The sequence below is a fragment of the Desulfobotulus alkaliphilus genome (assembly GCF_007830435.1).
In the GTDB taxonomy this organism is placed as follows: domain Bacteria; phylum Desulfobacterota; class Desulfobacteria; order Desulfobacterales; family ASO4-4; genus Desulfobotulus; species Desulfobotulus alkaliphilus.
In genome coordinates this window covers 1-56,393 of record NZ_VLLC01000006.1, presented here as the reverse complement: position 1 = coordinate 56,393, position 56,393 = coordinate 1, and the positions used below count along the sequence as shown (strand labels likewise).

The window sequence follows — 56,393 nt, the reverse complement described above, 5'->3', positions numbered from 1 at the left end:
TCCGCACAGGGCAAGAAGCTCCCGAATAAGATTGCGTCACGGGCAAATAGCCGGGGCCTGTGCATCTGTCTTGCAGGTATGGTACTTGGAAAACGGTGCTGAATAATTACCAGATCTTAAACCTTTACATTAAAAATAAAGAAAAGAGGATGAGGCATGACGGAGAGCAGCTATTATCTTGTGGAAAAAAAAGGTGAAGTAGCATGGGTGTACCTGAACAGGCCGGAAAAGAAAAATGCCATGCATCTGCCCGCATGGCAGGATGCTCCGGCAGTGTATGCGGATCTGGATGCAGACCCTGATATCCGCGTCATTGTTGTGGCCGCCAAGGGACCTTCCTTCTGTGCGGGTATTGACCTCATGGGAATGGTGGGAGCCATGCCCGAGCTGATGGAAGAGCAGAAGGGCGGCGTGAAGTGGCGCTTTATTCCCAAGATCAAGATGCTGCAGGAAACCATGAGCTGCATAGAAAAATGCCGTAAGCCCGTGATTGCTGCGGTACATGGGCACTGCATCGGTGCCGGGCTTGACATGATCAGCGCCTGCGATATCCGTCTGTGTTCCGCAGATGCTGTTTTCTGTCTCAAGGAGGCTGCCGTGGGATTTGTGGCCGATGTGGGATCTTTGCAGCGGGTTCCCCGCATTGTGGGCGAAGGCATTGCCCGTGAGCTGGCCTTTACGGCAAAGACCATTGATGCCCGCCGTGCAAGGGAAATTCTGCTGGTCAATGAGGTGTATGCGGATCAGGAGAGTCTGATGGCTGCCGCAGAAGCCATGGCCCTTGAAATTGCAGCCAATTCGCCTCTGGCCGTACAGGCATCCAAGGACGTTCTCAATTTTGGTGCAGGCCGCACCGTTGGAGAGGGCCTTGACTATGTGGCTTCCGTGAGTGCCAATATTGTACCCTCCGATGATCTCATGGAGGCCTTTACGGCCTTTGCCGAGCGCAGGGCGCCGAAGTTTACCGGGAAATAATTTTTTTGTAACTTCTGAGTAACTTCAAAAGTTACTTTATGACAAAACGCCGTAACACGGCGTGGGTTGCTGTTCAGCACAGTTTTCCAGGCACCATAACTGCAAGGCAAATGCACAGGCCCCAGGCTATTTGCCCGTGACGCAATCTTATTCGGGAGCTTCTTGCCCTGTGGGGAGGCGGCAAAACCTCCCCGCCACAGGCAGGATAAGCTTTTTGATTACCATGGCAGGCTTAAGTACGCTGCCTTTGTGGCGGCTCAGACAGTTTGCCGCTTCTTTCGCACAGGCCCGCAAAGCTCTGTCCGAAACGATTGCAATGTCACTTGCAAATAGCCACGGAGCCTTGCAGTAGTACGAAGCTGCAGCAACTACAGTATTGGCAGTTCGGAATAAGATATGCTGAATAATTACATTTTTTTTCAGGTAATTATTCAGTAAAAGGGCCTTGGGGCATCCTTTACGGGTGCCCGCGGATAATCGTAAAATCTGGTCATGCTATTTTTTTGACTAAAGGATTGTGGTAATCAGATTTTTTTAAATGATGGATGGTTCATGTTTTTTACTGGGGGCCCGCGCCTGTGTCATGGCGTGGGCATTGAAATTTGCAGGGGGCGGCTGAGTTTTTTATGAAATGTTATATTGAGACCCTGGGCTGTGCCCGGAATCAGGTGGACAGTGAAGTCCTTGCAGGGCATCTGTCTCTGGCCGGTTTCCCCGGTGCAAACCATCCTGAAGATGCGGAAATCATCGTTATCAATACCTGTGGTTTTATACAGGATGCCATTGATGATTCCATTGATACCATTCTGGAGCTGGCCGCATATCGCAGGGAAGGTCCGTGCAGATATCTCATTGTGGCGGGTTGTCTGCCGGAGCGTTTTCAGGAAGACATTCTGGAATCCCTTCCTGAGGTGGATTTTTTTGCAGGCACTGCCGCCTATTTTTCCATTCTCTCCTTTTTGGAAAAGGGAGAAGCCTTTACCCGTGAAAGGGGAAATATCTTCTGTCCGGATCCCGTGAGTGCCCCTTTACAGACCGCAGAGATGGAAAGGCACCGGGCGCAGGTCCATACGGCCTATCTCAAGGTGGCAGAAGGCTGTTCCCGGCACTGCACCTATTGTATCATTCCCATGCTTCGGGGCGTGCAGCGCAGCCGTTCCTTAGAGGATATTGTGGCTGAAGCCCGCAATCTTACGGAAAGCGGGGTTCGGGAGCTGGTGCTGGTGGCCCAGGAAACCACGGACTGGGGCAGGGATCTGGCAGGGGGCCGGACGATCTGTGATCTTGTGCGGGCTGTATGTGATGCGGTGGGGGATGGGGTATGGGTTCGTCTTCTCTACGGACACCCGGAAAGTTTAAGCGATGATCTTCTGGATCTCATGGCGGAAAAAAAGAATTTCTGCTCTTATCTGGATCTGCCGGTGCAGCATGCCTCGGATACGGTGCTGAGGCGCATGGGAAGGCATTATACCCGCAGGGATCTCCATTCTCTTTTTTCCCGTATACGGGAAAAGGTGGAGGATGTGGTTCTGCGCACCACGCTGATTACGGGTTTTCCCGGTGAAAGCGAAGAAGATTTTCAGGAGCTGCTTGCGTTTGTAAGAACCATGCGTTTTGATCATCTGGGGGTTTTTACCTATTCGGATATGGAAGACCTGCCTTCCCATCATTTGAAAAATCATGTCCCGCCGGAGCTTGCCGCCGCACGCAGGGATGCCGTGATGGAGGTACAGGCGCGTATTTCATGGGAAAAAAACAGGCAGAGGCTTGGGAAAAGATACCCTGTACTGATAGAAAAGCTTTCCGAAGGGGAGCTGGCTGAGGGAAGGACGCCTTTTCAGGCACCGGAGGTGGATGGTATCACCTATGTGGACGGCAGCGGGTTTCAGGTGGGGGATGTGGTGCTCCTTGAGATCACCGATGCCTTTGATTATGATCTTGCGGGAAATGTGGTGGACGGATGGGAAGTCTGAAGGAAAAAATAGTCGGAGCCGTGGCCGCAGACCTTGCAGCCATAGAAAAAAGGCTGGAAGCCAATCTTAGGCCGGAGCTGGATCTGGTCCGGGATATTGCGGGGCATATTCTTTTTTCCGGGGGCAAGCGGCTGCGCCCTCTGCTTTGTCTGCTCATGCACAGGGCTTTTGGGGGAAGCCATGATCTTGTACTGGACGTGGCAGGTATTTTTGAGTTTCTCCATGCGGCCACCCTGATCCATGACGATGTGGTGGACGGGGCTGTGCTGAGGCGGGGGAAATCTGCGGCCCATACCCTTTTCGGGCCTGCGGAGTCGGTATTGACGGGGGATTTTCTTCTGGCCCGCTCCCTGAATCTTGCGGCGGCTACGGCAAATCCTGAAATCATATCCGTCATTGCCCGGATCACGGAGCAGATGGCTCAGGGGGAAATTGAGCAGCTACGGAACAGGGGCAATCTGGATCTCACGGAAGCGGCCTATGACCGGGTGATTGAGCGTAAAACCGCCGTGCTTATTGAAGGTGCCTGTAAGACGGGTGCGCTTCTGGCGGGTGTTGGCAGAGAAGATGCGGATGCGGCGGCCCTTTATGGCCGGGAGCTGGGCATGGCCTTTCAGATGGCAGACGATCTTCTGGATTATACGGAGGATGAAAAGGGTTTAGGCAAGCTTCCGGGGGCGGATCTTCGGGAAGGTAAGGCCACTTTGCCCCTGATATGTGCCCTGCGCTCTGCCGATGCAGAGACCGTCGCTTTTATAAGAAACATGGCAGGCACAGAATTTGTGGCGCAGGATTTTGACTTTGTGAAAAGGGCCGTGGAAAAAGCCGGAGGCATGGAGCAGACCCGGCAGAGGGCCATGGATCATGTGGCTGCTGCCAAAAAAGCCATAGGACCACTGCCTGACGGTGCGAATAAGGATCTGCTGGAAATGCTGGCGGAATATGCCCTTGTACGCAAACAGTAATTTTCGGGGTTGGATCCTGTGCGGGTGCGTTTTTGAGCGGACGCATTCAATCGTGGAAACATCCTTGCTGACTGACAGGAAATAAAAATGACCAGAATGATGCTGCTTGGTATTCTGATTCTTCTCTGCCTTCAGACCGCATGGGCAAATGGAAGGGAGGGCTTTCTTGTTATGGATACCGTGGCTGTGCAGGGTGTGGATGCCCGGGAGGCAAGGAGCCGTGCGGAAAGGGCGGTGCTTGGCCGGGCTGTGGAACGTTTTATTCTGGAGAGTCTCCCTGAGGCCCGCATGGCATCAGCCTTAAGGATGCTCAGCCCTTTACTGGAAGAAAATCCTAAGAATTATATCAGGGATTTCAGAATCCTTGCCACCATGGAGGAAAAGGGAAATTATCGTATGGTGGCCAGGGTTTCGCCGGATGCGGAAGCCATCAAGGGCCGTATGAAGGAGCTGGGAATGGATTTTTCAAGGCTTCCGGCCCTTTTATTCATGGTATCAGAACAGGGACTTGGGGATGCGGCTCCCCTGAGATGGTGGGTGCCGGGTGCGGATATGACCTTTTTTGGCGGTCGCAGTACCGAAGCCATGGTATCGGTGATGGGGGAGGCCGGCTTTGATCTGGTTGTTCCCGATGGCAGGAATCTTTCTGCTGCAGGCGAGGAGATGGGGACCGTGCTGGATATGCGGGAGGCAGGGCGGATTGGGAATCTTTTCAATGCTCCCGTGGTCATGGCCGGAAGGGTCCGGGTGATGCCGGGGGGGAATGTGCTGGGAGACCGGAAGCAGTCTTTCCGTGCGGATGTGCTCCTTCTTGCTCTGGATACGGACACCGGTGATGTGCTGGCTCAGGTGGAGGAGTCCCTTGTGGTGGTCAGTGAGACGGCTGCAGCGGGAGAAAGGGAAGCCCTGTTTGAGGCCGGAAGAAGGGCTGCGTCCCGGATTGTGCCGGATCTGCAGGCGGCATGGATGCGTAAGACTGAAAAAGATGCCCGGGTGCGGGAAATCCGTATGGATATCACCGGAGAGAATTACCTGACCCGTTTTACCCATTTCCGAAGGGTTCTGGGTGAGATTGAAGGCTTTGTTTCCCTTGAAAGACGGGAAATAACCGGGCAGGGTATGGATGTCCGTGTCCGGTACCGGGGAACGGCAGGAGAGCTTGCTGCTCTTCTGATGACAAAACATTATGATCGTTTCGGTGTGCAAATCTCCGATGTGGAGGAGGACAGGATGCGTGTGACGCTGGTTTCTTCGCCTTGAAAGTTTTTTTATTTTTAAAGGAAGGAGGCATGTTTTGGCACAGACGGCAAAAAAACAGCGGAGTTCCGGATGGATGCTGGCAGGTTTTGCAGCAGTTCTTTTCTGGGTGCTGATGAGTTCTGCCGCTGCTGCGGCAGAACGTCTTACGGTGGAAAGACCGACTCTGAATGTACGATCGGGGCCGGGAACACAGTACAGTGTGCTCTGGCAGGCGGAAGCCAACTATCCCATTGAAGTCCTTGAAAGAAAGGACGGGTGGGTCCGTTTCAGGGATTTTGAAGGGTATGAGGGATGGGTATCCGGGCGGCTGGTGGGTCGTACGCCTTCTGTGGTGGTGAAAAATCCCAGGGCCAATGTGCGTTCCGGGCCGGGGACCAATCATTCCATTGTATTTACCGTTGAAAAGGGAGTGCCTTTCCGTGTGCTGGGTCGTCAGGGGGACTGGATTCAGATCCGGCATGCGGATGGGGATGAAGGCTGGATTCATGGGAATCTTGTCTGGTAATGGGGGATTGTTTTTTTTAATGAAAGGCAGGGAACATGGATCTGAGAGGCCGCATAAGGGCCAGGGGTAAAAAGGTGCTGGGGGTTGGCTCGGCCCTCACGGATATTCTGGTGCAGACTTCCGATGAGATTTTGTACGGTATCAGTGATATAAAGGGCGGGATGACCCTTGTGGCATCGGAGTTTCTGGACGGGTGTCTGGAAAAGGTTCCGCAGGATAAGGAAATTGTGCCCGGAGGTGCTGCCTGTAATGCCATTCAGGGTCTTGCACGGCTGGGGGGCGATGCCGTTTTTATGGGAAAACGGGGGATGGACGCTACGGGTGAGGCCTTTGAATCTTCCCTGAGGATTTCGGGGGTGCTGCCTGTTCTCTCCACGTCGGCAACCCCGTCGGGCCGCGTCCTTTCCATCATCACCCCCGATGCCCAGCGTTCCATGTTCACCTTTCTGGGAGCCTCTTCGGAGCTGACGCCTGCGGATCTTTCCGAAGAGTTTTTTTCCATGGCGGCTGTTGTATTTATGGAAGGCTATCTTTTTTTCAACCCGGAGCTGGGGCTTGCCGTGCTGGAGAAGGCAAGGAAGGCGGGTGCTGTGACAGCCATGGATCTGGCCAGTTTTACCGTGGTTGAGGCTGCGCCGGAACTCCTGCACAGGGTTATTCCGGAATATGTGGATATTCTCATTGCCAATGAGGATGAGGCAAAGGCCTATACGGGGCATTCGGATCCTGATAAGGCACTGGAAGCCATGGCATCGGAGGTGGGCCTTGCGGTGCTGAAGCTGGGCAGTGAAGGGAGCCGTATCCGTATGGGCCATGAAAGCTGGGTCATTGATGCCTGTGCAGGGCAAGGGGTAAGGGATACGACAGGAGCCGGAGATCTTTGGGCGGCAGGCTTTTTGCATGGACTCGTTGAGGACTGGCCCATGGAGCGTTGCGGTAATCTGGCATCCGCCTGTGGGTATGAAGTCTGTTGTGTGGTGGGGGCGCAGATTCCGGAGGCCGGATGGTCACGGATCGCATCCCGTTTCTTATCCCCCGGGGACAGCCTGTCCCCTTCCGGTTCCTGAGGAGAAAAGTTGATGGAAGAGAAAAACAGCAATGTACCGAAAATACCCATTGATATGATTCAGGATGATCCCATGGCCCGTTTTTTTACCCGTGTCTGGGATTTCTGTTATGTGCATAAACGGCTGCTGGTAACGGCAGGGCTTGCACTGGTTTTAACCCTGTCTGCAGGCCTTGGCTACTGGGGCTGGAAGGTGAGTGCGGAAAGGGATGCTTCCGCAAGGCTGGGGATTGTTCTCCAGACCGCAGAACTGACAGAAAATGGCAGTTCGCCTGCCCTGATTCAGGAAATAAGAAATATCCGGGAATCCCGGCCTTCTACCCTTGCCGGACGCATTGCCCATATTTATGAGGGCCGTATGCTTTTTGATGGCGGTGATGCGGCCGCAGCTTTGGATGCCTATAATCTGGCTTTTTCTGTACTCGGAAAAGACAGAATTCTGGGGCGCCTTGTGGTATGGGAACGGGCCCATGTGCATCTTCATCTGGGGGATAAGGTTTCTGCCCTTGCCGACTTCAAAAGCGTTTCTTCGGAAAAGGATTTCTTTTTGCAGGAATCGGCCCTTTTCCACGTAGCCCGTCTGGAGGCCGAACTGGGTGCCATGGATAAAAGCCGGGCAGCATTTGAGCGTATGCTGGATCAGTACCCGGATTCCCCCTACAGAGAGACCCGGCTTTTTTAAGGGTTTGAATTTTTTATGCTATGAATTGCCTGCATGCAGCTTCCGGGAGCCCTTGCACCTTGCCAGAAGCTGCATTGTTTGTGTTGAAATGATGTTTTTTGGGGTATGGGGCATATCTGATTTGCAGAAAAAGAAAACGGACCGGGGTCAGTCGGTCCGTTTTTCCTGGAGAATGGCTGTTTGTTGTGTTTTTATAAAGCAAGAGCCGTGCCATATTTTGTGGCTCGGCTTTTTTGTTGTTTGTTCAGGTGTTTATGGTTTTGGGTTTGTTTTTGGGGTAGAGGCCCTGGATCCAAAAGGTTCATAAAGATTAACTTTATATTTTGCCTGTCGGGACATTGTCAGTGTATGGTTTTGATATTTATGCTTTTTTGCAGGTTCATTTTTTTGAACCTTCCTGGGGCATTGTATGCATGTGGAAATCCGGAGTGGATACCGTTTGTGGAAAATAAGCGGAACAGGCCTTCAGGTCTGTCCCATTAAAATGTCTGCTTGCGCCATGCTCTGACAACAGCCTTATTCCGTACCTTCGGCTCTGGTCAGATCAATCTTGTACTTTTTTATTTTCTGGTGCAGCCCGCTTTTGGTGATACCCAGACGGGCCGCCGCATGGGCCTGAATGTGGGAGGCGGCTTTCAGGGCCCGCTCGATCAGTTCCTTTTCTACATGGGCAAGGGTTTCGCTGAGGGTGCCTTCCTGAAGCACAAGGGACATGCCGGGCTGGCCGCTGCTGGATTCACGGATCTCTGCCGGGAGATCTTCCGGCTGGATCTGGGGACCTGCAGACAGCAGCACGGCCCTTTCCATGACGTTTTCCAGCTGTCGCACATTTCCGGGCCAGGGGTAGGCAAGAAGCTGTTTCCCGCAGTCCGGGCTGATACCGGAAAGGGGCTGGCTGTCTGTACGCTGGCTGGAAAATTTCTGCAAAAAGGCCTGGGCCAGCAGAAGAATGTCGTTATCCCTTTCCCGAAGTGGCGGGATCTGAAGGTGGACAACGTTGAGGCGATAATAGAGGTCTTCCCTGAAAACCCCTTTAATAACTTCGTTTTTAAGGGTTTTATTGGTTGCTGCCATCAGGCGGAAGTCCACGGCAATGGCTTTGCTGCCGCCAACCCTTTCTATGATTTTTTCCTGGAGAACGCGGAGGAGTTTCACCTGCATCTGCGGACTGATTTCACCTATTTCATCGAGAAAGAGGGTGCCTCCATGGGCCAGTTCAAAGCGTCCTTTTCTCATGGCTGCGGCTCCGGTGAAGGCACCCTTTTCATGGCCGAAAAGCTCGGATTCCAGAAGATTTTCCGCAAGAGCCGAGCAGTTGACCGCCACAAAGGGCTGGTCTTTTCTGGGGCTGTTGAAGTGCAGCGCCCTTGCGACCAGTTCTTTTCCTGTACCGGATTCTCCCTCAATGAGTATGGTTGCCGTTGAGGGGGCTACTTTCCGGATGGTGGCGTAGATTTTCTGCATGGCTTCGCTTTTACCAATGAGCTTTGAAAAGGAGAAGCGGTCTGCCACCATATCCCTCAGTCTGCGGTTTTCCAGCACCACCCGGTAGAGATCCATGGCCTTGGATACATGCTGTTTCAGGGTCTTGTTTTCAAAGGGTTTGAGAATATAGGTGTAGGCACCCAGCTGCATGGCTTCCACAGCCTTTTCCACGGTTCCGTGGGCTGTCATCATAATGACGGGCAGGTCCGGCTGTTTTTCTTTTATGGCGCGGAGCAGGGAAATTCCGTCCATGCCCGGCATCCGCATATCCGTCAGGACAAGGTCCACTCCGGATTCTCCCAGAAGACCGAGAGCCTCCTCCCCTGAGTTTGCCCTGAGGGTTTCATAGCCTTCTTCTTCAAGGATGGCGCTTAGGATGAGGGGGTAGTTTTTTTCATCGTCCACAATGAGAACGGTTTCCATGCTGTGTTCCTCTCAGGCGGTTTCTGCGGATTCTGTTGATGGAAGGGATATTTTGACCCGGACGCCGCCTTCCTGCCGGTTGCTGATTTCCATTTTTCCGCCGTGGGCTGCAATGATTTTTTCCACAATACCCAGCCCAAGGCCGGTTCCTTTTTCCTTTGTAGTGAAAAATGGTTCCCTGATTTTGTCAAGAATATGCTCCTGAATCCCCGGTCCCCTGTCTTCAAAGAGAATATGTATGCTGCCGGGGCCGTTCAGGATGGAGATATTTATTTTGCCGCCATCGGGCATGGCCTGCATGGCATTGAGGATCAAGTTTAGGAAGGCCTGGTAGAGCATGTCCGGATCTGCAATGATGCCGGGTACTTTAGGAGCACAGTAAATGTGAAGGTCAAAGTGGCCGTATTTTAGTTCGTTGCTTAAAAAAAGTTTGTTTTTATTTAGGATATCAAAGACGTTGCAAGGCCCCGGAGACATGCTTCTTGGCCGGGCGTAGGTCAGAAAATCCGTAATGATGGCATTCATACGTGTGGATTCTTCAACAATGATGTCTGCAATGGTGTTGCCGGGCTCCAGCCGGTTCATTTTTGTCTGCAGCAGTTCCGCAGAACTCCGGATGATGCCAAGGGGATTTCTGATTTCATGGGAGATGGCCGCTGTCATTTCACCAAGGGCTGAAAGGTGGCGGTTCCGGTTGACTTCTTCCTTCAGCCGGAGCTGCTCTTCGTTTCTTTCTTCGAGGATGCGTTCTCCATGTTTGACAATGCTTCTGAGGATTAGAAAAAGAAAGCCCATGACAAGGGAACTTGTCATAATGACAAGCAGTTGCAAGCGGAAAATTTTTTTGTAGTCTTCAGAGACATTCTGTACAATTTCAACAACGCCTATGATTGGGCCGGAAAGGGAGGATGTGGTATCTTCCATGCGGAGGGGGGCAAAGGTGGTTATCCGTGTGACCCTCGGAATGCGGAAAAGCATTTCCCACTGGTTGCCAATCTGTATAAAGGATGTGGTGGATTCTCCCTGCATGGCTTTTTCATATCCGGCACCGCCTAGGTTTTTTTCTCCTATGATTTCAGTGTTAAAGCTGTAGGATATGACATTGTCCAAATCATAGATGTTAACCATGTCTGCCTGAAAGCTGTGCAGCGTGTTCCGGACCACATTGTCCATGCGCTGGAACTGTTCCGGATCCTTGAGCTGGATCTGGCCGAACTGAAAGTAAACGGGAATAAGAAACTGCATGAAAATCTGATGGTTGAGGTTTTCTATCAGGAGATTTCCATATTCTTCGCTTTTTTCAATCAAAAGGTTGCGTACCAGATGGGTGTGCAGGGTGGAAAGAATGATGGCACCGCTGAACATGAGAATAAGACTGCTCAGGGTAAAATATTTTACAAGGGTAAAGGATTGCCGCGGGGACGTTTTTTTCAGGGAAGAAGGCGGTTCCGGAGCGGAAATGAGTTTAAAGCTGTTCATGCATTCCTGTTTTGGTATGGGGTTGAGGCTACGGATGGTACTTAGGAAAGTGTAAAAGATTTTTGAGGGAAGCTCAAGGAGTGATTTTGGCATATTTTGTCAAAAAAATACAAAATATGTCAGTTGTGAATGGGGCGGGGCCTGGAATGATGGAAAGGATAGGGCTGGTTTGTCCGCCAACCCTTATGATCCAAAGGATTTGAAGAAATTATTATGGGCATGTTTTTTGATGTGGTCCGAAATTTGCTCCAAAATAACCTGTTCGACTGTGAGGTTGTTCTGTCTTTTCATCCTGTCGGATTTTGGCTGTGCATGAAAAAAGACGTGAAAAACATAAAAAATATTGACTTAAACGTTGTTTTGTCTGAAAAATACAGAACAATCATTGTTGCTGTTCGTATATCCGGGTTCAGTCGGCAGGTTTCTCCGTAGTTGTCAAAGGCCTTGTATCTGAAGGTTTTTCCCTGAGTACAGGACCTGAACATTGAAATTATTCTGTAAAAAATTCGGATAAGAAAGGCTGCCATGCTGTTTTCAAAGACAAATCATCTTGTGGGGCTGGATATTGGTTCCTCCATGGTCAAGGCCGCAGAAATTCTTGACTCCAAAAAGGGGCGAATCCTGAAACGTTTTGGGACCATGGATTTAAAAGCCGGGGCCATTGAAGATGGCCTTATCCGGGATCCTGAATATGTGGCTGGTGTGATCCGGGAGCTTTTTTCCCTTTACGGCATCCGTAATGATAAGGTTGCCCTTTCCATTGGCGGGTATTCTGCCATTGTGAAAAAGATTACCATGCCTGCCATGGAGGAAGAGGCGCTGCAGAAAAGTATCCTTGTGGAGGCTGAGCAGTATATTCCCTTTGACATCAAGGATATCCGTATGGATTTTCAGGTGATGGGTCCCAGTTCCCAGAATCCTGAGCATCTGAATATTCTGCTTGTGGCTGCAAAAAAAGAGCTTGTGAACCAGTATGTGGAGGTTGCTGAGCTTGCCGGGCTGACTCCCTGTGTTGTGGATGTGGATGCTCTGGCGGTTCAGAATGTTTATGAAGCTGTCCATGGGATCACTTCGGAAGAGGTGGTCCTTTTGAATGTGGGCGCCGCTAAAATGTCCCTGAATATAATCAAGGACGGGGACTCTGTTTTTATGCGGGATGTTTCCCTGGGCTGCAGGCAGATTAATTCGAGAATCCGGGCCTTTACGGGGTGCAGTGAAGAGGATGCCGAGGCTTTGAAGCTTGCTTCGGGCGGAGAGAAAATGCCCGAGGATGAGTATCTGGGTGCTGTAGGGCAGGTGGTCGGTCAATGGTGTACGGAAATTGGAAGGGCCCTGGATTTCTTTTATTCAACCTATCCGGGGGAACGGGTGGAAAAGATGGTGCTTTCCGGTGGTGGGGGGTATCTGGAAACCTTTGTGGATGCACTCTCCGTGCAGAGCGGAGCTGAGGTCTTGCTGCTGGACCCCTTTGGAGCTGTGCAGGTGGATTCTGGCAAGTTGGATGCTGAGACTTTGCGTAAAATGGCTCCGCAGGCGGCCGTTGTCATGGGGCTGGCCCTGAGAAAGGTGGAAGACAAATGATAAAAATTAATCTTCTCCCCTTCAGAACCGCAAGAAAAAAAGAGAACATCCGCAGGCAGGTTTCAATTTTTATGCTTTCTCTGGTGCTGGTTTTTCTTGTGATGGGCGTTGTCTATAAACGTATGGATACCCAGGTGAAAGAGGGGCGTGACAACCTTGCAAGGCTTCAGACAGAGGCAAGGAATCTCGAAAATCAGGCAAGAGAGGTGGGGGTGATCCGTCGGGAGCTTGAGCTTCTGGAGCAGAAGCTGGGTGTCCTTGAATCTCTGGAAACAGGCCGACGGGGATCCGTGGAAATTTTTGAGGCACTGACGGAAGCGGTGGTACCCCAGCGGATGTGGCTGTTGAATTTTAAGGAAGATGGAGGGAGTGTCCGCATGGCAGGTCTGGCGCTGGATGATACGACCGTTGCGGATTTTATGACCAATCTTGAAAAAAGTGGTTTTTTCTCATCGGTAAGCCTTGAAAGTGTCAGGCAGCAGATGCAGGGAAATATTGCCCTGCGGTCTTTTTCTCTGGTGTGTCAGAAATGAGGAACTATGCGCCCATAATCAAAAAGGTAAACAGCCATGACAGATGATCAGAATCAAAAAAAAGAGGGACGTCTGAATGAACAGGTACAAGCCCTGTCTGCTCAACTGGAACCTCTTATGGCAAAGATCAATGCCCTGACCCGTCCCCAGCGTATTCTGGTGGTTGCCATCACCATCACCCTGCTTTGCGGAGGCTTTTTTTATTTTATCTATCTTCCTAAAGTGCAGGAGCTTACAAAAATAGCTGAGGATACCCGCAGGGTGGAGGGCCGTATCCAGAAGGCAAGGACGGATCTGCGTCAGCTTAAACCCCTGCAGGAAGAAAAGGCAGAAAAGGAGCTGGCCTTTAAGGAAGCCATGCGGGCACTTCCGGAAAGGCGTGAAATTCCTCTCTTTCTGGCCACTATCTCTGCTTCCGGCAGGGATGCGGGCCTTGAGTTTTTATTGTTCAAACCGGAGTCTGAGGTTCGTAGGGAGTTTTATGCGGAAATTCCGGTATCCGTTGAAATGGTCGGTGGGTTCCATGAAACGGTGACTTTCCTTGATATTCTGGCCCGTATGCCCAGGGTGGTGAATGTACGGGGGATAGATCTGCAGAGTCAGGCTGACAGGGACAGGGGGCAGCTTATTCGTACCCGCTGCCAGATCGTGACCTATCGTTTTGTCGAACCGGAACCGGGACCTGAATCGGGGCAGCCCGCACAGGGAGGTCGCAGAAGATGATGAAAAAGCTTAAAAGATCATATTTTTTCCGGGCTGGAAGACTGGGACTTCTTACTGTACTTCTGGCACTGCCCTTGGGGTGCGGACAGGAAGCTCCGCCACCCCCTGCACCTGAAAAGGCTGAGGTTCTCAGAAGAACGATTATTTTTCATGAAGATGAAAAAGATATCGGACCTGAAGGTGCTTTATACGGGGAGAAAGATCCGGTGGCGCTTTCTGTCTCAGAGGCGGATAATATCGCAGATGGAGAAATAAAAATACAGGCTCCGCTGGAAGAAGCCCATGAAACGAAGATAACTTCCCTGACGCCGGAGTCAGAAGCATTGATTTTGCCAGATGTTTCTGAAAAAGATCTGTCCAAAAAATCTTCTGAACCTGAAAAGGATCCGGATACTTTAGCTCTTTTTGATAAAAAAGCGGTGCAGGAGAAGGATGTCCCCAGCCCTGTAAAAGATACGGTAGTCCCTTCCGTGGATGATGAAAAAATAATTAATGAAGCTGTGGAAACCATGGAAAAGACTGCGACATTGATAAAAAAAGAGATGGATTCATCTGGAACTTCAGAAGAAGGTGTTTCGGTAGAAGAAATTTCAGGCGAGAAGATACTGCTTTCAGCTCCCGAACGGCTTGTCTATAACCCCGAAGGCCGCATTGATCCTTTCAGGCCCCTTATTCAGGAAAGGCCAAGGGTGGAGCAGCGGCGAGAAGAAAGGCCTGAAAGGCGTGTCCCCCAGACTCCCCTTGAGAAGGTGGATTTAAGCCAGCTGAAGCTTGTTGGCATCGTCCGTTCTCCCATGGGGCCCCGGGCCCTGGTGGAAGAATCCACAGGCCGGGGGTATGTGGTAACGGAAGGAACCTATATGGGACTGCACGGAGGAAGGGTGACGGCCATAGAGAGGGAGAGACTTGTGGTTACGGAAATTGTGGAAAATCTTGCCGGAGAATTCCGGGAGGAAAAACGTGAAATGAGACTCCAGAAGCCAAGCGGAGAATAGATAATTCAGGGGGTGTGCGGTGAAAATATTTAAAAAATGGCAGGTGGCGGGGATTCTCTTGGCTGGTTTGCTTGTGGCCTGTACGCCCAGGTCGGGTGCAGAAAAAGAGATTAGCCAGGGGAAAATGGATGCTGTTCAAAACCGGATAGAAAAAATTTATCTGGATGTTCAGGATGAAAAAACCGTTCTTTTTGTACAGTCCAAAGGGCATCTTGCCTATACGGCAGTCAAAGAGCAGGATCCGCCCGGAGTGCGGCTGTATTTTCCGGATACCCTTCTGGCCTCCGATGCTTTGCCCGTAAAAGGTTCCGCCGGGTCTGTCTTGTCTGTCTCAGCTGAAAGTATATCAGAGACAGAAGTACGACTGTCAATGATTCTGGCGGAAGATATGCCCTATGAGGTTAAATCCCAAGGGGATGCGGGTATACGCATTGCCGTAGGCGGGGTTTCTGCGGGTCAGATTAATTATGGAGCTGGTAGCCAGGGGCATATTCGGGGGGAAAAAGAAAAAGATGATCTGGTCGAAATATCTGGACTCTCCGATGCGGGAAATACTTCTCCCCGCCTTTTGGAAGTGAAGTCTGAAATAAATGATGAGGGTGTACGGGTTGGTATTATGGCCAGCCGTTCTCTTAAAGATGTGCATGTGTTTGCCTTGGAAAATCCACCAAGAATTGTTTTGGATATTGCAGGACTTGTTTCTCCATTTAAGGGGGAGCAGCGTTTTGGTGTGGACAGCCCCCATGTCCGTTCCGTTCGCCACTATGCTTATCCGGATAAGGTTCGGGTGGTGCTGGATACGGATGCGCAGGGAGTAAAAGCATTTGAAGGGAGGTCCGTTGCGGAAGGATATGAAATCTTTGTTGCAAAGGCTCCGGCTTCTTTAAAGACTGCGCAGGTAAAAAAAGAAGAGGATAAATCTCCTGTAATTTCAGAAAAGCCTGCGGTCATAAAAAACCTGGGTTTTACATCGCTACCGGAAGGACGGTCACAGCTTTTTATTGAAACGGACAGGCCAGTTGCCCATGATGTAATTACTGAAAGCAAAAACCGCATCAGGCTTTCACTCCAAAACACAGCATTCTCGGAACGTTATAAACGTCATTTGATGACAACTCGCTTTGAAAGTGCGCTGGATCAGATAACCCCAAAAAAGGGATCTTCCGGTGAAACATTGCTGTTGATTGATATGCGCGAGCCAGTTGCTTATGTTGTTAATCCTCAGGGGAATCGTCTGGAAGTCCGTTTTGAAGCCAGTTCCATAGGTCCGAGGCCCATTGAAGGGGCTTTTAAGCATGGAGAAGCAGAGTTTGCCGGAGTTGCTGTTGCACAGACGGTGAATATGCAGCCAGGCAATCGCAATGATGTGCCCGCCTCCGTCCCTGCTCCTTTATCCCCTTTGACGGAACAGGCAGAGCTGGTGGAAGAAAAGGTACTTGCAGGGAATAAAGGTCATGCTCCCTCTGCCGCTGTGTTTACGGGAACTCCCATCTCCATAGATTTTTTTGATACAGATATAAGAAATGTTTTCCGTATTCTTCAGCATATCAGTGGCAAAAACTTTGCCATAGACAAGGATGTTTCAGGCAGGGTGACCATGAGCCTTGAGCATCCGGTTCCATGGGACCAGATTATGGATCTGGTTCTGCGTATGAACGGACTGGGTATGGTAGAGGAGGGTAATATTATCCGTATTGCCACCATGACAACCCTGCGCAGGGAGGAGAGCCTCAGGCAGGAGGTTCTCAGGGCAAGGCAGGAAAATGAGCAGAGGGAAAGTGATCTGGCTCCCCTTATGACGGAATATATTCTTATCAATTATTCCAATGTTTCTTCCGAGATTATCCCCCATGTCCAGAATGTTCTTACGGAAAGGGGGCGGGTCAGTGCAGACAACCGTAACAATCAGTTGATCATAAGGGATACGGCGGAGGCCATTGCCAGTGCAAAAACGATTATTGAAAGAATTGACAAGATTACACCCCAGGTGGTGATAGAAGCACGGATTGTGGAGGCGAGCGAAAGCTTTGGAAGAACCCTTGGAGCCGAATGGCGAGGAAGCAGTCGTGGTGCTGATGGCAGCCCTTATGCGACAATTAACAGAAGTGATCTTGGTGGCAAGTATGGATACAATTTTTCTCTGAATACGCCCAAGGGAGAAGGGGCTATCGGTCTTCATTTTGCCCGTATAGCAGGTACACAGCTTGCCCTGAATGCCCAGCTAAACCTGAGTGAAACAAGGGGAGAAACAAAGATTGTAGCATCTCCAAGAATTGTTACCCTTGATAACAAAACAGCAACCATAACTCAGGGTGTGGAAATCCCCTATCAGACCCGTGATGGGGATGGCAATACGCTGACTGCCTTTAAAAGTGTCGATCTTACCTTGAATGTAACCCCACACGTTACCGCAGACAATCGTGTTTCCATGGAAGTCAGTATTAATAAAAACGATTTACATCAGATGACCTCAGAAGGTCCTTCCATGCGCACAAAATCCGTGAATACGGAGCTTCTGGTCAATGACGGAGACACCATTGTCATCGGCGGCGTTGTAACTTCTGATCTGGTTATAAACAGAAATGAGATTCCATTTTTAGGGAGAATACCCGCATTGGGCTGGCTTTTTAAAAGCCATAACAGAACGGAACAGAAAACAGAGCTTCTCATATTTCTTACCCCCAGAATCGTGCAGCTCGAAAATCCGGTTCTTTAGGGTAGGCCTCAGGTATTGATGGGTAATATAGGAAATATTTCTCTGGGTGACAGGGACTGTAAAATTTTTTGAAAGGATGGCATGAACATGATGGCAAAATGCTTCAGGCTTCTGGGTATGGCTGTATTGATAGCGCTGCTCTGCCTGCCTCTGGCCGGGTGCGGGGATGATGGTGATGGATCTGCTGTCAGGCCTGGTCCGGAAGATCCCGATGCACCCATAGACACTGTACTTGCATCCTTGAAACTGGATGCAATGGGAGCTGTTGTTGTTGGTGAGCAACGGGCCGTTGTCGTAAGAGCGTATAGCAACTCTGACAGGCCAATTGGAAAGGTGCCTGTTGCGTTTTCCACTAATTTTGGCTCTTTTTCCAAAGATGATCCGGATGTAAAAACAGGGGAAGCCGTGACAGATCATCTAGGTGTTGCCAGGATTATGTTAACGGCCCCAGAGCAGGTTGGTGAAGCAAGAATTTCTGTTACTTCGGCAGGTATTTCCGGTGAAGGAGAGCTTCGGGTTATCGCTGGAGACCCTGACAGAGATTTTTCCCGGATTGTTGTTGATCCTGCCAGTCTGCCGGCAGATGGCAAGTCAGAAGGTCGTGTGACCGTTGTTCTTGCAGATAAGTTCGGTAACCCTGTTCAGGATGGAACCCGGGTTGAGCTTTATATGTCCTCAGGGGATCTTTTAACCCCAACGGGTGGTATTGCAGGGCCGGGCTATACCCAGGAAACGGTCTCGGGGCGCACGGTTTTCAGAGTTCAGGCTGCGGACAGCCCCGGGTTTGCGGAACTGATGCTTACAAACTACAGGGATATTGATAAGGCGGAGCTGATTTTTGGCTCCTTGGGCTCGGGAGAGCCCTCCAGTATCCGTTATGGCCTGTCTTTGGATGAGATTGCCGTTACAGGGGTTGGGCAGGTAGATAATACAGGGGTCAACCTTCGGATTATTGATGAGGCGGGTAGTCCAGCAGGCACCCCCGATGGACACAGGTTAAGGGCATCCTTTCTTGCAAGGCCCAATGGCGGGGAATTTTTAAGTACCATCATATCGACCCCCACGGGAAAAGAGATGATTGACAGTCGCGCGAATGGTTTTATTGAGTTCACCAGCGATAAAAATGGTGCTGCAACCATTAATCTCAGGTCAGGTACCCGTTCCGGAATTGTGGAAATACTGATTGAGGCGCTGGATGCTACTTATAGGGTCAAGACCGTAGTAAGGGTTTCCATTGCTTCGGGGCCACCGCACAGCATTACCCTGAGCGCTCCTTTTCTGGATGCCATAGAGGATCTTAAAACGGGTTTCTATAGCAAAAAGGGTTCTCTCATGGTGAATGATCGTTATGGAAATCCGGTTCCTGACGGCACGGTAATTAATATCGGTGTGCTTGATACTGTCATATCAAGGGGGGCCAAGGGGAAAATAACAGAGGGAAGCAGGGACTTCTCGGTTTCTGACGTCAATCCTTCCGTAGATCTGCGTACGGATTATGTGGTACGGAATAACTACAGGCGCTATATAGAAGATGGTGACAGGGTCATCATAGCCAATGCCCCGGCAGAGGACAAGGTTCGTACCGTAAGAACCGTTTTAGATTCGCAACGTCTTGAAACAACAGAGGCTTATAAACATACGGCACCTACTGCGGATCCCCTGGAGGTTCCCTTCATAGAAGAACCTGAATATGTCATTGGTGCCAGCACCATGGCCATTGTCGAAGGTTTGATGGCGGATGGTACCTATACCAAAGGGACGGTGGTGACAAATCGCGGCAGGGGCGAGATCCGTCTGGTATATCCCGCCAATTCGGGTACCATTCAAATTGGCCATCAGCATCGTCATTGGGGCCGATTTAATATTGATGAGACACCACATTCTACTACGCCCTATGCAGGGGAGCTACTTCCCCATGGTGTTGACCTCCGTTATGACGAGAACCTTACGCGGCATATGGATTATGTGAGTACTGGGAGGACTGTGGATAACAGAAAAGCATCCACCATGGTCTACTTTGTTGCGAGCAGCAGTGACAATAAAGCAACCCTTGTGGCTGATTCTCCCATGCGCTTTAATTCTATTGCCCCCTGGACCATTGGAGCAAGGCCGGATAAGTTTAGCAGTGCTGAAAGTGTTGATATGGATGTAACTCTAACGGTCAGGGACGGTGGGGATAAAATCCTGCTGCCCTATGTTTATGTTTTTCCTACAGTGGAAATAAATGGAGCGGTGAATGTATGGGCGACCCCTTGCATAACAGATGCAAGTGGAACTTGTAATTCAACGATCCGGGTGATTGTGCCTGCTGGTATTGTTGTGAACAGAGCCCATACGGCTACGATTACCTATGAAACTCATCAGGGTTATCAGACAGAAAAAACCTCAGTAACTTACACATTTCCGAGGCAGGATTAAAAGATATCTGAGTATGCCTGTTTCCGGGTGATTGGTTGAAGGAAAGAGAAGGGGAACCCATTTGTTGGGTTCCCCTTTTCAGATTTAAGTTTGGCAGAGACCTGAAGCCCTAAAGCCATTCCATCCATGTCCGTATCAAAGGTAATCTTTGTTTGTTCTTTTTTTGAATGTATCTGATCATATGATGCATGTCGGTCTGAAGAGTTTGATTAATATGCTTTCAACCCTATTCGCTTGCTATTGCCTGTATATTTCCTTTTATTTTAAGTTTTTAGCTACCATTTTTTCTTCTTGTGTCTCCACTTCTTTTCTCTCTGGCACACATCCTGCTGAAGGCCCTGTTCCGGTTCCCTAAGAACAGGGAGACCCCTTTATTTTTACCCATCCTTCCGCAACATTCGGGCCTTACAATTTTTTAAAGGCCCCGCCATAAAGGAGAAAAAAAGCCCATGCAGAGACTACTGGATTCCCGCCTTCCCCTGCTTGCCTGTCTGCCCCAGAAAGTTTTTAACCTCAGCTACATGGAAAGCCTGCACAGGGGAGGGGCCCTTCCGGTTCTGGATGCGGAGTTCATGGACACCGAAACCCTTCTGGAGGCAGGCAGGACGCTGGATGAAAAAAACATCCTCTTTGCCATCCGGGTTCCCCTTTCCCGAAAAGACCTTTTGGAGAAGCTTAAAAAAAATCCCCCCCGGTATCTGGAAGCCCTTATTTTTTCCTATGATTTTGAGGATGCCTTAAAGAATCTGGATCTGAAAGCCTGGCCCGTCAAACGTCTTCTGGAGATCAAACACACGGGCCACGGCCCGGAGCTTTCCCGCATGGGTGTTCATGGGCTGGTCTTGAAGGGCCTTGAGGCCGGAGGCTCCGTTTCCCGGCACACGGCCCTCATTCTCATGCAGGAGTATCTTGAGGCAAGTGATCTTCCCCTTTTTATCCACGGAGGGGTGGGCATGCACACGGCAGCGGGTTTTTTCAGTGCAGGAGCCAGCGGCCTTGTGCTGGATGCCCAGCTCTGGCTCTGCCGGGAATCTCCCCTTGGGGAGAATTTCCGCAAACTTCTCCATGGCATGGAGGATCTCGACACCCTGCTGCTGGAAGGGCCGGAAGGTTCCCGCTACCGCTTTTTTGCAAGGCTCGGCACCCGTGTGGCCCAGGATCTGAAAAAGCTGGAGCCCCGCTTTGTGCTGGGTGCGGATCAGAAAAGCGAAGAAGCCCGCATCCTTTCTGAAACCCTGAAGGAAAAAATGGCCGATCTTTCCGATGGGTCTGCGGAAAGCGTGCAGAGTCTTTTTTATCTGGGGCAGGATGCCGTGTTTGCAAGGCATTTTCTTCGCAGGGGCGACGGTGTGGAAGCCATGATCCACGGGCTTTTTGAGGAAGTGAGAAAAAGCCTTGCCGTTCTGGAAACGGCCGACCCCTTACGGGCCGGAAGTCCCCTGGCGATGGAGCACGGGGTGAGGTACCCCATCATGCAGGGCCCCATGGCCAACATCAGCGACAATGCGGACTTTGCCGAGAAGGTGGCAGAGGCCGGAGGCCTTCCCTTTTTTGCCATGGGCAGCCTGCCTGTTCCACTGGCGGAAACCATGCTGGAAAAGGCTTCGGAAAAGGGCATTCCCTGCGGTGCGGGGCTCATCGGCATTGAGGCCTTCAACCGCCACCTTACCGAGCACATGGACCTTACCCGCAAATTCAACATTCCCTTTGCCCTTATCGCAGGGGGAAGCCCCGCCCAGGTGCGGGAGCTGGAAGCCTCCGGTATCCGCACCTACCTGCATACCCCCGCCACCCGCATGCTGGAAAATGCCCTTGTCGGCGGGGTGTCCCGTTTCATTCTGGAAGGTACGGAGTGCGGCGGCCATGTGGGCTCCCTCTCAAGCCTTGTGCTCTGGGAAATGGGCACGGAGCTTTTGTCTCAGCTGGATGACGCTGCATTACAGGAAAAAACCCTTGTGTATGCAGGGGGCATTTCCACGGAAGCGGCCTCCCATTTCATCTCCGGCATGGCCGCAGGTCTTTCCCAAAGGGGCCTTAAGATCGGCATTCAGGTGGGCACGGCCTATCTTTTCACCCGTGAGATTGTGGAAACGGGCGCTCTCCATGCCCGGTATCAGAAGGAAGTGCTGCACCAGAAGGAAACCCAGGTGATTGGCCGCACCGTAGGCCTTCCCTCCCGCACGCTGGCCAGCCCCTTTTCCCTCAGAATGCGGGAGCTGGAGCACAGCCGCATGGAAAAGGGCGATCCCCTTTCCGGGCGGAAAGATGCCTTTGAAAAGGACAACATGGGCTCCCTTCTCATTGCAGCCAAGGGCATGGTGCCGGATTTTTCCGGAAAAAGTCTCGAATGCGAGATGCTTAAAGAAGAGGACATCTTTGAAAAGGGCAACTTCTGCGTGGGCGATTCCCTGGTCTTCTTCCAGGATACCTGCACCATACAATCCATTCACGCTCATCTTTTTGAGAACAAGACGGCCCTGCGGCGGCATCTCGACAGTCTGGAACGGCTCACCCGGCCCGATGGGGAAATTTATGATGAAATCGCCGTGGTGGGCATGGGCTGTGTGCTGCCGGATGCTCCTTCGCCAGAGGCTTTCTGGGAGAATATCTTAAACCGCCATGTTTCCATCCGGAAGATGGAGGAAAGTCGCCTGCCGACCCTCTATGTGAGTGAGGATAAAGGTGCGGAAGATAAAAGCTACACCTCGGTTGCTGCCGATGTTCGGGGTTTTACCTTTGATCCGGTCACATATGGGCTGGATGCCAAAACCGGAGCCCGCCTTTCCCGCAGTCAGCAGCTGGTTCTGGAAGCCGCGTATCAGGCAGCCAACTCCGGTGGATTTTCTGTGCAAAACAGTAAGGGGAGTAAAACCCTTCCTTTAGAAACGCCTGTGATTCTTGCTTCCTGCCTTGGCAATGAACTCACCCATGATCTGCACATGAAATACTGGACTCCGGAAATCCTTTCTGTCCTGAAAGACCTGCCGGAGTTTGAAGCCCTTGAAGAAGGGGAAAAGGCGGCTCTGGTGAAAGAGATCCGGGAAAGCCTTGCGGGAAAATTCCGCAATGAGCCGCCGGATACGGCTGTCCTCAACATCGAGGCCAGCCGGGTAGCCGCCTGCCTGGGAGTGGAAGGCCCCAACTATCTCATCGACGCGGCCTGTGCCACCAGCTTTGCGGCCTTGGACTGCGCCATGCAGGAGCTTCTTTCCGGCAGGGCCCAGGCGGCCATCGTGGGAGGCATCAATACCAACCTTGCTCCGGAAACCTTTGTGGGCTTTTCCAAGATGGGCGCTTTGTCCGCCCAAGGTTCCTGGCCCTTTGACGGCCGGGCCGACGGCTTTGTGCTGGGCGAAGGGGCCGTGGTTTTTATCCTGAAGCGCATGCGGGATGCTATGGCCGAAGGGGATAAAATCTTTGGCGTGATCCGGGGTATGGGCGCCAGCTCCGATGGCAAGGGCAAGGCCATTGCCGCTCCCAATGTGAAGGGGCAGATACTGGCCATGGGCCGAGCCTTTGAAAACATGAAACGGCCCGCTTCGCCCGAGGCCGTCACCTTTCTGGAAGCCCACGGCACCTCCACCCGCATGGGCGATGCGGCAGAACTTGAAAGCGTGAAGGGTTTTTATGGCAAAAACCCAAGCCTTGGGGTGAGTTCCGCCAAAAGTCAGGTGGGCCATCTTCTGGGAGGGGCCGGAGCCGCAGGACTTTTAAAGGCTCTTCTGGCTCTGAACCACCGTATCCTCCCGCCCAACGGGGATTTTGAGGCACTGGGGCCGGTGCACGATCTTTCGGGAACGGGCATCTTTGTGGTGAAGGAGGCCTCTCCCTGGCCTTCAGAAAAAGACCAGCCACTACTGGCTGCGGTCAGCGCCTATGGCTTCGGAGGCATCAACTACCACTGCGTGCTGGAAGCCCCCACCCCAGATTACAGGCCCCTTAAGCGGGAGGTGTTTCCCGACCTTTCCTTTGATCCCAATGATCAGCGCATCGTGGTGGCGGGCATGGGGCTGGTGCTGCCCGGAACCGGGGATGAAGAAAGCTTCATGGAAACCATGGCTTCGGGAAAAAGCCTTCTCACGGAAAAAGCCCATCTGGGCTTTGATGCAAAAACCTATGCCGAAGAAGACAGGGAATACCGCATTCCCTTCCTCAAAGCCGGTCTGTGCAGGGATTTCACCTTTGATGCCATGCGTTTTCGCATTCCGCCCAAAAGCCTTGCCTTCATTGACAGAGGCCAGCTTCTGGCCCTTACGGCGGCGGATCGGGCCATCCGTGGGGCGGGTCTGGAAGAGGCGCTGAAAACTCCCGCCAACCGGGTCGGGGTGATGCTGGGTGCCATATCCAGTACCCGGCATGTGGAAAACATTCTCCGCATCCGCCTTGATTTTGTGGCGGCCTGCATGGAAAAAACCAAGGGCCTTTCTCCGGAAAAAAGTGCAAGGCTGGCGGAAGCCCTGACCGCCGTCTTCCGCAAACGGCTGCCGCCCAATACGGAAGACACCACACCGGGGCTGCTCACCAATATCGTGTCCGGCAGGGTGGCCAATGTGCTGAACTGCAACGGCCCCAATTTCACCGTGGATGCGGCCTGCGCCTCTTCGGGCTTTGCCCTGCGGGCAGCCATGATGCACCTTGTGTCCGGCCGCTGCGATTATGTGATCAGCGGTGGGGTGGATTCGGCCTTTTATCCTGCGGCCCTCCTCGTTTTCAAGCGTCTGGGTCTGCTTTCAAAGGACGGTACCCGCTTCTGGGACAAGGGCAAGTCTCAAGGCGTGAACCTCTCGGAAGGGGCTGCGGTGCAGGTGCTCACCACCTATGGGAAAGCAAAGGAAAAGGGGCTTCCCATTTTAGGAGAAATCCGCAGCATTGCCATGGCCTCCAGAGCGGGAGAAAGTGTTTTCGCCCTTTCAGAAAATCTGCTGGCAAGGGAAATGCGGGCAGCCTACCGGGAAGCGGGCATGCTGCCTTCGGACCTGCACCACCTCGATCCCTTCGGCTTTGGCCACAGAATTCCGGACAGCATGGAAAAACGGGCCGTGCACATGGGCCTTGACGGTGCCTCCGGCATTTCCTTTGGCAATATCAAGCCGGAATACGGGTATTACAAAGGAGCCAATCCCGCCATTATCCTTTCCCGGCTCCTTCTCATGCAAAAAAACAGAAAAAGACTGCCCCACCACAGTTTTGATCCGGAAACCACCCTCATGGAAGCGGGCGGTCCTCTGGTGAGCCCGGATGCGGCCGAAGATTTTGGCCAGATGCGAAGACCGGCCCTTGCCACCAACCTCCATGGCTTTGGGGGCAACCATGGGCATATGGTGGTTTCTGCCCTGCCGCCCTTCCTCCGGAAAGAAGAGGCCGGAAAAGAAGAAAGGCGGACCGATTCCCTGCAGCCCTCTCTGGCCCTGCCAGCCACCCTTAGCGGGATGTCCGTGCTCCTTTCCGGTCAGGGAGCCCAGAAGGTGGGCATGATGAGGGAGCTCTACGGAGCCTATCCTGAAATCCGCAGCCTCGGGGATGGGGCGGAAAGGCTCTTTCAGGCAAAACGGGGAAAAAGTCTCTTACGCCTGATGTTTGAAGGAAAGGGCGGGGATCTTAACCACACGGAAAACACCCAGCCTGCGGTATTTCTCGCTTCTGCTGCCATCCACAGCCTGCTTGTGAAAAAGGGCCTGAAACCCGATGCCTGGCTGGGCCACAGCCTTGGGGAATATACGGCCCTCTTTGCCTCGGGCGCTTTAGATTTTGATGCGGCCTTTTCTCTGGTGCTCACCCGCTCTTCTCTGATGCAGCGGGCCGCAGGGGATTTTCCCGGCAGCATCATGGCCGTTTTCAAAGGGCCGCAGGAGGTGGCGGATCTGATTACGGCCTTCAATGCCGAAGGGGTGTACATCGCCAACAAGAACGCCCCCGGTCAGACCGTGGTTTCCGGTGAAAAAACGGCCATGCTGCGCTTTGGGGAGTTTCTTACCCAGAAAAGTGTGCTTTTCCGCAAACTGAACCTTTCCGGAGCCTTTCACACGCCGCTCTTTGCCGATGCCGCCAAAGGCATGGCCAAGGCCCTCGCTCCCTTGCGTTTTCAGACCCAAGCCTTGCCCCGCATCATCTCCAATGTCACGGCAAAACCCTATCCCGAAGATGAGAACGCGGTAAAGGCGCTTCTCACCCGGCAGATGGTTTCTCCCGTGGAGTTCATGGAAGGGGTGCGCCACCTCTATGATCAGGGCTGCCGCTCCTTCCTTGAGGTGGGGCCGGGCAATCTTCTGGCCCGTCTGGTGGACAGCCACCGTCTGGAAGGGCTGGATCTGCGCTCTGCCATTGACCCCAAAAAGGGTGAAACCGCCAGCATGGAGGCCCTGCTCGTAAGCCTTGGCAGGGAAAAAGCCCTTTCTGAAAAAAGAGAGATGCCGCCACAGCCCAAGAACCATACCACCGGAAATCAGACCCAAGTCAGGGGAAATGCCGCCATGAAAAAGGATCAAACCCAAGGGTTTGCCGCATTTTTAGAGGCCAACCGCAGCCGCATGGAAGCTGCCCTTTTGGAGGAATATGAGAAAGAGCAGGAAGGCCTTCGCCTGAAAGCCTATGAAAATTTTGGTTTCTACACAGGAGCTGTTTCCATTGCAGGGGTTTCCGTGGGTCTTCCCGGAAGCGGCAGGGCCGTTTTTTCCGATGATCATTTTGACAGTCTCATACAGGGGCAGAATTTTATTGAAGCACTGGGGCAGGAAGAAAAGGAGGCCATGTTCCAGCGCAAAATCCGCAGGCTGCACAAAACGCCGGAAGGCAACGCCCGTTTTGTGGACATCGCCTCCACGGACGAGGTGATCCACCTTGCGGGGAAACTCGGCTTCTTTGATCCGGAAGGGGAGTATGGTCTGGAAAAGGGGCAGGACATCAGCATTGCCCTTGCCATGGCCGCAGGTCTGGAAGCCCTGAAGGATGCCCGCATTCCCCTGCTGGAAGGCCAGACCAGGGCAGGCTCCCGCCTTGCCGGAGAGGAGCTGGCCCTGCCCGCATCCATGCAGGAGACAACCGGCGTCATCTTCACCGGCCTTTTCCCCGGATGGGAAACCCTCATCCATGAAATGGAGGCCTTCCAGCAGCACCGCTATCAGGACGGGCCGGGTCGGGCCCTTGAAAGCCTCTACTATGATCTCATGGAAAACATCGGCGAGCGCAATCTCAAACAAAGGGTGGCGGGCTGGTTCCACGCCATCCGTCCCCTCTGGGAGAAAAAGGAGCCTTACCGCTTTGACAGCACCTTCCTCGACAAAATCACCCCCCTTGCCTCGGCCCACTTTGCCAAGCTGATCCGGGCCCGTGGCCCCAATGTGCATCTCAGCGGTGCCTGTGCTTCCACCACCCAGGCCATTGCCGTGGCCGAAGACTGGATTCGCAGCGGCCGCTGTGAACGGGTGGTGGTGATTGGTTCGGAAACCGCCACGGCCTCGGGTCAGGGGCCATGGATCAGTGCGGGATTTTTAAGTTTAGGCGCGGCCTCCATTGAAAAGGAGATTTCCAAAGCAGCCAAACCCTTTGATGCGGATCGCAACGGCACCCTGCTGGGCGCCGGGGCCACGGCCCTTGTGGTGGAAAGAAGGGACCGTATCCGAGAGCGGGGCCTTGAGGGGCAGGCGGAAATCCTTGGCACCTTCCTTGCCAATGCGGCCTTCCACACCACCCGCATTGATGTGCCTTATCTGGCCGCAACCATGGCCCGTTTCGTGCGGCAGGTGGAGGCCCGCCATGGTCTTGATCCGAAAAGCTACGCCTCCCGCATGGTGTTCATGTCCCACGAAACCTTCACCCCTGCACGGGGCGGCAGTGCGGATGCGGAGATCGAAGCCCTGCGCGCAGCCTATGGCGGGGATGCGGCTACCATCACCATCACCAACACCAAGGGCCTCACGGGCCATACCCTGGGGGCGGCCATTGAAGACGCCGTGATGGTGAAAGCCCTGCAAAGGGGCCAGACCCCGCCCGTGGCCCATCTGAAGAAGGTGCCCGAGCATTTCAGCGATCTGAAATTCAGCCGTGGAGAAAAGGGAGACTTCCAGTACGGCCTGCATTTTTCCGCAGGTTTTGGCTCCCATTTTGCCCTGCTCATGGTGAAGCGCACGGAAGAACGGGCCACGGAAAATAACGCCGCCTATGAGGCTTGGCTTTCCGCCATCTCCGGCATGGAAAAGCCCGCCCTCAAGATGAAAAACCGGGTGCTGGTGCTGGCAACGGCTCCGGGTTTTTCCGGAGAAAGCCTTCCCGCTGTTGCCGGGGAAAAAGCGCCCGCGCCCCCTGTGAAGGCAAAAGTGGCAAAGGCAGCGCCGAAGGTCTCTTCCCGGGTGAAGATTCTGGAAGAGATCCGGAACATCCTTTCCGAACAGACGGGCTATGGCACGGACATGCTGGCCGAAGATCTCGACCTGGAGGCGGATCTGGGAATTGATACGGTGAAACAGGTGGAGATTTTCTCCAAGGTCATGGGGCATTTTGGCCTTGGAACCAAAGAGGACGCGCCTTTGCGGGAGCTTTCCACCTTAGGGAAAATTGCCGACTACATTGCGGCCCAGTCGGGCGCAGTTTCCCTTGAGGAAAAAGAGGTGGCAGAAATTTCTGCCGCAGGTGCTTCCGGCAGAGAACATATTCTGGAAGAAATCCGGAACATCCTCTCCGAACAGACGGGCTATGGCACGGACATGCTGGCGGAAGATCTTGACCTGGAGGCGGATCTCGGCATTGATACGGTGAAGCAGGTGGAGATTTTCTCTAAGGTCATGGGCCATTTTGGCCTTGGGGCCAAAGAGGATGCGCCTTTGCGGGAACTTTCCACCTTAGGGAAAATTGCGGACTACATTGCGGCCCAGTCGGGCGCGGTATCCCTTGAAGAAAAAGAGGTGGCAGAAGTTTCTGCCCCAGGTGCTTCCGGCAGAGAACATATTCTTGAAGAAATCCGGAACATCCTCTCCGAGCAGACGGGCTACGGCACGGACATGCTGGCGGAAGATCTCGACCTGGAGGCGGATCTGGGAATTGATACGGTGAAACAGGTGGAGATTTTCTCTAAGGTCATGGGGCATTTTGGCCTTGGGGCCGAAGAGGATGCGCCTTTGCGGGAGCTTTCCACCTTAGGGAAAATTGCCGACTACATTGCGGCCCAGAAGGGGGCCAGCGCCCCCGAAGAAGACGGAAGGCAGGCGAATTCCATTGCGGAATCTCCCGGAAGCGAAGACGATTCTTCTCTTCTTCCGGCAGACCCCGGCCACAGTGAAAAAGGGCTTTTCCGTTTTGTGCCGGATGTACGCAAAGCTCCTGCGGAAGCAGGCCCCCGTTTTGGCATTTCCGGCCGCAAGGTGCTGGTGACCTTAGACGATCAGGGCCTTGCCGCACCGGTAGTGGAAGCCCTTGAAGCCGCAGGTGCTGTAATCCTCACCGCAGGCCGGGACAGGGGCGATTATCTCCTTGAAGACCGGGATGCGGAAAAAAGCGCCCTGCTCTTTGGGGAAATTGCCAAAGAGCATCCGGATCTCTGCGGCCTTGTGCTGCTCCACCCCCTGAATACCGAGGTGCCAGAAGGCCGTGAGCGCATGCCCGCCGCCCTCTTTACCGTCATCCATGCCCTGCGGGAGTCTTTAAACCGGCAGGGAGCCTTCATTGCCATGCCCGCCTTCCAGTCCGTGATCTTTCCTACGGCCATGGGCATCCGGGAAGGCGAGATGCGTCCGGATCCGGTGCAGGCGGCCTTTTCCGGCTTTCTGAAGAGCCTTGCCCGGGAATTTCCCCATACCCGCATCAAGGTTACGGATTTCGGGGACAGGCGCTTTGATGCCCCCTCCATGGCCAGCCGCTTTGTGAAGGAACTCCTCACCGGCGATGGTCGGGTGGAAACGGGCTTTGTGGGAGAAACCCGCTTCCTGCCCACCCTCCTTGAAAAAAAGGCTCAGGGGCAAAAGAACATCCTTTCCGGCTGCACCGTCCTTGTCACCGGCGGGGCAGGGGGCATCACCTTTGAGATGGTGAAGGCCCTTGCGGAGGAAGAAAAGGATGTGGCCTTTATCCTTGTGGGCCGTTCGGATTTAAAGGATCTCACTCCGGATACGGCAGGGCTTTCCTTAAAGGATCTCATGGCCCGTCTGGCGGAGAAGATGCCGGGGCTGTCTCCCCTGCACCTGAAAAAAACCGCAGAACGCATGCAGGGCCTGCACCGCACGGCGGAGCGTCTTCGTCTTCTGGAGGAAAAGGGCGTTTCCGTACGCTATGTGTCTGCGGACGTGACGGATGCTGCCGCCGTTCAGAAACTGGCCGAAAGCTTCCCGGAGGTGGATGCCATCATCCACGGGGCGGGTGTGGAGGAATCCCAGGTCTTTGATAAGAAAACTCTGGATTCCTTCCTCCGGGTCTTCACGCCCAAGGTCAGGGGTATGGCCCATCTGCTGAAAGCCTTCTCCGGCCATGATCTGAAGGCGATTTTCGCCTTTTCCTCGGTCACGGCGCGCTTTGGCAACGCCGGTCAGTGTGATTACACTGCAGCCAACGACATGCTGGGCAAGATGGTGCTGGCGGAACAGGTGAAGCGGCCCCACTGCGTCACCAAGGTGCTGGCCTGGACAGCCTGGGAAGGCACGGGCATGGCCACACGGGGCTCGGTGAAAACCGTGCTGGAAAGCCGGGGCCTCACCTTCCTGCCATTAGATGCGGGAATCCGCTTCTTCCTTGGGGAGTGCCGCAGCCCCGAACCCTGCGAGGCCGTGTTCACGGGCAAAGACCGGGCCTTTGATCCCGATGGCCTGTTGCCCCTTGCCGGTCAGGGGCCGGTGCTGGATGCCTTTCTGGATGCAGGGCTGGAGCCGGACGGCAAAACGGCCCGCTTTGTCCGTACCCTGACCCTGGAGCGGGATCTTTTCCTCAAAGATCACAGCCTGGACGGCGTTCCCCTTTTCCTCGGAGCCACGGGCCTTGAAACCCTGGCCGAGGCGGCCCTTCAGGTAAGCGGCAGGCGCTATGTGACGGAAATCGAGGAATTTTCCATTCCCTATGGAATCAAGCTCTTAAAAAACCGTCCCAAACGGCTGGAAATCCGGGCCAAAGGCCCTGAAGCGGATAGCGTTACTGTAGAAATGCTCTCTTCCTTCACACGGCCCGGTTCTTCGGCAACCACGGAAACCCTGCACTATACGGGCAGGGTGCAGACGGCGGATCTGCGGCCCGGCGTGCACCTCATGGCCATTCCCGATCTGCCGGGCCTGCGCCACAAGGGCAGCCTCGGGGATCTTATCTACCGGCCCACCCGGCTTTTCATGGACGGGGTCTTCCGCAGCATTGAGTCCGTGGCGGGCTTTGACGGCAGGCAGCTTGTCACCCTGATGCGGGATCCGGGGCAGGGCTTTTTCTTTGCCGGTGTCAAGGGGCCGGATTTCAGAATCCCTGTGGTGCTGCTGGATGCCATGTTCCAGACCGGAGGCCTGTTCAACATGCTGGGAAAAGGCACGCCTGTGCTGCCCTCTTCCTTCAGCCGCATGCGGATTTTTGATATGCCCGAAGCCCGCACGGCCTATGTCTGTGTGACGGAGAAAAAGGCAGAACTGGAAAAGACGGATCTCTTTGACATGGCCCTTGTGGATGCCAACGGCCGCCTCATGGTGCGGGTGGAGGATTTTCAGATGATCCGCATTCCTGCGGCGGCGGGATTCTCCCTGGAAGGGGAGGTGGAGGCTTTTGGGGTGAAGAAGGTTTCCTGAGAGGTGGAATCTTTCTTGGATGCCCCCTATAGCCAGCTTTTTATCTTTGTAATTATTGATTATTTTATCCATCTGCCCCCTGGAGAGGGGGCAGGGTGAGTTTTTTTAAGGTCTTTAGGGTCTTTAAGGACCTTAAGGACCTTAGCAGTAAAAAAAAAGGGGGCAGGCCCGGCACACCGTAAAACCCGCCCCTTTTCATTTTAAATGCGCATCTCCTGTCTTAGACCAGCCCCCTCCATTACGACGGGCTTCCAGCCGCATGCGTGTCATCCTCTCCCGCATACCACCTTCCTTCAGAAAGGCTTCCTCAAGGGCTTTGAGCTGCCTGAAAAGCAGGTCGTCGTTCTGTTTGATGAGTACAATGGCCATGTTGGCAATGGTTTCGGGCGGCCTTGTTTTTTACCATCTGCATGAAAAAGGCACTGTCGTTGTGGTTGCGTCCCAGCCTTCGCATGGCTGCCAGCTTCACGGAATCGTCTTCCCATTGCCGGTGCCCGCGGGTTCTCAGAAAATCCTCATAGTCCATGAGCAGCTCCTGAAGGCTTGCTTTGGCAACATTGATGAGCTTGATTTCCATTTCCCCGGATGTGGCGGAAGCTGCAGAGCCTTCCACGATATTCTGTTTTCCGGAACGGGCTGCCTGCACCATCTGGTCTGTGGTGCGGTCTGCGCGCTTTAGAAAAATTGTGCAAAAGTAATAGGTTATATCATATATTGCTTCGGCTTTTTTTTAGGTAATCAGCTTTTTAAAATTGCCTTTGCGGGGAATCAGCTCTTCTTTTTTAAAGTCTTTAAGGTCATTAACGGCTTTAAAGCTGTCATTGCTGATGTTATTTTTTGTTTTCATGTTTTTGGTTCACCCCTGATGACAGGGCAGGTACAGGGCCTGTCCTGGTGAAGGCTTTCATGGCCCTGTCTTTCAGCACCTGCTATGGGTTTTCAAAGGAATCAGCGCTCAATTTTATGCAGATACACATCCTGCTGGGGAAAGGGAATGGAGATGCCTTCCGCATCAAAGCGTTTTTTCATTTTTTCATTCAGGTCAAAAAGCACGGGCCAGTAGTCGCCGCTTTTGACCCATGGCCGGACAAAAAAGTTGACGCTGCTGTCGCCTAAGGAAGAAAGGGCAATGAGGGGTTTGGGCTCTTCCAGTATGCGGCTTTCCCCGTTGAGAACCTCGGCAATCACCCCTTTGACCTTATCGATGTCGTCGCCGTAACTGACACCGAAAACCATGTCCACCCGCCGGGTTCCGGTGGCGGAATAGTTGACAATATTGTCTCCCGTGAGCTTTGCATTGGGCACAATCACCTTTTTGTTGTCCGGTGTGGTGAGCTCCGTTGTGAAAATGCCGATATCCCTGACGGTGCCAGCGGTACCGCCGCCTTCGATATAATCACCGACCCGGAAGTGGCGGAAAATGATCATGAGCACCCCGGCGGCAAAGTTGGAAAGGGAGCCCTGCAGGGCCAGACCGACGGCCAGACCGGCGGCACCGAGGATGGCGATGAAGGAGGTGGTCTGTACGCCCAGCTTTCCAAGGGCTGCGATGATCACAAAGGTCAGGATACCGAAATAAACAACGCTTGTGAAAAATCCGGAAAGTGTCGGATCAATATGGGAGCGGTCCATGGCAGCCTTCAGCATTTTTCGGATGGACTTTGCAACCATGCGACCGATGATGAAGATGGCCAGGGCGGCAAGCACCCGTAGACCGTAAAGGGCCAGAAAGCTTTGAACTTCAACGATCATGGAATCAACGGATGGCATGCGTTTTCTCCTTTGTGCGGGTTCATGTTTTTTTCTGGGTGACAGCTGGATTGGTTCTTTACGATACAGGAGCCTTACAAGGGCAGGCAAGGTTTTTTTTAGATGCCGTCTGCCCACTGGTGCGCAGGCATATGTGATGATAAATTAAGATTTTTTGAACATCTTTTAAAAAAGCCTGTTTAAAAAGCGTTCAAAAGCCGTTGGAAGATCAGGTTTGCCCCTGCCCTCTTGCCCTGGTTTTATGATATGTTCAAAACCTGTCCATAAAATGGGCATATCTGGAAAGGGTTGGGGCGGGCTGCTTTTGCCGAAGGGATGGATTTTAAAACTTATGAACATTCCCTGTTGAAAAGTCTCCAGAGGCAGGTCTTCAAGGCTGCCCACAGTAAAATGCCCGCCCGCATCATGACCTGATAGTCACCGGACCGGCAGACAGTGGCAGACTCAGCCTGCGCATCAGATTATTATTTGTAAGGAAACAGAATTCCATGGAAAAACCGGAAAAGAAAAAGAATCAGGTCCATCAGCATGGTAATTTTTTCCGTAAAAGGCCTTTGACTTTGCCGGGTCTTTTTTTTCTTCAGGGAGCGACGGGTTTTGCCGGGCTGGGTCTGGGAGTGCTGGGGCTGGGGGCGGCTGTGCTGCTTCTGGCGGTGTCGGGCTGGTTTATCACAGCAGCAGGTGTGGCGGCCCTTTCCCTTGCCACCCTGCACAGTTTTAATTACCTGCAGCCAGCCGCCCTGATTCGTCTTCTGGCCATTACCCGGACCCTTGCCCTGTACGGAGAGCGCATTGTTTCCCATGACGGGGTGCTGCGCCTTTTGCAGCATCTGCGAACCGGACTTTTTGACGGCCTTTCGGGTATCAGCCGGTTTTCCATGGCAGGTTTTGGCAGCGGAGAACTCATGCAGCGCATGCTGGCGGATCTGGACCGGCTGGATCAGTGGACCCTGCGGGGGCTTTCTCCATGGGTATGGGCTACGGGGCTTTCCGCTGTTTTTCTCGCTGTACTGCTCTGGCTTGATTCTGTCCTTGCAGTGATTTTTCTTCTTTTTATCCTTGCCGTATGGGGCTTTTTGCCCCTTTTCATCCTGCAGCCCCTTCTTCGCTGCACCCGTTTCCATACCCGAAAGGAAGGAAAACGCAGGCAGTTTCTCCTTGAGACCCTGGCAGGCCTCATTACCCTGCGTACCACAGGGGCTTTTACGGCCAGACGCAAGGCTCTGGAAGCCATGGATCAGGAAATCCACCGGAACCAGTGGCGTATGCAGGGGCTGGGTCTTCTCGGCCAGATTTTTATTCTGCTGGCCCTTTCCGCAGCCCTCTGGATGGTGGTGTTTCACGGGGGCAGGGCCGTTGAGGCCGGGCATTTTTCTGCGGCCGTGCTGGTGGGGATTGCCTGTGTGATGCTGGGACTTTCGGAAGTGTTTCTGCCCTTATCTGCAACCTTTCAGGCACTGGGCTTCACCCGTGAAGCCAGAGACAGGATTACTGCTTCCGTGGCAGACGGTAGGGAAAGAAGGGGGGGAGTGACCTTGCTGCCGGAAAAGCTATGCCTCTGCCTTGAAAATGTAAGTGCCCGTCAGAAAAATGCGGCAACGGGACCGCAGGGGGTTTCACTGACCCTGCATAGGGGCGACAGCCTCTGGATAGAAGGGCCTTCGGGCTGTGGCAAGTCCACCCTTGCTGCGGTGATGGCGGGCTGGCTGCCTCCGGAACAAGGGGAGGTCCGGGTGAACGGAACCGCCATGGCCGATGTGGAGGAAAGCTGTCTGCGCCGCCATGTGGGGCTTCTGGATCAGGATGTGCATCTTTTTCCCATGACCCTTGGGGAAAACCTTCGCCTTGCCCGCCCCCTTGCCGGGGATGATACCCTGATGGACCTGCTGGATGATGTGGCTTTGGGCGACTGGGCAAGGGAGCTTCCCGAAGGGCTGGATACGGTGATCGGGGATTACGGGACAGGGGTTTCCGGAGGTCAGGCACGGCGCCTGGCCCTTGCCCGGCTCCTTCTCATGGAAACCCCTGTGCTTATTCTGGATGAACCCTTTGAAGGTCTGGATGCGGACACGGCGGATGCCCTGCTTGTCCTGCTGCGCAGAAGGCAGCAGGAGGGGATTCTCATTGTGATCAGCCACCAGCATCTGAAGGGCAATTTCACCCATTGTCTCCGGCTGTCTGGTGGGTGCTTTTAAAATTTTCAAATGATAAACGAATGACTTTTCCAGGACTTCTCTTCACAAGTCTTTACCGCCACCGGTTCAGTATTTCCTGTAGTTTTCCGTCTTTTTCCATTTTATTAAGTGCATCTGCAATTTTTTTGGCCGTAGCATCCGGGAAATGGAGACCTGCTGCTATGTACACACGGGTAATCTCACCTATGGCAAGGCCTTCCTGCAGCAGGCTCGTATCTTCACCGATTTTACGCCAGTTATGGAAGGCAATGAAATCAGATTCTGCAATGGTGTCAAATCGTTTGTGCTGAAGCTTTTTTGCGTTGATTTCTGCATTTGGGGCTTCATCCAGTTTGTTAATACCCAGTTCCTGGAGCAGAGGGATGATCGCATGGCCCCGTACAACACCCACGGGTATACCTGCGGCCTCTCCGGCTGTAAGTACGGGGGTTGCCCTGTTAAAGGAATACAGCCGGAACTGGGTCTGGATGAGTTCTCCAAGCCACTTGAATGTATCCTCCCGTTGCGGAGAGCGTGAGAAGGGGATAATGGCATTAAGCTCATTACCCGGATTCTGTACCATCATCTGTGCCCTCAGCCAGGGGACATCCATGACAAATTTAAATTCAGGGGCTCCGTACAGGGTGGCCTCCTGAAGAATTTCCACTGTTATACCCGCGGGTTTTCCATCCACAACTCCGCAAAGGGGCATGGCATCAAGGCCGTATACCACAACCCTTTCAGCAAAAGCAGTGGTTAAGAAAAAAGGTTGAATTAAAAATAAGGCTGCAAGCATGATTCGTTTCATTTTCATAATCGGCCTCCTTTATGGATGAAAAGCTGTTTTCCTGCCCATGCTGACACTGAGATTTTGAAACAGGCAGTCCCTATACCCGGAAACGTACCACAAGATGACTCAGTTCCGATCCGAGGCGGGCAAGTTCGCTGGCACTGCCCGTTACTTCATCGCCTTCTTTTTTCAGGTTAACGGTTTTTTCATTTACACCTGAAATGTCCCTTGAAATATCAGAAGAAACCGTGGACAGCTGGCTTACATTGGCATTGACTTCCTGTGCCCCTGCAGAGGCCTGGGAGATGTTACCGGCGATTTCCTTTGTGGCAACGCTCTGTTCCTCCACGGCAGTGGCAATGGTGGCATTGACTTCGGATATCTCACCGATCACACTGACAACCTCTGAGATGGTATCTATGGTTTCTCTGGTCAGTCCCTGAATCCCTTCTATGCTGGTCCGTATTTCCCGGGTAGCATGGCTGGTCTGGCGTGACAGCTCTTTGATTTCCCCCGCCACAACGGCAAAACCCTTTCCTGCCTCCCCTGCCCGGGCAGCTTCAATGGTGGCATTGAGGGCAAGGAGATTGGTCTGCTCAGAAATTTCCGTTATGGTTTCCGTAACCGTGGAAATCTGTCGGGCAGCATGCTCAAGGGCCTGCATGCGTTCCGAAGCCGCTCTGCCTGTAGTGACGGCTTTTTCTGAAATATTCCTTGCCATTTCAGTATGCCCTGCGATTTCTGTGATGGTTGATGTCATTTGTTCTGTGGCTGTGGCTACCATATTGATATTCGTGCTGGCCTCTTCCATGGCCGAGGCCACGGCATGGATGCTGGTACTCATTTCCTGGCTGGCTGCGGCAACACGACCTGCATTCATTGCTGTACCTTCGGTTTCGCTGGCCATGTTCGCTGCAATGGCGTTAAGGCCGGAAGAAGATTGTTCCAGGCTGATCGCATTTTTCTGGATTTGACGAACCATGGCCTGGAGCTTTTCCATGAAGGTGTTGAAGCGGGTGCTTAGCACTGCAATTTCGTCACCTCCCTTCACAGGCAGACGTTTGGTAAGATCTCCCTCTCCTTCGGAAATTTCTTTGAGGTTGTCAGCCACTCTGCGGATGGGACCTGTGATGGAGCCTGAAAAAAGTATGACTGCAAAGGCTGCAATGGCGATGACGGCAAGACCCGTGACAACAATATAATAAAGAAGGCTTTTTACGGGAGCCAGCACCTGATTCATGGGTATTCCCACGGCAAAGGACCATGGTGTTGTGGATCTGCCAATGGAAAAAGGTTGGGCCAGAACATAAATATCCGTACCCATCTGTTCTGCATATACCGTAAAGGTATACTGCCTGCCGCTTTGTACGGCATCGGCAAAATCATTCACCCTGTCTCCTGTCATATCCCGTTCACTGTCACGCATCTGCCTGCCGAGTCTGGAAGGATCAAAGTGGGCGGCTACCGTCCCGCCGTTGGCAAATATGGCCGCAACGCCTGTGCCGTAGGGCCGGATTTTTTCAACCTGTGACTGAAGGTGATTGATAGCCATGTCTATGCCGACCACACCCACCACAGTTCCAGCCTTTTTAATGGGAACGGCAAAGCTTGTGAGCCAGATTTCTGTACCGCCGACATTATAAAAGTAGGGGTCGATGATGGATTCTTTGCCTGTTCTCAGAGGAATCTGGTAGTAGTCTCCGTCACCGGGGCTGTTGTATCCCACCAGGGCTTCTACGGCGATCCTGCCGCTGCCACGGTTCCAGAAAGGTATGAACCTTCCGCTGGCATCCGTACCTTCCTTGTTACGGTGCAGATGATCCTGTCCATCCAGTGCGTCCGGCTCCCATACGGTCCAGGCCCCTGTAAAACCGGGATTGGCTTCAAGTACCCTTTTGAGGATGCTGTTAAAATGACCACGCCTTTCCTCTTTTTTCAGATTTTCAAACCCTTCCATGATCTGGGCCATGGTGCGGGCAGCAAGCATGCCCTCTTCAAACTGCGCCGCTGTGTCTTTGGCGTATCCGTCTGCGAGAGCCTCCGCATATTCCACCGCAGCGGCTGTCTGCATGTTGCCTGCCCTGATATAAATGACCGTAGCCATGCAAAAAATACCTGCTGTTATGATTGCGAGAACTGCGCCTATCAGTTTCTGTCCGATGGTCATTTTTTGAAGACGGATCATGGTCAGCATATCCTCCATTTACAGATTTTTATTTAAAAATATTTTTAAAACAGGATCTTATCTTGGTAGTTTGTATAGTGAGGGACCGGGTGTGAAAAAAGTACCGATATACTAATTAAGTTCATTTCCTAATCGACATAGATAAAACCCCAGTTCCCTTTGATGGGGATTGAAAACGAGATGGTTTGTCGAGTGCGCTTTGAACTCTTTAGTACTTTTATCTCTTACTCCAGAAAGGGCGTTAAGAAAAAAACTCTGATCCGTTGGTTTGTATTTTTCTTAATGTCTGGCTGCGGAGCTTTTGGCGTGTAAAAAACATAGTTTATAGATATGATTAATTTATAATAACTCAGGGAAAGGGCCTGTGTCCATCTTTTTTCTGAGAAATTTTTAATATTGAAGGATATTCAGCTCAGGGTGGATAAAGGGAATTTTATGCAGAGAGGGAAGATGCCTTTTTTCAGTGTCCGTGTCATCTTCCCTGGAGATTGTTTCAGTGGCCTCTTTTTTCTATTCCGGCGCTTTGGCAAAAACTGCCGTGATGATACATCCGAGGCAGGCAAAGCCTGCAACCAGAAGGGCCTTTTCAAAGCCGATGGCAATGGCGAGCCTTGGGGCGGTGAGGGCGGCAAGGCCATAGAAGATAAAGATGGCACCATAGTTGTTCCCCACATGTTTAAGGCCGAACCATTCTGCCGTGATGGTGGGCAGCATGGCTGCAAGGCCACCGAAACTGAAGCCAACGGCACAGGTTGCCATGAGAAAACCCGCATAGTTCATGGGGATGAGGGCCATATAGAACATGGCGGCGCTGAGGAGGATGAAAATTCCCAGCATGGAAAATTTTCTGCCCAGCCTGTCGGAAATCCATCCCCATCCCAGACGGCCAAAGGCATTGAAAAGGGAAATGGTCACAACGGCGTTTCCTGCGGCCCCAAGGCTGAGCCCCACCATTTCCGTGCCGATACTGGCGGCAACGCTGATGATCATCAGTCCCGCGGATACTCCGAAAAACATCCAGACCACAAGCATGTAGAACTGGGGCGTGGCCATGGCCTGCAGGGGGGGGATTTCCCGGTTGACCGTTTTTCCTGTTTCAGGGGCAGGCGGATGCCAGCCGGGCGGCTGGTAGCCTCTGGGGGGAACCACCAGAGCCATGGCACCAGCAACGATAAGGCTGCCATAAATAAGCCCCAGATAGAGAAAGGCTTTGGATACGCCGTAGTTTTCTATGAAAAAAAGAATGACAGGCTTGAACAGCATGCCCCCCAGACCCAAAGCGGCAAGGATGAGTCCTGTAATCAGCCCCCTTTTTTCAGGAAACCACTTGGAGCAGGTGGCAAGGGGTGTAACATAGGCGGCTCCGATACCGATGCCCGCAATCACGCCATAGCTTAAATAAAGAAAATAGATGTTTGTGGCAAAGCTGGCCATGGATACCCCAAGGCCCGTGAGGATGCCCCCTGCGATGGCAACGATGCGGGGGCCTGTTTTGTCCTGTATTCTTCCGGCAACGATCACGGCCAGAGAAAAAAATGCCAGTGTCAGGGAGAAGGTGAATACCGTATCTCCCGCAGACCAGCCAAAGGTTTCCACAAGGGGCTGGTTGAAAAGGCTCCATGTGTAAATGGCCCCCAGACTGAGCTGCATGAGAAGGGAGCCTGCAACCACAAGCCAGCGGTTGGGGATGGGTGCTTTTTCAAAAATTTTTGTCATGAATCTGTCTTCTCCGTTATGATATGAATAGAAAGAATTGACATTAAAAATCCAAGGTTTATAATATTTTAAGTGAAGCTTTGTCTTTGTATGACACCGATAGCTTTCTTTAAAAAAGGAGGTCCGCCATGACCCTCCGTTTCAACACAGACATAAGAGGTATGTTAGGGGCAAACCAGCTTTCCCGTCTGCAGCAGGGGCTGGGTGCGTCCATTTCACGAACGGGCTCCGGTCTGCAGATCCAGAAGGCAGCGGACAATGCATCCGGTATGACCATTGCCAATGGCCTTTCTTCCCAGTCAAGGGGGTTCGGGCAGGCCATGCGCAATGCCAGCGATGCCATCAGCATTGCCCAGGTGGCAGACGGCGGTTTGACCGGTGTATCTGCAACCCTCCACGGTATCCGGGAAAAGGTGCTGCAGGCGGCCAATGCCAGTCAGTCTCCCGAAAGCCGGGCTGCCATTCAGGCGGATATTTCAAAGGCCGTGGCTGCCATGGATGACATTGCAGTTAACACCCGTTTCAACAATCAGCCCCTCCTTTCCGGAACCTTTACGGATAAAAGTTTCCAGATAGGAAACCTGCCGGGCCAGACCCTAAACTTTTCCATCTCTGCCGTCAATTCCGGCCGTCTGGGAGATCCGGATCTGGGAACGGTTGCGGATATTGATGTGACCAGCGAAGAAGGTATTGGGGCGGCTCTGGGCATTGTGGATGCGGCACTGGGGCAGGTCAATGCCAACCGGACCCGTCTGGGGTCGGCCCATAATCAGCTGGAAAGCAGCATCAGGAGCATTGCCACCAGTCGTGTGCAGACCTCTGCTGCGGAATCTTCCATCAGGGATGTGGATATTGCCGAAGAATCCATGAACATGAACCGGATCAAAAATCTTACCAATGCCAGTCTTTTTGCCCAGATTCAGGGCCGGGCAAACCGGGAGAACGTACTGTCCCTGCTGATGCCGGGTGCCGCATAGGAGGGGCTGACGAATCTGTGCCTGTGCTCAATCAATCAATCGGAAATGTAACGGTTCAGCACAGTTTTCAAAGTACCTTGACTGCAAGACAGATGCACAGGCCCCAGGCTATTTGCCTGTGACGCAATCTTATTCGGGAGCTTCTTGCCCTGTGCGGAAGCGGCAAAAACTCCCCGCCACAGGCAGGATAAGCTTTTTGATTACCATGGCAGGCTTAAGCACGCTGCCTTTGTGGCGGCTCAGACAGTTTGCCGCTTCTTTCGCACAGGCCTGCAAAGCTCTGATCCGAAACGATTGCAATGTCACTTGCAAATAGCCACGGAGCCTTGCAGCATTGTGAGTTTGGAATAAACTGTGCTGAATAATTACTCGGAAATAAAAAAAGGACAGTCCTGCTGTCCTTTTTTGTATGCGGGAAAAAAGCCGTGCAGGCCTTGCCCTGCCTGCGGTATCCATAAAAAATATAAGTTTCAGATTTTATAGTTTAAAAAAAAAATAATATGGTGTATGAATCCTGCTTCATAATTAAGAGTCAGTGTTCCTGCTCTCGGGCAGGAACAAAAAAATAAAGTTTATTATAAGGAGAAAACCCATGGCCGTAAACGTAGTGAGTGAATACAAGTCAAAACTGACAAGTGCGGAAAATGCCGTAAAAGTCGTCAAGTCCGGTGACCATGTCTTTTACGGTGAGTTTGTTCTTTTCCCCCGCAGGCTGGATGAGGCCCTTGCGGAAAGAATCCACGAGCTGAACGGTCTTGAGGTGAGGGGAGTATGCTTTACCCAGTTTCCCAAGGTGATAGAAAAGGATCCGGGGAGAAAGCATGTTGTGGTTTCAGATTATCATTTCAGCGGGATTTCACGGCGGCTGCATGATCAGAACCTATGCAATTATGTGCCCATCACCTATCACCAGAGTCCCCGGTTCATCAGAAAATACATCCAGCCCGATGTGGCTTTCATTACTACATCGGCCATGGATAAGAACGGGTTTCTCAATTTCGGCCTTGCCAATTCCGTAACCGGAGCCAACCTGAGCAAGGCAAAGAAAATTGTGGTGGAGATCAATGAGAATGTACCCTACTGCCTGGGCGGAAATTTTGAGTCCATCCATGTATCCAAGGTGGATTATATCGTGGAAGGGAGCAATTTCCCCCTGATAGAGGTGCCGCCTGCACCGGGCAAGGATGTTGACCGGAAAATTGCCGGACATATTCTTAAGGAAATTGAAGATGGTGCCACCCTCCAGCTGGGCATTGGCGGCCTGCCCAACCTCATTGGGGAGATGATTGCAGCAAGTGACCTGAAGGATATCGGTATCCATACGGAAATGCTGGTGGATTCCTGTGTGGATCTTTATGAGGCCGGAAGGGTGACGGGAAGAAACAAGAACATTGACCATTTCAAGATGGCCTATACCTTTGCCATGGGTACTAAAAAACTCTACGACTTTCTCCACCTGAACCCCGCAGGCGCATCCTACCCCGTGAACTATGTCAATGATCCAAGGATTGTGGCCCTGAATCCCAAGGTGGTTGCCATCAACAATGCCGTTGAGGTGGATCTCTTTTCTCAGGTCTGCTCAGAGTCTTCGGGATACCGTCAGATCTCCGGTACCGGTGGGCAGTTTGACTTTATTTTCGGTGCTTTCAATTCCAAAGGAGGCAAGGGGATTATTGCCCTCACCTCCACCTACAAGGACAAGGACGGCAACCTGAAATCCCGGATTGTCCCCACCCTGAAACCCGGAGCCATTGTCACGGTGCCAAGATCCATCACCCACTATGTGGCCACGGAATACGGCATTGCCATGCTCAAGGGTAAATCCACCTGGCAGCGGGCCGAGGAGCTGATTAATCTGGCCCATCCGGATTTCAGGGATGAACTGATCAAAGAAGCCGATAAAATGAAAATCTGGGTGAACAGCAATAAGCACGATGCATAAATTTTGATTACAGGTATTAAATCTGTATTCTGATTACTACCCTGACTCAGCCACAGCCTGCTGTTCCGGTTGTTGTCAGGCCCATGGTGCGGGCTTTAATACGGGCAGGCGCAAGGCCTGCCCCTACGAATGGTTTTTACGGCCCTGTTTTGTGTAGGGGCACCCTTTACGGGTGCCCCTTTTCACGGACCCTCTCAAGGCTTTTGATAAGTCTTGCTGCGTTTTTAGGGGATCTGAGAAGATGGGCGGTTTCCAGCACGCCGGACAGCTCGTCGGCACTTATCATGGCAACATCTTCCCGCCCACGGCGCTGGATAATGACAATTTCCCGGTTATCCGTGACCGTATCCAGTAAAGACGCAAGGCCTGCACGGGCCTGGGTATATGTTGTCTGTATGGTCATTGCCTGCCTCCCTGTATGATGTACACGATAACAGTACGTATGTTGCACAGATGTGTCAATATACTGGGTCTGCCTGATGATTGTATCTGCTTAGGTCATATGCGTCGGTCCTTTGGTTTTATTATGCCCTTATCCGCATCCGGACTTATTCAGCCCTTTCTGTAATTATTCAGTACATTTTATCATGAAAAATTGTGGATTAATTTCAAAGCCTTGGCTCCACAAAAAGACAATCGGGCTGTTTGTGAGTGACATTGCAATCGTTTCGGATCAGAGCTTCGCAGGCCTGTGCGAAAGAAGCGGCAAACTGTCTGAGCCGCCACAAAGGCAGCGTGCTTAAGCTTGCCATGGTAATTAAAAAGTTTATCCTGCCTGTGGCGGGGAGTTTTTGCCGCTTCCGCACAGGACAAGAAGCTCCCGAATAAGATTGCGTCACGAACAAATGGTCCGGTTGTCTATGCACCTGATTAAAGGTATCCGATTTACCAAAGGAAAATTGTGCTGAACAGTTACCCCTTTCTTTTTTCAAAATCATCCATAAAATTCACAAGGCTTTCCACGGCATCCATACCCGTGGCGTTGTAAAGGGATGCCCTGCATCCGCCCACACTTTTGTGTCCCTTGAGTCCGCCCAATCCTGCGGCAAGGGCTTCCCTGATGAAGACAGGCTCAAGTTCCGTGTTTTTCAGCCGGAAGGTGACATTCATCGGGGAGCGGTCTTCCTTTTCTGCTGTGCCCTGATAAAAGTCCGTGGCATCCAAGGCCCGATAAAGGCGTTCTGCCTTGGCCCTGTTCAGGGCAGCCATTTTTTCAAGGCCGCCGATCTCATTTTCCAGCCATGCCATGACCTTTTCCGCCACATAGATGCCGAAGCAGGGCGGGGTGTTGTACATGGAATAATGATCGGAATAGGTTTTGTAGCGCATCAGGGTGGGCATGACGGCATCGGGATTCCAGTGCAGCATATCCTCCCGGATAATGGCCAGCGTGAGGCCGGAAGGTCCGAGATTTTTCTGGGCTCCCGCATAGATGAGGCCGAATTTTTCCACGGGTACGGGTCTGCTGAAAATATCCGAGCACATATCACATACCAAAGGCACTTCTCCCGTATCCGGGTAATGCTGCCACTGGGTACCCCGTATGGTGTTGTTGGATGTGATGTGTACATAACGGGCCTTTGGGTCAAGGTCTGCGGTTTTGGGAATAAAGGAAAAGGCTTTTTCCTCGGAAGAAGCGGCATAACGGACCTTTTTCCCCAGAAGAGAGGCCTGTTCAAAGGCTTTGGTGGCCCAGGTGCCTGTATTGATGTAATCCGCCCTGTCTTCGGGACCCAGAAAGTTCATGGGTGCCATGGCAAACTGCAGGCTGGCACCGCCCTGAATAAAAAGTACACGGTAGTTGTCCGGCAGATTAAAAAGTCTTCTGGCCCTGTTTCTGGCACTGGCAAGGACTTCTCCGAAGAGTTCTGAACGGTGGCTGATTTCCAGAATGGACATACCTGAATTTTTGAAATGCAGCATTTCCGCCTGCACTTCCTCCAGTACGGAAAGGGGCAGGGCTGCGGGGCCGGGGTTGAAATTGTGGATACGCTCTGTCATGGAAAACCCCCTTTCGGGATGGAGATGTGTTTTTTTGGGCTTTGCCTCTGATGCCTGCCGTTTATCCCCGGATGAAAAAAACTTGTCAATACTCATTTATCCTGTGTGCATAGTCTTACCTTAAAACCCTTCCTGTGTTATGAAAGCTCTGGTGTATACCTTCATTTAAATGGGTGAAATTTTAACCTGTCTGGTTAACGGGAGTTTTACATATGGAAATGCTGAAATATCCTTCGGCCGAAGCCGAAGCAAGGCTTAAGGCCATTGTGGCCAGAGGCCTTGGAGAAACGGAAGAAATGACAGCCCAGGTGGTCGGTATTCTTGAAGATGTCCGCACAAGGGGTGACGAGGCGGTTTTAGAATATACCCGTCGTTTTGATGCACCGGATCTGGCGGCCCATGCCCTCTGTGTGACGGAAGCGGAGTTCGATGCCGCAGAAAAAATGGTCAGTCCTGATTTTATGAGGGCACTGGACAGGGCCGTGGAGCAGATTGCATCCTTCCATAGAAGGCAGGTGCAGAATTCATGGATTGACACCCCCAGAGACGGGGTCATGCTGGGTCAGCTTGTGAAACCCGTGGATGCGGCAGGGGTTTATGTTCCCGGAGCCACCGGAGGTATGACGCCGCTGGTTTCTTCCGTACTCATGGGAGGAATTCCCGCACGCATTGCCGGTGTTCAGCAGGTGGTCATGACCACCCCACCCATGGCGGATGGTTCCGTGAACCCCCATCTTCTGGTGGCGGCCCGTAAGGTGGGAATGGATGCGGTGATCCGGGCGGGAAGTGCCTGGGGTATTGCGGCCATGGCCTGGGGAACGGAGCAGGTTCCCAGGGTGGATGTGATTGTGGGCCCGGGAAATATCTGGGTGACGCTGGCAAAGAAGCTGGTTTCCGGCATGGTGGGCATAGATATGATCGCCGGTCCTTCGGAAATCCTTGTGATCAGTGACGGAAAAGCTCCCGCCGCCTATGCTGCCGCCGACCTTCTTTCCCAGGCCGAGCATGACACCATGGCTTCGGCCATTCTGGTGACAACGGATGCGGCCTTTGCCAGAGAGGTGCTGGCTGAGCTGGACAGGCAGCTGGCAAATCTTCCGAGAAAGGACACGGCGGAAGCTTCCCTGCGGGATTTCGGAGCCATCCTTGTGGTGGACACCTTAGAGCAGGCCTTTGATGTTTCCAACCGTCTGGCACCGGAACATCTGGAGCTGCTCATGGAAGATCCCCTCCCATGGATAGGAAAGGTCCGCAATGCCGGTGCCATTTTCTGCGGTACCCATACGCCGGAGCCCATGGGGGATTATATTGCAGGGCCCAACCACGTGCTTCCCACGGCAGGTACAGCCCGTTTTGCCTCTGCCCTTGGAGTGGATCATTTTGTGAAAAAATCCAGCTTGATATCTTATACAAGGGAGGCCTTTATGAAGGAGGCCGAAGATGTGATGCACCTTGCGGGCATTGAGGGGCTTGAAGCCCACGCCCATTCCGTGCGGGTGCGGTTGGAAAAGACGAAATAAGAAGCCCTGCGCCTGTCTGCGGGCAGGCGTATTGCACAACCTTAAAGACGGGCAGGCACAGGGGCCTGCCCCTACAACACCTTTTACCCCCACGGTCTTTTTTAAAGATCTTAAAGGCTCTAAACTCGGCAGACCTCTGGTGCTTGCTTTCATTAAGGACCCTAAAGACCCTAAAGACCCTAAAGACTGCCCGAACCCGTAAACCAGAGCCTGTAAATCAGTAAAGCCCCGGTCCCATTTTTTCTTCCAGCGCCTTTCTTACCCCTTCAAAGCTTTCAGGGTCTGCGTCCATATCCGGCGGACTCAGGGGTTCTTCAAAGCTGAGGATCACCGTGGAAAAGGGTTTGGGGATGATAAAACGGTCCCAGCTTCCGGCCTGCCAGCGTTTTTCTGCGGTAAGCAGGACGGGCAGGAGCAGGGCCTGGCTCTGCTGGGCAATGCGGATGGCTCCGGGTTTAACGATGCCGATGGGGCCTGTGGGGCCATCCAGTATATGGCCGCCCAAGCCGGTTTTCCGGATGTGGGCGATCATCTCTGCCATGGCTTCGCTGCCCCCCCGTGTGGAAGATCCCCGCACCGTATGCCAGCCCACCCGTTCTGCCACATTGGCAATGATTCTGCCATCTTCACTCCGGCTGATCATCAGCCCCGGTTTAAAACGGTTGAACCACCTTCCATAGCGGGCAATGGCAGGAAAAAACTGCTGGTGCCACTGGCAGATGAGAAGTTTTTCTCCCCTTTCCAGTCTGTCCAGCACCTTATCCAGCCCTCTGGTTCTGTAGCGGTAGGTGGCACTGATAAGGCGGATGATAAATAAAATGACAATGGCGAGTACGGGGTTGCCCAGTTGCTTTCTTATGGCTTTCATGCTTGTCCTTTTTTATTGTAATTATTCAGCATAGCTTATTCCGAACTGCAAATACTGTAGTTGCAGTAGCTTCGTACTGCCGCAAGGCTCCGTGGCTATTTGCAAGTGACATTGCAATCGTTTCGGACCAGAGCTTTGCAGGCCTGTGCGAAAGAAGCGGCAAACTGTCTGAGCCGCCACAAAGGCAGCGTACCAAGGCCTGCCATGGTAATCAAAAAGCTTATCCTGCCTGTGGCGGGGAGTTTTTGCCGCTTCCGCACAGGGCAAGAAGCTCCCGAATAAGATTGCGTCACGTGCAAATAGCCTGGGGCCTGTGCATCTGTCTGGCAGATATGGTACTTGGAAAACCGTGCTGAACAGTTACTTTTTATTTTAATTTTTATCTGCCGTCCGCCTCCAGGGCCACCCCCGGTGCTTCCTGGGGAATATTGCCCCGGATAAGAATATTCTGCTGAACGGAAGTGACCACCTTATCCAGCTCCCTCAGACTTTCCCGCACTTCCTGTATCCCGGACCGGGTGTTGGATGTGATGGCGGGTACATCCTTGCCTGCGGCGGCAATATCATCAATCATGCGGGAAATTTTGTCCAGCTCCCCATGCAGACCTTCCATGATGGTGTCCATATCCCTGTTCAGACGTTCTCCCATGGCTTTGAGCTGAGCCAGATTCTCGTTGACCAGATCCACGCTTTCAGGGGTTTTGCCCGCAGCTTCTTCCACATGGACAAGGATGGCACTGACCTCTGCCATGCGGGCATGGATTTCTTCCATCAGTTCACGGGATTTCAGAATGGAGCCAAGGGTTCCTTTACCTTCCTGCAATTCCTTTAAAATCAGATTCACCGTGTCCATGGCCGTGAATATCGGCCCCTTGGGGTCTCGGAACGCGCTTGCCATTTCCGAAAGATCCTGCACCGCTCCGATGACCATTTTTGCGGTTTTTTCTATCTCGAACTCCGCAATGAGATCGGATATGGATTTTCTTTCCTGTGAGAAAATTTCTCCGCCATGGGGAACAAGGGGGGCATCGCTGCGGCCTGCCGTGCGTATGGACACATATTCCGATCCGATGAGGGTGGGGCTTTCCACGGTGGCGATGGTGTCTTCTCGGATGCGGGAACTGTAGGCTTCCAGTATCTCCAGATCCACCCGGACATGCTCACCCGTTACCGTGACCCTGCGCACCCGGCCCACATCCGTGTTGAAGAGTTTTACGGCGGCTCCCCGCTGCAGGTTGTAGCTTTCCTCAAAAATTGTGTAATAGCTGATGTGCCTTTCAAACCAGCCCTTGCCCCTTCCGAGAATGAAAAGGGTGGACACCAGCAGTACCATAATGGCCACCACAAAGGTTCCCACCACACGCTCCCTGCGGCTGAATTCCAGATCCATATGATTCTCCTTCTGAGAACAGCAATTTATTCCAGGATAAGACGTCGCTGTGCGTCGTTTTTTGCTTCTGAGTAACTTCAAAAGTTACTTTATGACAAAACGCCGTAACACGGCGTGGGTTGCTTCTCCGTAACTTAAATTTAGTTCTTTTAATCCAAAAGCTTAAAAAAAGACCAATGATCCATCACTGATCGAAATGAGTTTGAATCCGGCACAAGTTACCCCATGACAAGATGCCCTAACAGGGCGTGAGCTGCTTCTGAAGTATTTTCACAAGTTACTTTATGACAAAATGCCGCAACACGGCGCAGGTTGCTTTTTAGGGAGTTATTTCCCTGAAATTTCGTCCTTCCAGCATCCACTTCCGTGTGGCCCAGTTCCTGCCGGTTTCTGTATCATCGCTCCAGAATACAAGGGTGGCTCCCCGCCGACTGAAGCTTTTCAGGGCATCCAGAAAAAGGGCTTTCCGTTGCCTGCCCACAAAATCCTCGGGTCTTTCCACAAGGATGAGGCCGGGGGACTTGGCAAGGCCCCGTACGGCAATGGCCGCCCGCTGCTCCATGGGGCTTGTGGCCGCAGGCCGCAGGTGCAGCCTCTCTTCGATGCGGAATTTCTGGCAGAGATCCCGGCAGAGGGGTGGCATGTCCGGTTGCATGGTGTTTTTATACCAGGCTTCGCCGATGAGAATATTTTCCTGCAGGCTGCGGTTGGTGATGAGGGCCGCATCCGTTGTGATAGAGGCAATGCGCCTTTTAACGGGCAAAAGAGACTGGTAGTGGGAAAAATCCAGTTCGTTTCCGTCCAGCATGAAGATCCCTTCCGCAGGACGTTCCAGGGTTGCCAGCAGCTTGAGGATGCTCCTTGCATGATCCGAAGAGTCCGACTGAATCTCACAGACTTCCCCCGGTGCAAGGTCAAAGGAAAAGGGTTCCAGGCTGCCCGTGGCAAGGCGTATATTCTTCAGTTCTATGGAAAAACCCTGTACCTTATCCATAAAAAACCACCGTAATGAAAATATTGGCCACAAGGCAGAAGAAAAAGCTTTCCATGGAAGCCTTTGATGTATTGATGGCAATCCATGTGAAGTTGCTGTGGCAGGAAAGGCCTCTGTAGATACAGACCAGAGAAATGATGATGCCAAAGGAGAAGGCCTTGGTGAAACTTGCGATGATATCAATGCCCGTAATGGCCTGGCTGAAGCTGATCAGAAACTGGGAAATGCTGGCTTCCGTAAAGGTGAATAACAGAACATAGCTGCCCGCAATGGCTACGACATTAAAAACGACAAAAAGGCAGACAATGGCCACGGTGATGCCCACAAGGCGGGGAAGGCATATCAGCCGCAGGGGGTCGATGCCTGCCATCTCAAGGGCTTCGATTTCCTTGAGTACACGCATGTAGCCAAGTTCAATGGTTACGGCCGTGGCAGATCTCAGGGTCACCACAAGGGCCGTGAGGATGGGGCCAAGTTCCCTTACCACAAGGATGACGGCAATGCGTCCCGCCTCCTGCTGGCCGGAGAGGATGGCCAGCTGCAGAATGGTGGGGATGCCCACAATGAGGGCGATGGGTATGATAATGGGCAGGGCCTGAACGGCCGTAAAGTAGATCTGTTCCACAATGCCCCTGCGGACCATGAGGCGGCCTTCTTTCTGGCGGAAAAGGCTTAAATGCAGCAGTCGCCAGAACAGGGCAAAAATGCGGGTGGCGTAGTCCAGCAGCGCAAGGGTTTTGCGTCCGGTTTTTCCCACCATGGAGGTAAGCATGGTGCTTTTCCTTTTTTTGATGCCGGATTTCTTGTAAAAGAGGTCAAAAACCATTATCCCTAGACTTTCTTTTCTACATGAAAGAAATGGATAAGGCAATCTCAGGAACATGGCTTGTTACAGGGGAAAAAGGGTGCAGACGATGAGGGTTTTTCATGGGAACACGGTCCGGCAGTTTCCGTTTTTTTTAACCTGTACTTTTTTGTGTGTGCTGCTGTGCCCTTTGTCTGCTGCAGCCATGCCCGAAGAGGTCAGTCTTGCCCTGAACCGTGAGCAGCCGGTTCTGGCCCTGCATATTCTGCGTTCCTGGGCAGCGGTTTCTGAAAGCAGCGAAGACCGGGCAAAGGCTCTCTGGATGGAGGCCCGGATACATTCTTTGTATTTTAAGGATTTTAATACGGCGGAAAAGACGCTGGACAGGGCACTGGAAAAATATCCGGGAAGCCGTATGCAGGGGGATATCCGCTTTGAAAGGGCCGTAGTGGCCATGGAGCGTGGGGATAAAAGAAAGGCATTTCAGAGTTTTGCGGAATTTGTGGCACTTTTTCCTGATCACCCGAGAAGGGAGAGCGCAGGTGCTTTCTGGCGCTATCTCAAGGGGGAAGAGCCCCTGCCCCTTCTTGCGGGCGGAGACGGAATTCGGGTGGCCCTTTCTGCTTCATCCAACCGTGTGCAGCTGACCGGAAAGGAACTCCGGGTAAGGGATATGGTAACGGGCAATTACCTTTTTTCCGGAGACAGACTGGTCCTGCAATTGGGAAATGACGGCAGGCTCCGGGTCAATGGCCGCCTTGCGGGGCAGCCCCTGATGGTGGAAAATGGCGGGGAGTTTTTTACTCTGGATGGCCGCAGGCATCGGGGCAGGCTGCGGGTCAGCGGGGCGGGGGGGCGTCTGCTTCTGGTGAACATGCTGGATATGGAAAGCTATCTCAAGGGCGTTGTGCCTGCTGAAATGCCACCTTCATGGCCAGCCGAAGCCCTGAAAGCCCAGGCCGTGGCCGCCAGAACCTATGCCCTCCATCAGATGAGAAAAAGGGCCTATGAAGCCTATGATGTAAAGTCCGATGTCCGCTCCCAGGTTTTTTCCACGGAGCGGGAGGATGCAAGGAGCAGCGCTGCCGTGGATGCCACAAGGGGCGAGGTGCTGGTCTGGGCCGGTCAGCCGGCTTTGACGGCTTTCCATGCGGACAGCGGTGGTTTCACGGAGTCTGCAGAAATTCTCTGGGGAGGAGAACTGCCCTATCTGAGGGCCGTTTCAGACCCATGGAGCCGTAATACCCCCAATGGTTTCTGGGAATCTTCCTTTACGGAAAGGGAGTTGATGCAGCTTTTGCCCGAGCTTCGCAGTCTTGGCCGCATTCAGGAAATCAGGCCTGAGGGGACAACGCCTTCGGGCAGGGTTCATTTTCTTGATTTTAAAGGCAGCCGGGGGGATCTGCGCATGCCTGCAGGCCGTTTCCGTACCCGTGTGGGGCCCATGACCCTGAAAAGCACGGACTTTACCCTGCGCCATGAACGGGGTTCTTTTCACTTTCAGGGAAAGGGATTCGGTCACGGTGTGGGCATGAGCCAGTGGGGAGCCAGAAGAATGGCTGAAGCGGGAAAAGATTACCGGGAGATTCTGGACTTTTACTATCCCCATCTTCACCGGGGGAAGATGGGGGAATAAGGTATGGATTGATAACGCTTTCTGTTTGCCTGGCTTGTTATTTCAACCTGCGATATTTCTGCTAAGCGGATATCAGAGCTTAAGACCTATTTCAAAGACAAAACATGTACCACCGAGATTATGTGTTGTTTTTGATTTGTCATAGTTTTCGAAGTCCTGATCGTTGCTGTAATATTTTCCATATCCGCCGATATAAAATTTGTTGTCAAGGAAAAGGCGCAGTCCCGCTTTCCCGACAAAACCAAAACCGCTTCCTGAATCATCAAAGTACTCAACATTGTTAAGTTTTGCATTAAGGTTGTTCACATAGAGCCCTATGCCAGCCCCCACAAAGGGTTGTACCTTTGCGTCTTTCGGCTGGATATAAATGAGTGCTTCCAACCCAAGTGTGGATAGTGTGACCTTGTCTTCAAATACTCCAATTTTTCCTGTAGCTTCTGTCTGGTTGAAAGCAAGGTCAACGCCATAGGCAAAAAGATCGCTGGCAGCCGTTACATAGCTTGCCGTAACGGTATAGCCTGTGTCGAAGCTGGACATGACGTCGTCCTTGGGAGTAAAGGAGCCTACGCCAATGGAAAAGGTAGAGCTGGCAAGGGCAGATGAAGTCAGGGTAAAAGAGATAATCAATAAGGTAAGTAATATTTTTCTTTTCATGTTTTTCCCTTTCTTAAAGTTTGTGATGATTTTTAAGGTATTTCTTGCAATAGAAATACCTTTTTAACCTTCTCCCTCAGGGAGGGGGCAGGTATCCGGCCGGATCATAGTTTGGAGCTGTCGGGAAGCCTGAGCAAAATCCATGAACAGGATAGGGGTGAAACAGTGGTTGAGCCAGAGTGGTAATTAGAATAAAGAAAAACTTCTGTCTTTAAGAGTTTCGATATACTAAAAAGATCATTTCCCACTCGACGTAGATAAAATGACCTGATCATTAGTCATTAAGGCTGAAACAGAAGATATCCTGTCGAGTGCGTTTCGATTTTATTAGTAAATATATTTGCAGGCTGATTTTTTTGATGAAAATATTATTTTATATTTAAATCATGGTAGGGTCTGTTTGGTCAAGATAAAAAAGGAATGCATCTGAAATTTTGGTTTTTTCGGGTATAAATATTTGCAGCTTGCTTATTGAATGCCAGTCAGTTGTCCATAATCTCGTGTATGCTTCAAATGGTCAGGTGATGGTCCTTATGAAGTTGAAATAACAGATTATCACAGATAGAAGAGGTGCTTTATGGTCAGGGTGCCAACACATAGAAAACCGACACATCCGGTCGGAATGCTGTCGGAGGAGTTTTTAAAGCCCATGGGGATTACCCAGAAAGAACTGGCGGATTCCATCCATGTGCCCTATCAGAGAATCAATGAAATAGTTAATAAAAAAAGGGGTATTACGCCGGGAAGTGCCTTGAGACTTGCCAGGTTTTTCAATATGTCTGAAGATTTCTGGATGAATCTTCAGGTAAGGTGGGATCTTTATAATGCAAAAAAAGCTGAAGACAAAGAGCTTAAAAAAATTCAGCCTTTTGCTTTTAAACAATCTGGGGAAATTTCACAGGTTTGAATTTGATACTGGATTTTAAGGTGTTTTTTTCTTTTGCCTGATTTTGTCCTGAACAGCAACCCACGCCGCGTTACGGCGTCTTGTCATAGAGTAACTTGTGCAGGATTCAAACTAATTTCGATCAGTGATGGATAATTGACCATTTTTTAATCTTTTGAATTAAAAGAACTAAATTCAAGTTACTCAGAAGTATAACGGTGTTTCGTTTGTAACCAGTTCTTATTTCTGTCTGTCCCTGTCTGTCCGTGTTTTTTCTGTCTTTTGTCCTTGCCCGTCCTTGTTTGTCAGTGTTTGTTTTATGGTTCACCAGCAAGTTTCTTAAAAAAGGGAGCAGGCCTTTTCTGCCTGCCCCCTGTTCAACTTACAGCGTTTTTGCCATCAGCTCACCCACCAGCCTGGAAAAGCGGGAGGGGTTTTCAATGCGGCCGCCCTCACTGACCACGGCAAGGTCAAAGATCATGGCAGCCCAGTCTTTCATGGAAGGGTCGGCGGGATCTGCGCTAAAGCGTTCCTTGAGCCGCTCAAGTACAGGGTGTGCCGTATTCAGCTCCAGTACCCTTTTTTGTTTGGGCATTTCCTGTCCTGAAGCCTGCATGACCTTTTCCATGAAAGCACTCATGGCAAAGGCATCGGCGGAAAGGCAGGCCACGGACTCCTTAAGCCGGGCTGAAGCCTTGACCTCTTTTACATCCTCTTCCAGTTCCTTTTTGATGAATTCAAAGAGCCCCTTGAAACTTTCGGCCACCTCTTCGGAGGGTTTTTCCAGTTCAAGGTCGCCCTTTTCGGCACTTTTCAGGGGTTTGCCCTCAAACTCCCGCAGGCTGTCCACCACCCACTCATCCACGGGGTCCGTCATGAGCAGTACCTCATAATCTTTTGCTTTCAGGGCTTCCAGATGGGGGCTGTTCATGAGGGCCGTGAGATTTTCACCGGAAAGGTAGTAGATGGCTTCCTGTCCTTCGGCCATGTTTTCCACATATTCCTTAAGGCCTTTGAGTTTTTCACCGGATTTTGTGGTGGGATAGCGCAGAAGGCCTGCAATTTTTTCCTTGTTTTCAAAATCCGTGGGAATGCCTGCCTTGAGCATGGGGCCGAATTCTTTCCAGAAGGAAAGGTATTTTTCCTCTTCCATTTTGGAAAGCAGGTCAAAGACCCTTTTTACAATGTTTTTGCGGATATTGCGCACAAGGCTGTTCTGCTGAAGAATTTCACGGCTGACGTTGAGATCCAGATCCGGTGCGTCCACAACACCATGAACAAAACCTAAGTATTCCGGCAGAAGCTCCTTGCAGTCGTCCATGACAAAGACCCGCTTGCAGTACAGGTGCAGGCCATGTCTTCTGTCCCTCTGGAAAAGGTCAAAGGGTGCCTTGGAGGGAATAAAAATGAGCACGTCATATTCCACAGCCCCTTCCAGATGCAGGTGCAGTTTTTCTGCAGGCTCATCCCAGTTTTTGGAAATATGCCGGTAGAACTCCGTGTATTCCTCGTCCTTAACCTCTTCCTTTTTTCTGGCCCAGATGGCCTTCATGGAGTTTAAGGTTTCATCCTTGCGCACCTTGCGCATGGTTTCCTTTGCCTTGCCCTCTTCGTCCTTTTCCTGTTCTTCCTCGGGAATGGGCTCGTAGGATTCCGTTTCCATGAGAATGGGATAGGCAATGAAGTCGGAATGGCGCTTGATGATATCCTTAATGGTCCATTCTTCGGTGAAGTTGAGGTCGCCTTCTTCTCCGTCCTTCAGGTGGAGGGTGATGCGGGTTCCCCTGTTTTCCTTTTCAAGTTCTGCCACGGAATACTCACCGCTGCCCTCGGATTCCCAGCGTACGCCCTTATCCGCACCGGCAGCCCGGCTTTCCACCACTACTTTTTCCGCCACAATAAAGGAGGAATAAAAGCCCACGCCAAACTGCCCGATCAGCTCCGGAGTCAGCATCCCTTCTTTTCGGGTGGCTTCCAGGGCTTCCATGAAACCGGCGGTGCCGCTTTTGGCTATGGTGCCGAGGTTTTCAACGGCATCCTCAAAGCTCATGCCGATACCGTTATCTTCTATGGTCAGGGTTTTGTTCTCTTTATCCGGCGTGATGCGGATATAAAAATCCGTGTCACTTCCAAGGATTTCCGGTTCGGTCTGGGATTTGAACCTCAGCTTGTCTATGGCATCCGATGCATTGGAGATCAGTTCCCGTAGGAAAATCTCCTTATTGGAATATAGGGAATGAATGATAAGGTGGAGCATCTGCTTCACCTCGGTCTGGAAGGCATGGGTTTCCTGCTTCATGGATCTTTTTCTCCTTGCTGTGTTACTATTGAAAAACAAAGCCTGCACATGGTTTCAGTTTCCGACAAAAAATGGGGTGAAAAATGTACTTGTCAAGGGCAGGCCTTGCAAGCAGCGGAAAGTGTTGTATCTTTTGACACAGTTTGCCCTTTTAGGTGGAGATAGTGACTGAACTTTGTAATTATTCAGCACAATTTATTTCGAACTGCCAATGCTGTAATTGCAGCAGCTTCGTATTGTTGCAAGGCTCCGGGGCTATTTGAAAGTGA

At 52.2% G+C, this 56,393-nt stretch carries 36 protein-coding genes; 20 read left to right on the top strand and 16 right to left on the bottom strand.

Annotated features, from left to right (window positions below):
• The first annotated feature begins 156 nt into the window (after nucleotides 1-156).
• The 7 genes from LZ24_RS05250 to LZ24_RS05220 all read left to right on the top strand — a co-directional run bounded on the left by LZ24_RS05250 (nucleotide 157) and on the right by LZ24_RS05220 (nucleotide 7,426).
• Nucleotides 157-975, top strand: coding sequence for a crotonase/enoyl-CoA hydratase family protein (locus LZ24_RS05250; protein WP_144683083.1), 819 nt, complete (start codon nucleotides 157-159; stop codon nucleotides 973-975).
• A gap of 626 nt (nucleotides 976-1,601) precedes the next feature.
• Complete coding sequence (rimO, locus tag LZ24_RS05245; protein ID WP_144683081.1) at nucleotides 1,602-2,948, top strand: 30S ribosomal protein S12 methylthiotransferase RimO; 1,347 nt, start codon at nucleotides 1,602-1,604, stop codon at nucleotides 2,946-2,948.
• A complete protein-coding gene (locus tag LZ24_RS05240; protein ID WP_144683078.1) occupies nucleotides 2,936-3,913 on the top strand; it encodes a polyprenyl synthetase family protein in 978 nt (325 codons plus the stop codon). The genes rimO and LZ24_RS05240 overlap by 13 nt, the downstream gene beginning before the upstream one ends.
• A gap of 87 nt (nucleotides 3,914-4,000) precedes the next feature.
• A complete protein-coding gene (locus LZ24_RS05235; protein WP_144683076.1) occupies nucleotides 4,001-5,173 on the top strand; it encodes a hypothetical protein in 1,173 nt (390 codons plus the stop codon).
• A 34-nt stretch (nucleotides 5,174-5,207) separates the two neighbouring features.
• Nucleotides 5,208-5,678, top strand: coding sequence for an SH3 domain-containing protein (locus LZ24_RS05230; protein WP_246118521.1), 471 nt, complete (start codon nucleotides 5,208-5,210; stop codon nucleotides 5,676-5,678).
• A gap of 35 nt (nucleotides 5,679-5,713) precedes the next feature.
• Nucleotides 5,714-6,745 (top strand): adenosine kinase, encoded by a 1,032-nt coding sequence (locus LZ24_RS05225; protein ID WP_144683074.1) that lies wholly within the window; start codon nucleotides 5,714-5,716, stop codon nucleotides 6,743-6,745.
• Between the two features lie 12 nt (nucleotides 6,746-6,757).
• A complete protein-coding gene (locus LZ24_RS05220) occupies nucleotides 6,758-7,426 on the top strand; it encodes a tetratricopeptide repeat protein (protein ID WP_144683072.1) in 669 nt (222 codons plus the stop codon).
• 516 nt (nucleotides 7,427-7,942) lie between these two features.
• Here LZ24_RS05220 and LZ24_RS05215 read toward each other — a convergent pair.
• Nucleotides 7,943-9,334 carry a sigma-54-dependent transcriptional regulator gene (locus LZ24_RS05215; protein ID WP_144683071.1) on the bottom strand — a complete coding sequence of 464 codons (1,392 nt, stop codon included), beginning with the start codon at nucleotides 9,332-9,334 and terminating at the stop codon, nucleotides 7,943-7,945.
• A gap of 12 nt (nucleotides 9,335-9,346) precedes the next feature.
• Nucleotides 9,347-10,813 carry a sensor histidine kinase gene (locus LZ24_RS05210; protein WP_144683070.1) on the bottom strand — a complete coding sequence of 489 codons (1,467 nt, stop codon included), beginning with the start codon at nucleotides 10,811-10,813 and terminating at the stop codon, nucleotides 9,347-9,349.
• Between the two features lie 525 nt (nucleotides 10,814-11,338).
• On the opposite strand from LZ24_RS05210, the gene pilM reads away from it, so the two are divergent.
• The 7 genes from pilM to LZ24_RS05175 all read left to right on the top strand — a co-directional run bounded on the left by pilM (nucleotide 11,339) and on the right by LZ24_RS05175 (nucleotide 31,517).
• Nucleotides 11,339-12,394: a type IV pilus biogenesis protein PilM gene (gene pilM, locus LZ24_RS05205; RefSeq protein ID WP_144683068.1), complete on the top strand. Its 1,056-nt coding sequence runs from the start codon at nucleotides 11,339-11,341 to the stop codon at nucleotides 12,392-12,394.
• On the top strand, nucleotides 12,391-12,927 hold the full coding sequence (locus LZ24_RS05200) for a PilN domain-containing protein (protein WP_144683066.1): 537 nt from the start codon (nucleotides 12,391-12,393) through the stop codon (nucleotides 12,925-12,927). Before pilM ends, LZ24_RS05200 begins: the two co-directional genes overlap by 4 nt.
• Nucleotides 12,928-12,963: 36 nt before the next feature.
• Nucleotides 12,964-13,650 (top strand): type IV pilus inner membrane component PilO, encoded by a 687-nt coding sequence (locus tag LZ24_RS05195; protein ID WP_144683064.1) that lies wholly within the window; start codon nucleotides 12,964-12,966, stop codon nucleotides 13,648-13,650.
• Nucleotides 13,647-14,645, top strand: a complete 999-nt coding sequence (locus tag LZ24_RS05190) for a pilus assembly protein PilP (RefSeq protein ID WP_144683062.1) — start codon at nucleotides 13,647-13,649, stop codon at nucleotides 14,643-14,645. Before LZ24_RS05195 ends, LZ24_RS05190 begins: the two co-directional genes overlap by 4 nt.
• 124 nt (nucleotides 14,646-14,769) lie before the next feature.
• Nucleotides 14,770-17,361: a type IV pilus secretin family protein gene (gene pilQ / locus LZ24_RS05185; RefSeq protein ID WP_144683060.1), complete on the top strand. Its 2,592-nt coding sequence runs from the start codon at nucleotides 14,770-14,772 to the stop codon at nucleotides 17,359-17,361.
• Nucleotides 17,362-17,448: 87 nt separating this feature from the next.
• The gene (locus LZ24_RS05180) at nucleotides 17,449-19,779 is read left to right on the top strand and encodes an Ig-like domain-containing protein (protein ID WP_144683058.1); all 2,331 of its coding nucleotides are present in this window, start codon (nucleotides 17,449-17,451) and stop codon (nucleotides 19,777-19,779) included.
• 449 nt (nucleotides 19,780-20,228) lie between these two features.
• Nucleotides 20,229-31,517 (top strand): type I polyketide synthase, encoded by an 11,289-nt coding sequence (locus tag LZ24_RS05175; protein ID WP_144683056.1) that lies wholly within the window; start codon nucleotides 20,229-20,231, stop codon nucleotides 31,515-31,517.
• Between the two features lie 195 nt (nucleotides 31,518-31,712).
• On the opposite strand, the gene LZ24_RS18040 is transcribed toward LZ24_RS05175, so the two are convergent.
• The 3 genes from LZ24_RS18040 to LZ24_RS05165 form a co-directional block, all read right to left on the bottom strand.
• On the bottom strand, nucleotides 31,713-31,886 hold the full coding sequence (locus LZ24_RS18040; RefSeq protein WP_222427539.1) for a four helix bundle suffix domain-containing protein: 174 nt from the start codon (nucleotides 31,884-31,886) through the stop codon (nucleotides 31,713-31,715).
• On the bottom strand, nucleotides 31,825-32,223 hold the full coding sequence (locus LZ24_RS17530; protein ID WP_407923300.1) for a four helix bundle protein: 399 nt from the start codon (nucleotides 32,221-32,223) through the stop codon (nucleotides 31,825-31,827). Before LZ24_RS17530 ends, LZ24_RS18040 begins: the two co-directional genes overlap by 62 nt.
• A 242-nt stretch (nucleotides 32,224-32,465) precedes the next feature.
• The gene (locus LZ24_RS05165; protein ID WP_144683054.1) at nucleotides 32,466-33,287 is read right to left on the bottom strand and encodes a mechanosensitive ion channel family protein; all 822 of its coding nucleotides are present in this window, start codon (nucleotides 33,285-33,287) and stop codon (nucleotides 32,466-32,468) included.
• Between the two features lie 488 nt (nucleotides 33,288-33,775).
• Here LZ24_RS05165 and cydC point away from each other — a divergent pair, with 488 nt between their 5' ends.
• Nucleotides 33,776-35,482, top strand: a complete 1,707-nt coding sequence (gene cydC, locus LZ24_RS05160) for a thiol reductant ABC exporter subunit CydC (RefSeq protein ID WP_144683052.1) — start codon at nucleotides 33,776-33,778, stop codon at nucleotides 35,480-35,482.
• Nucleotides 35,483-35,534: 52 nt separating this feature from the next.
• On the opposite strand, the gene LZ24_RS05155 is transcribed toward cydC, so the two are convergent.
• The 3 genes from LZ24_RS05155 to LZ24_RS05145 all read right to left on the bottom strand — a co-directional run bounded on the left by LZ24_RS05155 (nucleotide 35,535) and on the right by LZ24_RS05145 (nucleotide 40,152).
• Nucleotides 35,535-36,275: a substrate-binding periplasmic protein gene (locus LZ24_RS05155; protein WP_144683050.1), complete on the bottom strand. Its 741-nt coding sequence runs from the start codon at nucleotides 36,273-36,275 to the stop codon at nucleotides 35,535-35,537.
• A 73-nt stretch (nucleotides 36,276-36,348) separates the two neighbouring features.
• Nucleotides 36,349-38,445, bottom strand: coding sequence for a methyl-accepting chemotaxis protein (locus LZ24_RS05150; RefSeq protein WP_222427538.1), 2,097 nt, complete (start codon nucleotides 38,443-38,445; stop codon nucleotides 36,349-36,351).
• Nucleotides 38,446-38,946: 501 nt separating this feature from the next.
• Entirely contained in the window at nucleotides 38,947-40,152 is a 1,206-nt protein-coding gene (locus LZ24_RS05145; RefSeq protein ID WP_144683046.1) for an L-lactate MFS transporter, read from the bottom strand.
• Between the two features lie 128 nt (nucleotides 40,153-40,280).
• Between LZ24_RS05145 and LZ24_RS05140 the strand changes: the two genes are divergently transcribed.
• Nucleotides 40,281-41,129, top strand: a complete 849-nt coding sequence (locus tag LZ24_RS05140) for a flagellin (RefSeq protein ID WP_144683044.1) — start codon at nucleotides 40,281-40,283, stop codon at nucleotides 41,127-41,129.
• Between the two features lie 592 nt (nucleotides 41,130-41,721).
• On the top strand, nucleotides 41,722-43,071 hold the full coding sequence (locus LZ24_RS05135; protein WP_144683042.1) for an acetyl-CoA hydrolase/transferase family protein: 1,350 nt from the start codon (nucleotides 41,722-41,724) through the stop codon (nucleotides 43,069-43,071).
• A 166-nt stretch (nucleotides 43,072-43,237) separates the two neighbouring features.
• Here the strand turns inward: LZ24_RS05135 and LZ24_RS05130 are convergent, their stop codons facing one another.
• Nucleotides 43,238-43,474 carry a type II toxin-antitoxin system Phd/YefM family antitoxin gene (locus LZ24_RS05130; RefSeq protein WP_144683040.1) on the bottom strand — a complete coding sequence of 79 codons (237 nt, stop codon included), beginning with the start codon at nucleotides 43,472-43,474 and terminating at the stop codon, nucleotides 43,238-43,240.
• 509 nt (nucleotides 43,475-43,983) lie between these two features.
• On the bottom strand, nucleotides 43,984-45,072 hold the full coding sequence (gene serC / locus LZ24_RS05125) for a 3-phosphoserine/phosphohydroxythreonine transaminase (protein WP_144683038.1): 1,089 nt from the start codon (nucleotides 45,070-45,072) through the stop codon (nucleotides 43,984-43,986).
• A 212-nt stretch (nucleotides 45,073-45,284) separates the two neighbouring features.
• Between serC and hisD the strand changes: the two genes are divergently transcribed.
• Nucleotides 45,285-46,592 (top strand): histidinol dehydrogenase, encoded by a 1,308-nt coding sequence (gene hisD / locus LZ24_RS05120; protein WP_144683036.1) that lies wholly within the window; start codon nucleotides 45,285-45,287, stop codon nucleotides 46,590-46,592.
• Nucleotides 46,593-46,809: 217 nt separating this feature from the next.
• Here hisD and LZ24_RS05115 read toward each other — a convergent pair whose 3' ends face one another.
• The 4 genes from LZ24_RS05115 to LZ24_RS05100 form a co-directional block, all read right to left on the bottom strand.
• Nucleotides 46,810-47,460 carry a lysophospholipid acyltransferase family protein gene (locus LZ24_RS05115; protein WP_144683035.1) on the bottom strand — a complete coding sequence of 217 codons (651 nt, stop codon included), beginning with the start codon at nucleotides 47,458-47,460 and terminating at the stop codon, nucleotides 46,810-46,812.
• Nucleotides 47,461-47,839: 379 nt separating this feature from the next.
• A complete protein-coding gene (locus tag LZ24_RS05110) occupies nucleotides 47,840-48,850 on the bottom strand; it encodes an MlaD family protein (RefSeq protein ID WP_144683033.1) in 1,011 nt (336 codons plus the stop codon).
• A 319-nt stretch (nucleotides 48,851-49,169) separates the two neighbouring features.
• Nucleotides 49,170-49,844 (bottom strand): P-loop NTPase family protein, encoded by a 675-nt coding sequence (locus LZ24_RS05105; RefSeq protein WP_144683031.1) that lies wholly within the window; start codon nucleotides 49,842-49,844, stop codon nucleotides 49,170-49,172.
• Entirely contained in the window at nucleotides 49,837-50,616 is a 780-nt protein-coding gene (locus tag LZ24_RS05100) for an ABC transporter permease (protein WP_186442946.1), read from the bottom strand. Before LZ24_RS05100 ends, LZ24_RS05105 begins: the two co-directional genes overlap by 8 nt.
• Before the next feature lie 238 nt (nucleotides 50,617-50,854).
• Here LZ24_RS05100 and LZ24_RS05095 point away from each other — a divergent pair, with 238 nt between their 5' ends.
• Entirely contained in the window at nucleotides 50,855-52,285 is a 1,431-nt protein-coding gene (locus tag LZ24_RS05095; RefSeq protein ID WP_186442945.1) for a SpoIID/LytB domain-containing protein, read from the top strand.
• A 72-nt stretch (nucleotides 52,286-52,357) separates the two neighbouring features.
• Here LZ24_RS05095 and LZ24_RS05090 read toward each other — a convergent pair whose 3' ends face one another.
• Nucleotides 52,358-52,939, bottom strand: a complete 582-nt coding sequence (locus tag LZ24_RS05090; protein ID WP_144683025.1) for an outer membrane beta-barrel protein — start codon at nucleotides 52,937-52,939, stop codon at nucleotides 52,358-52,360.
• 577 nt (nucleotides 52,940-53,516) lie between these two features.
• On the opposite strand from LZ24_RS05090, the gene LZ24_RS17920 reads away from it, so the two are divergent.
• Nucleotides 53,517-53,846, top strand: coding sequence for a HigA family addiction module antitoxin (locus LZ24_RS17920; RefSeq protein ID WP_144683023.1), 330 nt, complete (start codon nucleotides 53,517-53,519; stop codon nucleotides 53,844-53,846).
• Between the two features lie 361 nt (nucleotides 53,847-54,207).
• Here LZ24_RS17920 and htpG read toward each other — a convergent pair whose 3' ends face one another.
• Nucleotides 54,208-56,124 carry a molecular chaperone HtpG gene (gene htpG / locus LZ24_RS05080; protein ID WP_144683021.1) on the bottom strand — a complete coding sequence of 639 codons (1,917 nt, stop codon included), beginning with the start codon at nucleotides 56,122-56,124 and terminating at the stop codon, nucleotides 54,208-54,210.
• Between the last annotated feature and the right edge of the window lie 269 nt (nucleotides 56,125-56,393).

Coding starts and splice junctions, on each gene's coding strand:
- LZ24_RS05250 (WP_144683083.1), top strand. CDS start 157: ATGACGGAGAGCAGCTATTATCTTGTGGAAAAAAAAGGTGAAGTAGCA.
- rimO (WP_144683081.1), top strand. CDS start 1,602: ATGAAATGTTATATTGAGACCCTGGGCTGTGCCCGGAATCAGGTGGAC.
- LZ24_RS05240 (WP_144683078.1), top strand. CDS start 2,936: ATGGGAAGTCTGAAGGAAAAAATAGTCGGAGCCGTGGCCGCAGACCTT.
- LZ24_RS05235 (WP_144683076.1), top strand. CDS start 4,001: ATGACCAGAATGATGCTGCTTGGTATTCTGATTCTTCTCTGCCTTCAG.
- LZ24_RS05225 (WP_144683074.1), top strand. CDS start 5,714: ATGGATCTGAGAGGCCGCATAAGGGCCAGGGGTAAAAAGGTGCTGGGG.
- LZ24_RS05220 (WP_144683072.1), top strand. CDS start 6,758: ATGGAAGAGAAAAACAGCAATGTACCGAAAATACCCATTGATATGATT.
- LZ24_RS05215 (WP_144683071.1), bottom strand. CDS start 9,334: ATGGAAACCGTTCTCATTGTGGACGATGAAAAAAACTACCCCCTCATC.
- LZ24_RS05210 (WP_144683070.1), bottom strand. CDS start 10,813: ATGAACAGCTTTAAACTCATTTCCGCTCCGGAACCGCCTTCTTCCCTG.
- pilM (WP_144683068.1), top strand. CDS start 11,339: ATGCTGTTTTCAAAGACAAATCATCTTGTGGGGCTGGATATTGGTTCC.
- LZ24_RS05200 (WP_144683066.1), top strand. CDS start 12,391: ATGATAAAAATTAATCTTCTCCCCTTCAGAACCGCAAGAAAAAAAGAG.
- LZ24_RS05195 (WP_144683064.1), top strand. CDS start 12,964: ATGACAGATGATCAGAATCAAAAAAAAGAGGGACGTCTGAATGAACAG.
- LZ24_RS05190 (WP_144683062.1), top strand. CDS start 13,647: ATGATGAAAAAGCTTAAAAGATCATATTTTTTCCGGGCTGGAAGACTG.
- pilQ (WP_144683060.1), top strand. CDS start 14,770: ATGGATGCTGTTCAAAACCGGATAGAAAAAATTTATCTGGATGTTCAG.
- LZ24_RS05180 (WP_144683058.1), top strand. CDS start 17,449: ATGATGGCAAAATGCTTCAGGCTTCTGGGTATGGCTGTATTGATAGCG.
- LZ24_RS05175 (WP_144683056.1), top strand. CDS start 20,229: ATGCAGAGACTACTGGATTCCCGCCTTCCCCTGCTTGCCTGTCTGCCC.
- LZ24_RS18040 (WP_222427539.1), bottom strand. CDS start 31,886: ATGGCCATTGTACTCATCAAACAGAACGACGACCTGCTTTTCAGGCAG.
- LZ24_RS05165 (WP_144683054.1), bottom strand. CDS start 33,287: ATGCCATCCGTTGATTCCATGATCGTTGAAGTTCAAAGCTTTCTGGCC.
- cydC (WP_144683052.1), top strand. CDS start 33,776: ATGGAAAAACCGGAAAAGAAAAAGAATCAGGTCCATCAGCATGGTAAT.
- LZ24_RS05155 (WP_144683050.1), bottom strand. CDS start 36,275: ATGAAAATGAAACGAATCATGCTTGCAGCCTTATTTTTAATTCAACCT.
- LZ24_RS05150 (WP_222427538.1), bottom strand. CDS start 38,445: ATGCTGACCATGATCCGTCTTCAAAAAATGACCATCGGACAGAAACTG.
- LZ24_RS05145 (WP_144683046.1), bottom strand. CDS start 40,152: ATGACAAAAATTTTTGAAAAAGCACCCATCCCCAACCGCTGGCTTGTG.
- LZ24_RS05140 (WP_144683044.1), top strand. CDS start 40,281: ATGACCCTCCGTTTCAACACAGACATAAGAGGTATGTTAGGGGCAAAC.
- LZ24_RS05135 (WP_144683042.1), top strand. CDS start 41,722: ATGGCCGTAAACGTAGTGAGTGAATACAAGTCAAAACTGACAAGTGCG.
- LZ24_RS05130 (WP_144683040.1), bottom strand. CDS start 43,474: ATGACCATACAGACAACATATACCCAGGCCCGTGCAGGCCTTGCGTCT.
- serC (WP_144683038.1), bottom strand. CDS start 45,072: ATGACAGAGCGTATCCACAATTTCAACCCCGGCCCCGCAGCCCTGCCC.
- hisD (WP_144683036.1), top strand. CDS start 45,285: ATGGAAATGCTGAAATATCCTTCGGCCGAAGCCGAAGCAAGGCTTAAG.
- LZ24_RS05115 (WP_144683035.1), bottom strand. CDS start 47,460: ATGAAAGCCATAAGAAAGCAACTGGGCAACCCCGTACTCGCCATTGTC.
- LZ24_RS05110 (WP_144683033.1), bottom strand. CDS start 48,850: ATGGATCTGGAATTCAGCCGCAGGGAGCGTGTGGTGGGAACCTTTGTG.
- LZ24_RS05105 (WP_144683031.1), bottom strand. CDS start 49,844: ATGGATAAGGTACAGGGTTTTTCCATAGAACTGAAGAATATACGCCTT.
- LZ24_RS05100 (WP_186442946.1), bottom strand. CDS start 50,616: ATGCTTACCTCCATGGTGGGAAAAACCGGACGCAAAACCCTTGCGCTG.
- LZ24_RS05095 (WP_186442945.1), top strand. CDS start 50,855: ATGCCCGAAGAGGTCAGTCTTGCCCTGAACCGTGAGCAGCCGGTTCTG.
- LZ24_RS05090 (WP_144683025.1), bottom strand. CDS start 52,939: ATGAAAAGAAAAATATTACTTACCTTATTGATTATCTCTTTTACCCTG.
- LZ24_RS17920 (WP_144683023.1), top strand. CDS start 53,517: ATGGTCAGGGTGCCAACACATAGAAAACCGACACATCCGGTCGGAATG.
- htpG (WP_144683021.1), bottom strand. CDS start 56,124: ATGAAGCAGGAAACCCATGCCTTCCAGACCGAGGTGAAGCAGATGCTC.